This is a genomic window from Pseudomonas algeriensis (genome assembly GCF_048847255.1).
In the GTDB taxonomy this organism is placed as follows: domain Bacteria; phylum Pseudomonadota; class Gammaproteobacteria; order Pseudomonadales; family Pseudomonadaceae; genus Aquipseudomonas.
The window spans coordinates 56623-104773 of sequence record NZ_JBKKRK010000019.1 but is presented as its reverse complement, the minus strand read 5'-3'; the positions used below and the strand labels follow the sequence as shown (position 1 = coordinate 104773).

At 61.6% G+C, this 48151-nt stretch carries 34 protein-coding genes (1 of these 34 cut by a window edge); 18 read left to right on the top strand and 16 right to left on the bottom strand.

Going from position 1 to position 48151, the window contains the following annotated elements:
- Nucleotides 1–121: 121 nt before the first annotated feature.
- The 3 genes from ACLK1G_RS22585 to ACLK1G_RS22575 form a co-directional block, all read right to left on the bottom strand.
- A complete protein-coding gene (locus tag ACLK1G_RS22585; protein ID WP_420767425.1) occupies nucleotides 122–1486 on the bottom strand; it encodes an HlyD family type I secretion periplasmic adaptor subunit in 1365 nt (454 codons plus the stop codon).
- A 193-nt stretch (nucleotides 1487–1679) separates the two neighbouring features.
- Nucleotides 1680–3839 carry a type I secretion system permease/ATPase gene (locus ACLK1G_RS22580; RefSeq protein ID WP_420767424.1) on the bottom strand — a complete coding sequence of 720 codons (2160 nt, stop codon included), beginning with the start codon at nucleotides 3837–3839 and terminating at the stop codon, nucleotides 1680–1682.
- Nucleotides 3840–3858: 19 nt separating this feature from the next.
- On the bottom strand, nucleotides 3859–5217 hold the full coding sequence (locus ACLK1G_RS22575) for a TolC family outer membrane protein (protein WP_420767423.1): 1359 nt from the start codon (nucleotides 5215–5217) through the stop codon (nucleotides 3859–3861).
- A 449-nt stretch (nucleotides 5218–5666) separates the two neighbouring features.
- Here ACLK1G_RS22575 and ACLK1G_RS22570 point away from each other — a divergent pair, with 449 nt between their 5' ends.
- On the top strand, nucleotides 5667–12032 hold the full coding sequence (locus ACLK1G_RS22570; RefSeq protein WP_420767422.1) for a retention module-containing protein: 6366 nt from the start codon (nucleotides 5667–5669) through the stop codon (nucleotides 12030–12032).
- A 105-nt stretch (nucleotides 12033–12137) separates the two neighbouring features.
- On the opposite strand, the gene ACLK1G_RS22565 is transcribed toward ACLK1G_RS22570, so the two are convergent.
- The 4 genes from ACLK1G_RS22565 to ACLK1G_RS22550 form a co-directional block, all read right to left on the bottom strand.
- Nucleotides 12138–14183, bottom strand: a complete 2046-nt coding sequence (locus ACLK1G_RS22565) for an immunoglobulin-like domain-containing protein (RefSeq protein ID WP_420767421.1) — start codon at nucleotides 14181–14183, stop codon at nucleotides 12138–12140.
- Between the two features lie 267 nt (nucleotides 14184–14450).
- A complete protein-coding gene (locus tag ACLK1G_RS22560) occupies nucleotides 14451–14891 on the bottom strand; it encodes a hypothetical protein (RefSeq protein WP_420767420.1) in 441 nt (146 codons plus the stop codon).
- A 156-nt stretch (nucleotides 14892–15047) separates the two neighbouring features.
- A complete protein-coding gene (locus ACLK1G_RS22555; RefSeq protein WP_420767419.1) occupies nucleotides 15048–15443 on the bottom strand; it encodes a YbaN family protein in 396 nt (131 codons plus the stop codon).
- A gap of 8 nt (nucleotides 15444–15451) precedes the next feature.
- On the bottom strand, nucleotides 15452–16039 hold the full coding sequence (locus ACLK1G_RS22550) for a UPF0149 family protein (protein ID WP_420767418.1): 588 nt from the start codon (nucleotides 16037–16039) through the stop codon (nucleotides 15452–15454).
- Nucleotides 16040–16366: 327 nt separating this feature from the next.
- Between ACLK1G_RS22550 and recQ the strand changes: the two genes are divergently transcribed.
- The 3 genes from recQ (at nucleotide 16367) to ACLK1G_RS22535 (ending at nucleotide 21130) form a co-directional block, all read left to right on the top strand.
- Nucleotides 16367–18493: a DNA helicase RecQ gene (gene recQ / locus ACLK1G_RS22545; RefSeq protein WP_420767417.1), complete on the top strand. Its 2127-nt coding sequence runs from the start codon at nucleotides 16367–16369 to the stop codon at nucleotides 18491–18493.
- A gap of 117 nt (nucleotides 18494–18610) precedes the next feature.
- Nucleotides 18611–19045 (top strand): MarR family transcriptional regulator, encoded by a 435-nt coding sequence (locus ACLK1G_RS22540; RefSeq protein ID WP_003199001.1) that lies wholly within the window; start codon nucleotides 18611–18613, stop codon nucleotides 19043–19045.
- Between the two features lie 111 nt (nucleotides 19046–19156).
- Nucleotides 19157–21130, top strand: coding sequence for a FimV/HubP family polar landmark protein (locus ACLK1G_RS22535; RefSeq protein ID WP_420767416.1), 1974 nt, complete (start codon nucleotides 19157–19159; stop codon nucleotides 21128–21130).
- 136 nt (nucleotides 21131–21266) lie between these two features.
- On the opposite strand, the gene ACLK1G_RS22530 is transcribed toward ACLK1G_RS22535, so the two are convergent.
- Nucleotides 21267–23468 (bottom strand): patatin-like phospholipase family protein, encoded by a 2202-nt coding sequence (locus tag ACLK1G_RS22530; RefSeq protein WP_420767415.1) that lies wholly within the window; start codon nucleotides 23466–23468, stop codon nucleotides 21267–21269.
- 68 nt (nucleotides 23469–23536) lie between these two features.
- Here ACLK1G_RS22530 and ACLK1G_RS22525 point away from each other — a divergent pair, with 68 nt between their 5' ends.
- On the top strand, nucleotides 23537–23824 hold the full coding sequence (locus ACLK1G_RS22525; RefSeq protein ID WP_420767414.1) for an Rdx family protein: 288 nt from the start codon (nucleotides 23537–23539) through the stop codon (nucleotides 23822–23824).
- A gap of 6 nt (nucleotides 23825–23830) precedes the next feature.
- Here the strand turns inward: ACLK1G_RS22525 and ACLK1G_RS22520 are convergent, their stop codons facing one another.
- Both ACLK1G_RS22520 and ACLK1G_RS22515 read right to left on the bottom strand, forming a co-directional pair.
- Nucleotides 23831–24721 (bottom strand): DMT family transporter, encoded by an 891-nt coding sequence (locus tag ACLK1G_RS22520; protein WP_420767413.1) that lies wholly within the window; start codon nucleotides 24719–24721, stop codon nucleotides 23831–23833.
- Nucleotides 24722–24813: 92 nt separating this feature from the next.
- Nucleotides 24814–25563: a helix-turn-helix transcriptional regulator gene (locus ACLK1G_RS22515; protein ID WP_420767412.1), complete on the bottom strand. Its 750-nt coding sequence runs from the start codon at nucleotides 25561–25563 to the stop codon at nucleotides 24814–24816.
- Nucleotides 25564–25699: 136 nt separating this feature from the next.
- On the opposite strand from ACLK1G_RS22515, the gene ACLK1G_RS22510 reads away from it, so the two are divergent.
- Nucleotides 25700–26518 (top strand): UDP-2,3-diacylglucosamine diphosphatase, encoded by an 819-nt coding sequence (locus ACLK1G_RS22510; RefSeq protein WP_420767411.1) that lies wholly within the window; start codon nucleotides 25700–25702, stop codon nucleotides 26516–26518.
- 54 nt (nucleotides 26519–26572) lie between these two features.
- Here ACLK1G_RS22510 and ACLK1G_RS22505 read toward each other — a convergent pair whose 3' ends face one another.
- Together ACLK1G_RS22505 and ACLK1G_RS22500 are read right to left on the bottom strand one after the other, a co-directional pair.
- Entirely contained in the window at nucleotides 26573–27157 is a 585-nt protein-coding gene (locus tag ACLK1G_RS22505; RefSeq protein ID WP_420767410.1) for an HD domain-containing protein, read from the bottom strand.
- Nucleotides 27158–27168: 11 nt separating this feature from the next.
- A complete protein-coding gene (locus ACLK1G_RS22500; protein WP_420767409.1) occupies nucleotides 27169–27480 on the bottom strand; it encodes an Mpo1-like protein in 312 nt (103 codons plus the stop codon).
- A gap of 199 nt (nucleotides 27481–27679) precedes the next feature.
- On the opposite strand from ACLK1G_RS22500, the gene ACLK1G_RS22495 reads away from it, so the two are divergent.
- Complete coding sequence (locus tag ACLK1G_RS22495; RefSeq protein ID WP_420767408.1) at nucleotides 27680–28735, top strand: AraC family transcriptional regulator; 1056 nt, start codon at nucleotides 27680–27682, stop codon at nucleotides 28733–28735.
- On the opposite strand, the gene ACLK1G_RS22490 is transcribed toward ACLK1G_RS22495, so the two are convergent.
- Complete coding sequence (locus tag ACLK1G_RS22490) at nucleotides 28692–30146, bottom strand: TrkH family potassium uptake protein (protein WP_420767407.1); 1455 nt, start codon at nucleotides 30144–30146, stop codon at nucleotides 28692–28694. The genes ACLK1G_RS22495 and ACLK1G_RS22490 overlap by 44 nt on opposite strands.
- 154 nt (nucleotides 30147–30300) lie before the next feature.
- Here ACLK1G_RS22490 and ACLK1G_RS22485 point away from each other — a divergent pair, with 154 nt between their 5' ends.
- Nucleotides 30301–30864 carry an NAD(P)H nitroreductase gene (locus ACLK1G_RS22485; RefSeq protein ID WP_420767406.1) on the top strand — a complete coding sequence of 188 codons (564 nt, stop codon included), beginning with the start codon at nucleotides 30301–30303 and terminating at the stop codon, nucleotides 30862–30864.
- A 197-nt stretch (nucleotides 30865–31061) separates the two neighbouring features.
- On the opposite strand, the gene ACLK1G_RS22480 is transcribed toward ACLK1G_RS22485, so the two are convergent.
- The 3 genes from ACLK1G_RS22480 to phhA form a co-directional block, all read right to left on the bottom strand.
- Nucleotides 31062–32255, bottom strand: a complete 1194-nt coding sequence (locus tag ACLK1G_RS22480; protein WP_420767405.1) for an amino acid aminotransferase — start codon at nucleotides 32253–32255, stop codon at nucleotides 31062–31064.
- Nucleotides 32255–32611 (bottom strand): 4a-hydroxytetrahydrobiopterin dehydratase, encoded by a 357-nt coding sequence (locus tag ACLK1G_RS22475; protein WP_420767404.1) that lies wholly within the window; start codon nucleotides 32609–32611, stop codon nucleotides 32255–32257. Before ACLK1G_RS22475 ends, ACLK1G_RS22480 begins: the two co-directional genes overlap by 1 nt.
- 99 nt (nucleotides 32612–32710) lie before the next feature.
- Complete coding sequence (gene phhA / locus ACLK1G_RS22470) at nucleotides 32711–33496, bottom strand: phenylalanine 4-monooxygenase (protein WP_186704640.1); 786 nt, start codon at nucleotides 33494–33496, stop codon at nucleotides 32711–32713.
- Nucleotides 33497–33882: 386 nt separating this feature from the next.
- Here phhA and ACLK1G_RS22465 point away from each other — a divergent pair, with 386 nt between their 5' ends.
- The 10 genes from ACLK1G_RS22465 to rfbF all read left to right on the top strand — a co-directional run.
- Nucleotides 33883–35445: a sigma-54-dependent transcriptional regulator gene (locus ACLK1G_RS22465; protein ID WP_420767403.1), complete on the top strand. Its 1563-nt coding sequence runs from the start codon at nucleotides 33883–33885 to the stop codon at nucleotides 35443–35445.
- A gap of 336 nt (nucleotides 35446–35781) precedes the next feature.
- Complete coding sequence (locus tag ACLK1G_RS22460) at nucleotides 35782–36519, top strand: flagellar basal body rod protein FlgF (RefSeq protein WP_003199043.1); 738 nt, start codon at nucleotides 35782–35784, stop codon at nucleotides 36517–36519.
- 49 nt (nucleotides 36520–36568) lie between these two features.
- Nucleotides 36569–37354, top strand: coding sequence for a flagellar basal-body rod protein FlgG (gene flgG, locus ACLK1G_RS22455; protein ID WP_186610404.1), 786 nt, complete (start codon nucleotides 36569–36571; stop codon nucleotides 37352–37354).
- Nucleotides 37355–37426: 72 nt separating this feature from the next.
- Complete coding sequence (gene flgH / locus ACLK1G_RS22450) at nucleotides 37427–38122, top strand: flagellar basal body L-ring protein FlgH (protein WP_420767402.1); 696 nt, start codon at nucleotides 37427–37429, stop codon at nucleotides 38120–38122.
- Between the two features lie 45 nt (nucleotides 38123–38167).
- Nucleotides 38168–39238 (top strand): flagellar basal body P-ring protein FlgI, encoded by a 1071-nt coding sequence (locus ACLK1G_RS22445; protein ID WP_170847652.1) that lies wholly within the window; start codon nucleotides 38168–38170, stop codon nucleotides 39236–39238.
- 14 nt (nucleotides 39239–39252) lie between these two features.
- The gene (flgJ, locus tag ACLK1G_RS22440; protein ID WP_420767430.1) at nucleotides 39253–40551 is read left to right on the top strand and encodes a flagellar assembly peptidoglycan hydrolase FlgJ; all 1299 of its coding nucleotides are present in this window, start codon (nucleotides 39253–39255) and stop codon (nucleotides 40549–40551) included.
- 10 nt (nucleotides 40552–40561) lie between these two features.
- Nucleotides 40562–42628, top strand: coding sequence for a flagellar hook-associated protein FlgK (gene flgK / locus ACLK1G_RS22435; RefSeq protein WP_420767401.1), 2067 nt, complete (start codon nucleotides 40562–40564; stop codon nucleotides 42626–42628).
- A gap of 13 nt (nucleotides 42629–42641) precedes the next feature.
- Entirely contained in the window at nucleotides 42642–44207 is a 1566-nt protein-coding gene (locus tag ACLK1G_RS22430) for a flagellar hook-associated protein 3 (protein ID WP_420767400.1), read from the top strand.
- 94 nt (nucleotides 44208–44301) lie between these two features.
- Entirely contained in the window at nucleotides 44302–47871 is a 3570-nt protein-coding gene (locus tag ACLK1G_RS22425; protein WP_420767399.1) for a glycosyltransferase, read from the top strand.
- A 265-nt stretch (nucleotides 47872–48136) separates the two neighbouring features.
- Nucleotides 48137–48151: the start of a glucose-1-phosphate cytidylyltransferase gene (gene rfbF, locus ACLK1G_RS22420; protein ID WP_420767398.1), read on the top strand. 759 nt of this gene lie beyond the right edge of the window; only the first 15 of its 774 coding nucleotides appear in the window; the start codon lies at nucleotides 48137–48139; the stop codon falls past the right edge of the window.

The following is a 48151-nucleotide window of genomic DNA, read 5'->3' as shown; positions in this document are numbered from 1 at the left end:
CAAGCTCGCTCCCACAGTTGATCTCCAGTGCACTCAAGGTTAGTGGTCAGCACAAATCCAATGTGGGAGCGAGCTTGCTCGCGATGGTGATAGCCCAGACACCGAAGATCCCAGCCAAAGCCTACCGCTCGCGCATCGCCTCGGTCCGCGCCTTCAACACCGGCTTGAGCAGGTAGTCCAACACACTTTTCTCCCCGGTAATGATGTCCACCGTCGCCACCATTCCCGGAATGATCAGCAACGGTTTCGCGTCCCCACCCAAGTGGTTCTTATCGGTGCGCACCTGGATCAAATAGAAACTGTTGCCCTTGTCGTCGGTGATGGTGTCGGCGCCGATCAGCTCGAGCTTGGCGCTCAGCCCACCATAGATCGTGTAGTCGTAGGCGCTGAACTTGACCATGGCTTTCTGGCCTGGGTGCAGGAAGGCGACGTCCTGTGGGCGGACCTTGGCTTCGATCAGCAGGTTGTCTTCCAAGGGCACGACTTCGATCATGTCGCTGCCCGGCTGGACCACGCCGCCGATGGTGTTGACCTTCATTTGCTTGATTACCCCATGCACCGGCGAGACTACGGTGGTGCGGGTCACGCGGTCATCGATGGCGATGCTGGAGGCGGTGATTTTCGACAGTTCCGTGCGTTTCTCGTTGAGCTCCTTGGCCGCGTCGGAGCGGAAGGTCTGTTCCGATTCGTCGATCTTGCTCTTGATCTCATTGATGGCCGACTCGGCCCGAGGGATCGCCAGGGTGGTCGCGTTGAGCGAGCCGCGGATTTCCACCGCGCTGCGCTTGAGCCGCAGAATCTCCACCGGCGACACCGCCCCGGTACGCACCAGCGGCGCCGACATGTTCATCTCTTCCTGCAGCAACGCCAGTGCCGAGCTGAATTGGCCTTGCTTGGAGCGAAACTCCGCCAGTTCCTGGGTTTTCTGCCGCAATTGTTCGGTCAAGGTCCGTTGCTCGCTGGCCAGGCGACGCTGGCGCTGCTCATGGAGCGCACGCTCGTCCTCGGCCACTTGTGGCGCCTTGCCGGTCACTTCGCTGGATAACTGCAATGGCCGTCCTTCGGCCTCCGCCGACAAGCGTTCGACCTGGGCCATCAACGCATAACGGTCGGCCTCGCTCTCGCCCTTGTTCGACAGGAAGCGCGTGTCATCCAGGCGCAGCAAGGTGTCGCCCTTGTTCACCATCTGGCCTTCGCGCACGAAAATCTCGGTGACGATGCCGCCCTCCAGGTTCTGGATTACCTGGATCTTGCTCGATGGAATCGCTTTGCCTTCGCCGGTGGTGACTTCCTCCAGGACCGCCAGTTTCGCCCAGACCAGCCCGGTGACAATCAGCCCGGCCGCCAGCCAGACAGTGACCCGCGAGCGACGGGGCGAGTCCTGCAGCGTGGCGCCGGCGGTTTCCGGCATGAACTCGCTTTCAGCACTTTTGCTGAAGCTGCCGAAGTAGCTTCGGGCGGCTGAATCGGATGTTTGAGCAGACATGGGCGGTACCCGTTGGCTATATGAGATTTACTGAGTGCTGCTTTTGTGGCGAGGGGATTTATCCCCGCTGGGCTGCGAAGCAGCCCTAAACCCTGACACCTCGGTGTACCAGACAGATTGAGTTGACTGTCTTGGGGCCGCTTCGCGGCCCAGCGGGGATAAATCCCCTCGCCACAAAGGTATTTGTTGGCAGCTAAACCGCAGCAGAGCCCACCCGTCCCTTGCGCAGCGCATCGATCACCGCGTCCTTCGGTCCGTCCGCCACGATCCGCCCGTTATCCAGCACCACCAACCGGTCAACCAGGCTCAACATCGAGGTACGGTGGGTGACCAGCAGCACGGTCTTGCCTTGCACATGGGTATGAAGCTTCTGGCGCAGAGTGTCTTCGCTGCTGTTGTCCATGGCGCTGGTGGGTTCGTCCAGCAGCAGGATCGGCGGGTCGAGCAACAAGGCCCGGGCCAGTAGCACGGCCTGGCGTTGGCCGCCGGACAGCAGTTGCCCGCGTTCGCCCACCGGGCGGTCGAAGCCTTGGGGATGTTGACGGGCCAATTCGGTAACGCCGGTCAGTTCCGCCACTTCCAGCATGCGCCCGTCGCTGATGTAGCGCGCGCCGAGGGTGAGGTTGTCCCGCAGGCTGCCGGCCAGCAGCGGCAAGTCATGGGCGACATAGCCGATCTGCTGACGCAAGTCGGCAACGTCCAGTTGCCGCAAGTCCAGGCCGTCCAACAGCAACTGGCCTTGCTCCGGCGCATAAAACCCCATCACCAGCCGCGCCAGGGTGCTTTTGCCCGAGCCGCTGCGGCCGATGATCCCGACCCGTTCGCCGGGCTTGAGGCTGAAGCTGACATCGGCCAGCGCCGGAGCGTCCTGGCCGTTGTAATGGAAGGTGATGCCGCTGACGTCCAGGGCACCTTGCAATTGGGTTCGGTCCAGCGGGCGCTGCTTGGCGTCGCGCTCCTGGGGCAAGGCCATCAGGGCATCGGTGCTGCGCATGGTGAGCTGCGCTTGCTGGTAGCGGGTGATCAACCCGGCGATCTGCCCGAGCGGGGCCAGCACGCGGCTGCCGAGCATGTAAGTCGCCACCAGTGCGCCGACGCTGAGGTTGCCGGCGATGATGCTGTAGACCCCGGCGACGATGGTCGCCATGCCCGCCAGTTGTTGCAGGAACAACGTGCCGTTGGTCGCCAGGGCCGAAAGATTGCGCGCATGGCTGTCGAGGCGGGTGAGGGCGCCGTGGGTGCTTTCCCACTGATGCTGGCGTTCGCTTTCGGCGCTGCAGGCCTTGAGGGTTTCCAGGCCGCCGAGGGTTTCGATCAGCAGGGCTTGGCGCTGGGCGCCCAGGGCCAGGCTTTTTTGCACGGTGTCGCGCAGGCGCGCCTGGATGATCATCGCGAATACCACGGTGATGGGAAACGCCACCACCGGAATCACCACCAGCCAACCGCCCAGCAGCCCAATCACCACCAGCATCAGCAGGGCGAAGGGTAGGTCGATCAGGCTGGTAAGGGTCACGGCGGTAAGAAACTCCCGCAGCCCTTGGAAGTCATGGATGCTTTGGGCGAATCCGCCGATGGTCACCGGCTTGGCTTTCATGGCCATGCCGGTGATGCGCTCGAACAGGGTGGCGGAAAGAATCACGTCGGTTTTCTTGCCGGCGGTGTCCAGCAGATGAGCACGCACCACCCGCAACACGAGCTCGAAACCGGTGCCGATCAACAGCCCGACGGCCAGCACCCACAACGTGGAGGTGGCTTGGTTCGGCACCACGCGGTCGTAGGTCTGCATGACGAACAGCGGCACCATCAAGCCCAGCAGATTGATCAGGAAACTGGCCAGGATTGCGTCGCTGTACAGCCAGCGGGACAGTTTCAAGGTGTCGCGAAACCACGCTTCGACCCGTGGCACCAGGGGCGCGCGCAGGTCTTCAAGCTCATGGCGCGGCCGGGCGAAGAGCGCCTGGCCGCTGTAATCGGTGGTCAGTTCCTCGCGGCTGACCCATTGTTCACCGCCATCGGCCTCGCTGGGCAGGATCAGCGCGCGACCGTCCTCGCCCCAGCGCCGCAATATCGCGCAGCGGCCCCCGGCGAGGATCAGCATCACTGGCAAATTCAGCGCCGATATATCCCCCAGCTCGCGGCGCAACAGCCGCGCCTGCAAACTGGCCCGGGCCGCTGCGCGAGGCAGCAGGTCCAGGCTCAGACGTTGGTGCGCCATAGGAAGCCCGGCGCTGAGGCTGGCGCGGCTGACGGTCGCGCCATGGAGTTTGCAGAGGATCAACAAGCCGTCCAGCAAGGGATCATCGAAGTTCAAGCGCGGGTCGGTGCCGGGAATTGCCGGTTCCATGCGGGTCATGCTGATCACTCCCACTGGATTACTTCAGTTCCGGCAGCCGTGCCTGGTTCTTGACTTCGGTCTGCGCGACCGCATCGGCCGGCAGCACGATCCGTTGTTTCTGCAGCAGCAGGCCCATGTTCGCCAACACCCGGTACATCGAATACTCCTCGGTGTAGCGCACCTCGGTGTAACGGCGGTTGGCGTTATACAGCTCGTTTTCACTGTCGAGCAGGTCAAGCAGTGTGCGTTGGCCGAGGCCGAACTGATCTTGATAAGCCGCGCGCACACGAGAAGTGGTGTCGGCGTATTCCCGGGCGGTCGGGGTCTGTTTGCGGGCGTTGAGCATTGCGTTCCAGGCCAGGCGGGTGTCTTCGTTGAGCTGGCGCAGTGCGTTGTTGCGGATGTCCATCGCCTGGTTGATCTGGTGGGCGTTGGACGCCAGCCGCGCCTTGTCGCTGCCGCCGCGGAACAGGTTGTAGTTCATCACCACGCCCAGCCGCCAGTTGTTGTCGTGGCCTTCCTCGCCACCCAGGTTGTTGTTGGCGCCCACGGCAGCTTCGGCGTCGAAGCGCGGATAAAACGGTGATTTCGCCACCTCGTATTGGCTTTCGGCGGACTGGATGTCGGCCTGGGCCGATTTCAGGTACGGGTTGTTATCCACCATGCTTTGCTGGGCTTCGCGCAGGTCCACGGGGATCTCGCCTTTGGTGGACGGTGGGGTTTCCAGCTCATCGGGCATGCGTCCGACCACGCTGTAGAAATTTGCTTCCGCGTCCGCCAGGTCGACCTGGGCGGTGTCGTAGTTGTTTTCCGCCAGGGCCCGACGTGCATTGGACTGATCGGAGTCGGCGGTACTGCCCACGCCGCGCTCGGTGCGCAGGCCGATCTGGTCATTGACGCGCAGGTGCGCTTGCAGGTTGTTCTTGGCCAAGGTCACCAGTTCGCGACGCTTGAGCACTTCCAGGTAGACCTCGATGGTCCGCAGCGCCAGATCCTGCGCGGTGCCCTGGGCGTAATAGGCCCGGGAATTGACCACGCCCTGGGTACGTTCCACTTCATTGGCGGTATTAAAACCGTCGAAGATCATCTGCCGCAGGCGCAGCTCCGACTGGGTGTAGGTCAGGATGTTGGTGTGATGGTTGCCCAGTGCCCGGGTATTGGTGTTGTCGCTGTAGCCACGGCCATAACCGGCGTTCAAATCCACCGACGGAAAGAAGCCTCCTCTGGCGACCTTCACGTCCTCGTTGGCCGACAGACGGCTGTCTACCCGTTGCGCCAGTTCCGGGTGAGTCGCGATGGTGCTCTGGATCGCCTCGGTCAGGGACATCGCCTGAACCTGAGAGGAGCAGGCCATGGCCAGTAGAACCGCGCTGCAGAGGGGGGTAAGAACGCGCATGGGGTGCTTCTCCTGAGGTCTGTTGTACTTCGTTGTCGCCAGAATATTGACGTTTAAAAGATCAAAACCGTTTCAACCTTGTAACAACACAGCTAAGAACATCCTAGGAAAAACCTAAGAAGAATTTCTCATAAGAGTTATTCCAAAAAAAACTTATGAGCTTGGAAAAATCCAGCACATTGTTCAAAGCGAAAGCCTCGCCGAATAAGGGTTGCGTCGGTTTGTAGGCGTCAATAAAAAGTTCCACATAATTTTTGAAACGATGTGAAGAGGTGCTGAAGGGTTCAAAAGTGAGACAGTTTTGAGTGACGTTTTTTTGTCGTTATGGCAATTTGACTGTCCCTCGTACGGTCTCGAAAGCTGGCAGATTTTCCAAATTCTGGCGGCTACCCAGCACCGATCTTCACCCAGACAGGTGCCGACTGTGGTTGGCAGCGGAGGGAATGCACATGGCAGCGCTCATCGGTACCGTCAGCAAGGTGGTAGGGCAGGTTTTCGCACAGGACGTCGGCGGGCTGCGGCGTCCTCTGGTCGAAGGTGACCGGCTGTATGCCGGCGAGCACCTGGTCACCGGGGCCGAAGGCGCTGTCGCGGTGCAGTTGCAGAACGGCCATGAGCTGACCCTGGGTCGCGGCAGCGACTTGACCTTGACCCCACAATTGCTCGCCGATCAGCAGGCGCCGCGGGTGGACACGCCGCAAACGCCGACGCCCAGCGAGGCCCAACTGACCGATGTGCAGAAGCTGCAGCAAGCCATCGCGGCCGGCGCCGACCCGACCCAGACTGGCGAGGCCACGGCCGCCGGGGCCGAGGGCGGCAACCCCGGCGCAGTGGGCGGCGGGCACAGTTTTGTGTTGCTGGAAGAAGTCGGTGGGCAGGTCGATCCCCTGATCGGCTTCCCCACCGCAGGCTTCAATGGCATACCCGAATTTCCGCTGCTGGAGGTGGCGGCTGACCCGGATGGCGACGGCGCAGCCGTTGCGCCGGTCATTCCTGAAACCCCAGACAACCCCGTCACCGTCGACGGCCTGACCGTGGACGGTGGCGAACTGACCGCCAACGAGGCCAACCTCGCCGACGGCACCGCCAGTAATGCTGGTGCATTGGTGCAAAACGGCACCTTTACCATCTCGGCTCCCGACGGCCTGAGCAGCTTGAGCATCGGCGGCATCAGCGTCATCACCGGCGGCGTGCCCGCAGGTTTCCCGCAGTCCATCACTTCGGCCCTGGGCAACACGCTGACGATTACCGGATACGACCCCGCCACTGGCGTCGTCACCTACAGCTACACCTTGACCGACAACGAGGCGCATCCGGCGGGCGGTGGTGCCAACACCATCAGCGAGCAATTCCCGGTGGTGGCAATCGACACCGACGGTGATATCGCGAACGGGAGCCTGGACGTCAACATCACCGACGACGTGCCCCAGGCGATCGACGACAGCCACGCCAGTACCGCGTCGGAAACCCTCGTGAGCCTGACCGGCAACGTTTTGCCCAACGATCACCAGGGTGCGGACCGCATTCCCACCGGCCCTGACAGCGGGCCGATCATTGGCGGCACATTTACCGGCACCTACGGTACTTTGGTTCTCAATCCCAATGGCACCTACACCTACACGCTGAACACCAGCGATCCGCAGTTTGTCGCCTTACACGGTGGCGGCAGCGGCACGGAAACCTTCACCTACACCCTGACCGACGCCGATGGCGACACCAGCACCGCGAACCTGGTGCTGCAAGTCCACAACAACGACGACCCGGTGATCATCACCGGCCTGGATACCGATGGCGGCGAGCTCACGGTCCAGGAAAACAACCTCGACGACGGCAGCAGCCCGGACACGTCGGCGCTGACGCAAAACGGCACCTTCACCGTGACCGCGCTGGACGGCGTGCAGAGCCTGAGCGTTGGCGGCATCACCGTGGTCAGCGGTGGCGTGGCCGCCGGATTTCCACAATCGGTCACCACGGCGCTGGGCAATACCCTGACCGTGACCGGCTTCAACGCCGCCACGGGCGTGGTCAGCTATAGCTACACCTTGCTCGACAACGAAGCCCATCCCAACGCCAGCGGCGCCAACAGCCTGGGCGAGCAATTTACCGTGGTGGTCACGGACGATAACGGCACCACGGCCACCGGCAACCTGGACGTGAATATCGTCGATGACGTGCCCAACGCCGTGGACGACAGCAACACCGGCACCGCGTCGGAAAGCAACCTGACCCTCACCGGCAGCGTGCTGCCCAACGACACCCAAGGCGCCGATCAGGTGGCGTCCGATCCGATCACGCCCGGAACGTTCACCGGCACCTATGGCACCCTCGTCCTGAACGCCGATGGGTCCTACACCTACACGCTCAATGCGTCCGATACCGATTTCAAAGGCCTGAATGGTGGCGGCAGCGGCACGGAAACCTTCACCTACACCCTGACCGACGCCGATGGCGACACCAGCACCGCGAACCTGGTGCTGCAAGTCCACAACAACGACGACCCGGTGATCATCGACGGCCTGGACACCGATGGCGGCGAGCTCACGGTCCAGGAAAACAACCTCGACGACGGCAGCAGCCCGGACACGTCGGCGCTGACGCAAAACGGCACCTTCACCGTGACCGCGCTGGACGGCGTGCAGAGCCTGAGCGTTGGCGGCATCACCGTGGTCAGCGGTGGCGTGGCCGCCGGATTTCCACAATCGATCACCACGGCGCTGGGCAATACCCTGACCGTGACCGGCTTCAACGCCGCCACGGGCGTGGTCAGCTACAGCTACACCTTGCTCGACAACGAAGCCCATCCCAACGCCAGCGGCGCCAACAGCCTTGGCGAGCAATTTACCGTGGTGGTCACGGACGATAACGGCACCACGGCCACCGGCAACCTGGACGTGAACATTGTCGATGACTTGCCTACCGCTCATGCCGACTCCGCCTCGGTGGATGAGGGCGGGACGGTCAGCGGCAACGTTCTAAACAACGATGAGGGCGGTGCCGATGGGCCTGCGGCAAGCGGCGCGGTGATCGGCGTTCGCGCTGGCAGCGATACCTCGACCTCGGCCGTCGGCGGCCTCAATACCCAGATCAACGGCAGCTATGGTTACCTGACCCTGGACGCCAATGGCAACGCTGTGTACCACAGCAATCCGAATGCCGTCAGCGCACCGGGTGCCACCGACGTGTTCACCTACACCGTGCGCGACGCCGACGGTGACGAAAGCACCACCACCATCACCATCGACGTGCATAACAGCTGCCTCGTCGCCGCACCGGATGATGAAGTCAGCGTGCGGGAAAGTGCGCTCGACCTGAACCAGGACGGCCAGGACCTGGCCCCCGGCACCGTCACCGGTAGCCTGCCGAACGCCACCAGCGAAACCGCCAGCGGCAGCCTGCTGGACTCGGTGACCGGTGCCGCTGGCGCCGTCACGTTCGCCCTGGTCGGCAATGCCACCGGCGCCCACGGTCAACTGTTGCTCAACCCGGACGGTTCCTATACCTACACCCTGACGTCGCCCGCCACGACAACGCCCGCCGCCAACGATGGCCCGAATGAACTGAGTGAAAGCTTTACCTATCAGGCCACGGATTCACTCGGCAACACCGTCACCAGCACCATCGTCATCAATATTGTCGACGATGTGCCCAAGGCGCATTGCGATACCGCCGCGGTGGTGGAGGGCGGGACGGTCAGCGGCAACGTTTTGCACAACGACGTGCTTGGTGCCGACGGTGGCACGGTGGTTGGCGTGCGCGCTGGCAACGACACCTCAAGCCCCGCCAACGGCGGCCTCAATACGCAGATCAATGGCGCTTATGGCTACCTGACGCTGGATGCCAACGGCAATGCGGTCTATCACAGCAATCCGGACTCCGTCGGCGCGCCAGGTGCAACTGATGTGTTCACCTACACCGTGCGCGACGGTGACGGCGATGAAAGCACCACAACCATCACCATCGATGTGCACAACAGTTGCCTGGTTGCCGAGACCGACCATGACATCACCGTCTACGAAAAGGCCCTGGACCTGAAACAGGACGGCCAGGACCTGGCGCCCGGCACCACGACCGGCAGCGAGCCAGGCTCCACCAGCGAAACCGCGACTGGCTCCCTGGTAGGCTCGGTCACTGGCGCAACCGGAGCCGTCACGTTCGCCCTGGTGGGTGATGCCAACGGCGCCCACGGCCAATTGTCGCTCAACCCCAATGGTTCCTACACCTATACGCTGACGTCTGCGGCGGCAACGTCGCCCAATGCCAACAATGGCCCGAACGTATTGACCGAGAACTTCACCTATCAGGCTACTGACGCCCTGGGCAACAGCACCACCGGCAACCTGGTGGTCAGCATCGTCGATGACGTACCCAAGGCTGTCGCGTCCGAGCGTTCGGTCACGGCGACCGAGATCGACTCGAACCTGCTGATCGTGCTCGACGTCTCCGGCAGCATGAAAGATGCCTCCGGTGTCCCGGGGCTTTCGCGAATGGACCTGGCCAAGCAGGCGGTCAGCGCCTTGCTCGACAAATACGACGACATGGGCGACGTGAAAGTCCAACTGGTGACCTTCAGCGGCAGCGCCACCGACCAGAGTGCCGTCTGGGTGGACGTTGCAACGGCCAAGACGCTGATCGCCGCGCTGAAAGCGCACGGTGACACCAATTACGACGCGGCGGTGGCCACGGCCCAGACTGCGTTCGCAACCTCCGGCAAACTGGTTGGCGCACAAAACGTTGGCTACTTCTTTTCAGACGGCAAGCCGACCTTGGGCGAAATCGGCTCGGCGGACGAGGTCGCGTGGAAAGCCTTTCTCGATGCCAATGGCATCAAGAACTACGCCATCGGACTGGGCAGCGGCGCGAGAAACATCAATCTCGATCCGCTGGCCCACGACGGCAGCACCCACACCGACACAAACGCGGTCGTGGTCACCGACCTGAACCAGCTCAACTCGGTGCTTTCCGGTACCGTGCAGGGCGTGCCGGTCACCGGCAGCCTGCTCGGGGAGGGTGGTTCGTTCGGCGCCGACGGCGGATTTGTCAAAAGCCTCCTGGTGGACGGCACGACCTACAGCTACAACCCGGACGCCAACGGTGGCCAGGGAGCACTGACTGCCAGCGGTGGCACCAATCATGGGGTCTTCAATACGGCGACCAACACGGTCAGCATCGCCACCGGCCACGACGGCACTCTGGTGGTGAACCTCGACACCGGGGCGTTCAGCTACACCTCCCAGACCACCACCGGTACGTTGATCACCGAAAACATCGGCTACACCCTCAGTGATAACGATGGCGACCTGGCCAGCTCCAACCTGGTCATCAAGGTCCAACCCAACAGCCCGCCGGTGGCGATCGACGACAACGTCATAACCAACGTGCTGTCGGGCAATATCGTAGTCCCCGGTGAGCTGTTGCTGGGCAACGACAGCGACGCCAATGGCGACCCGCTTACCGCGTCGCCGACCAGTTTCAACACAGGCTGGGTTGCCAAGGGCGCGGACTTCACCGGCAGCACCGGCACCGCAAGCTTCGCCGGCAACAACGTCCAGTCGATCAACCTGAACCGCAGCGCCTTCGTCGCCAATGCCGCGAGCATGACAGCGGTGCTGGTGGTCAGTGGCGCGCTGGGGGCGGTGTCGAACAGCAACGCCAACGATGAAGACCGGCTCAACATCAGCCTGAAGCAGGGCGAAACCCTCAAACTGGATCACAACCTGGCCGCGGGCCGCATCGCCATGGAGTACTCCTTGAATGGCGGGCCCTTCATCGCGATCGGCGACGGTGCCTCGTTCACGGCGGCGGTGACTGGCAATTACCAGATCCATGTGACCAACATTCCCAATCCTGGCAATGGCAACGGCAATGGCTCGGAAAACTACCAACTGACCCTGACGGTCAACTACGCGGGCGCTCAAAACAGCACGCCGGATTTCCATGGCACCTACACCGCCAGCGACAACCACGGTGGCAGCGATAGCGCCGGGGTAGGCATCAGCTATCAAGCCGGTCACACCCTGACGGGGACGGCGGGCGACGACGTGCTGCTGGCCGGCAATGGCGACAACGTGCTGAACGCCGGCGGTGGCGATGATGTTCTCAGCGCGGGCACCGGCAATAACGCCATGCACGGTGGGGCAGGGGATGATGTGCTCTACAGCGGCGTCGGCAACGACCTGCTCGACGGCGGCACCGGCAACGATACCGCCAGCTATGCCCATGCCACGGCAGGCGTCACCGTGAACCTCGGCCTGCTGGCCGCGCAAAACACCCTCGGGACCGACACCCTGGCCGGCATCGAAAACCTCGTTGGTTCGAATTTCAACGACACCCTCACGGGTGACGGCTCGGGCAATCGCATCGATGGCGGCCTTGGCCATGACGTGCTCAACGGCGGGGGCGGCGACGACATTTTGATTGGCGGCCTGGGCAATAACATCCTCAGCGGCGGCAGCGGCGCGGACACCTTCCAATGGCAGGCTGGCAACAGCGGCCACGACGTCATCACCGACTTCATCCCGGGCCTGGACAAACTCGACCTGTCCCAACTGCTACTGGGCGAAAACGGCAGCGCGGCGTCCCTGGACGACTACCTGCACTTCACCGTCACCGGAACCGGCGCATCGGTCGTGACCAGCATCGACGTCAGCAGCACCGCGGGCGCCACGCCGAACCAGACCATCGACCTGGCCGGGATCGATCTTGCCAGCCATTACGGGGTGACGCCGGGATCGGGTGGAATGATTGGCGGGGCTGATACGGCGACGATCATCAACGGAATGCTCAATGATCATTCGTTGAAGGTGGACACGGTTTGAGCTGAAACGAAGTGGGCAGCACCCGGCGAAGTGCCGGGTGCTGCCTGGCGCTTTGGACTCAAGCATGACGAACCCTGTCAGGCCTCGTTCAGCGTTTCCTGCCGGTCAAGCGTCCACCACGCTGTCTTGGAGGATGACCTGGTACCGATACGTCCCCGACGCATCGAGCCAGGTGGCGAGAATGGCGTTGGGATTAGAGGCTACGGTCAGGGTGTCGTCTTCCGGAGCGGGATCCCCGCCAAATACGGTTTCGGCATCCGTCTGTTGCAGGATTACTTTCCATTGATAGACCGAACCCTCGCGCCAGGTCACGAGTGTGGCGGTAGCCCCCTCGACCTGGTGATGTTCATCAGGAATAGGGATCTGAGAATCGCCTTGATCGTCGCCGATGGCGCCGGGCTGACGCACTTGCAACGTTGCCTCATCGACCAACTGGCCGATGCCGTCGAAGACTTGGCCGGAGGTCGCCAACTGCCGGGCCAGTGTCTTGCTGTTCGGCAGGGCTTCTTTGTTCAGCCAGGTCAGCGCGATGTATTGATAAGCGCCAACGGTTCGAGAACTGGCCGTCGATATGATGTAGCCGACGCCTCGATAGAGTGGGAGCTGGTTAGTCGTGTCCCAGGTACCGTACCAAGTTAATCGATAGTAACGATCTGGCCCGGCGACGGCACCGTAATAAACCGCGGAACGCCAATCAGCGGGGAACACATAACGGGCGTCGAGGGCTGTGAACTGAGTGCCCGGCGAAGGGGCTATCGCCCCGGAAACACTTCGCCGCCACCTTTCTGCGTTATCACCGCTAATACGGTGCGTGGAAAAAACCCACACCCAAGCCTGGTTGACGGTCACGGTGTAGGCAAGGCTGGCTCCGGTGCTGTCGGTGACGCGGATATCGGTGGTCCCTGCGCGTGCGATAAAGACTCGGCCATCAGCGGCGTTCACCGAAGCGACACTGGGATTGCTGGAGGTGTAGCTGTACGGAGGACTCCCATTGGAGGCTTGCCGCTGCACGTCCGAGAAATCCGGCCTGAACGGATGCGCTTCGGATGCGGTGGTCACGTGCACCGGTTGGGTGAATCTTACCGGGCTGGTATCGATCGTCAGGGCCACAGCCACCGTAAGGTGGCGTACATTCGAGTACACATTTGTGGGGTGGTAAAGGGATTTGGCATAAAGACGACGTCTTCCTGCGGGGACGGTGATGGCCAAGGTCCAAAGGCCGGTTGCTGCATCTGCGGTTGCAGTCCCCTTGGAAACGGCGCTGGACCCACTACCGTCGTATACCTCGATTTGCTTTCCTTTGCTTGCCTGCCCCGAGAGCGTCAAGGCGGTGCTGGTGGTGCTGCCTTCGTCGGGAATGTCCTGGCCGGCGGGGTCTTTTACGCTGTCGAGGGTAGGGGTGATCAACGCAACTTCAAGATGAATATCCAGGCGCCTGGTCTTCGACTCGTTGGCATTGCCCAATTGGTCGGTGACGGTGAATCGCAGCGGCGTGGCGGGGTTGTCCCCCGCCTGCCTGAACGTGTCGGTGAACAACGTATGCGCAACCGGCTGGGGAACATCCGCCACGTCGAATGGGACGGTCACGTTGCCCACAAAAAAATCGATATGGTCGTAGTTTCGGCGGTTGGTATAAGTGAATCCGAACTCCACCCCTTGCTCCGCCTTATCGAAGCTGACGCCGTCGCTAATAACGTCAAGTGGAATGACTAGATCCGCGCTGAGTGATGGGTCACCCGGCGATTGCAGGTGATAGAGAACGTTCAGCGGTCGAGAGAGCTCTTCGTTGTTCCCAACGCGGGTGACTTTATAGTGCAGTTTGTTCACCCCTTCATTCAATCTCCCAGGAGTGACATGCAATGGGATGCGTTCTTGCTCCTGCCCTGGCAGAACGGTATGGCCATCAACGGGGGTCGGCCCGTCATTGACGTATAAATCGACTCGATCAAACGCGGCCATTGTCCAGGAACGACCGATGAGTTCGGCCCATGGGTCAACCACGCATAGCAGTCCGTCGGACGATGAGTCGTAAAGCTTCTTGGGCACTCCGCCATCTGCGATGCCTGTCGGTTTCACCGGACTTATCCAGCCCGGAATGACCACAGGATATAGTTCAAACAGCTGGTTTAAGGCAGGGGATTGTATATCCATGGCGATTTTTCCCAAGAGCAGAACGGGCGAATGCCCATTGACGTATGGGCTATCAAACTCCCAGCCGACAGCGCTGGCTACTGTCAGAGTCGACAGGTATGGGCAGGTTTTGGATGAGCGGTAGGGAGCTGGGAGGGGTGACGTTTTTCGCAGGCTTGGTGGGCGAAGTTTGAAGCTGGACACGGTTTAAGCTGAGCCGAATAGACAACACCCGGCGAAGTGCCGGGTGTTGTCTATTCAGCTACGGGAGGGCTCTGCTGGAACGGGTCATGCTATGAGTTCACGCACCAACAAGTTGAGCTCCGATGAGTATTCATATTCCCGCGTGCCGGCGCGCCACAGGGTATAGCTCACCCTGACACGTCGGCCCATGTTCGGCATGACAAATTCTGTCCCCACCGCGAACCGCACCGGACGGCCTTCGAAGACGTCGGAGACGGTCAATTTGCCGCTGGTACACCCCAACGAATCTTCCCCAAGCCAATAGCACCTAAGAATGTCGTTGCGGGCCATTTGCGGATATTCGATCAGCACGTGAACAACTTCGAACTCTTTGCCAGGATCGAACACATCCGGCGGGGAGGCCTCTTCCAACCTGGGGCAGGGCAACGTGGCACGCACGGTAGGGGGCAGCCGTTTGGCTGCATGGCGGGCGCGAGGCGATACTTGATTGGCGTAGGAACCGAGTGGGAAGGAAATGTCGGGCATGACCACGCTCCTTGGGGCGACGCTATGGTTGAAGCATGACGAAATGATGACATTGAGCCTCGACCGTGGCGCGCTGGCTACTGTCAAGGTTGACAGGTCGGCAGCGATTCGCGACGAAAGGTGCAGAACCTTTGCGACGCTACGCGACCTTCTGCATCAGGGCCGGCGCAGCGTTTTTTGCCGGAGTATGTAAACCGTCACCAGCACCGCGCTGGTCAGCATGAAGACCCGCGCCCACGGCAATGGCACCAGGTAGCACGAGAGCAGGATGCTTACCCACATCAAGCCGATGGCGTAGATCTTGCCCTTGAGCGGGATGCCGTTGCCGCTGAGGTAGTCGCCGATCCACGGGCCGAGGCGGGGATGTTCCACCAGCCATTGGTAGAAGCGCGGCGAACTGCGAGCGAAACAGGCAGCGGCCAGGAGGAGGAAGGGGGTGGTGGGGAGAACGGGAATGAAGATGCCGATGACCCCCAGCACCACGCTCAGCCAGCCGACGGCCAGCAGAGCGTAACGCAGGATCAGCGGGCGCTTGCCGATAGGGGCGCGCACCCGGTGACTCAGTGGTGGCGAGGCTTGAGAATCGCCGGCTTCTCGTCCGGTGCGTTGCACAGCAGGTACAGGGCCGTCAGCGCTTCCGGGATCTGCACGATCATGTCGTCCATCAGGTTCGCGTCCTTGGCAATGTCTTCGAACTCCGGTTGCTCGTCGAACAGGCCGGAACCGACCATGATCGGCAGCAGCATTTCGCTGACTTCTTCCTCGGCGGTTTCGAACCAGGCGGCTTCGCGCAGGAACACGCCTTCCATGAAACCGATGCACCAGCCGCGCAGTTCCGAATCGTCCGGGTCGTCGCCCAGGTCCAGCTCGCACGGCAACTCGAATTCCTCATCGGAAGCCAGTTGACGCGCGATGTGGGCCTTGAGGCCCACCAGCGTGGCTTCGATTTCAGCGCGCTGGGCTTCGTCGGCGTAGTGCGGTTCTTCGGCGAACAGGGCGTCGATCCACTCACGATCGGGCACCGATTCCGCGCAGATCGACAGGGCAGTCAGATAGCCATGAGCGGCCACGTAATCCAGCGCCTCTTCGTGCAGCTCATCGGCGTCGAGGAAGACTTGCAGGCGGGTCAGTTGCTCAGCGAAGGACATTACGGGCTACCTTGGGGAATAAACAATGCGGGAATTCTAGGCCTTCTTGAGCGCTCAGGCCAGCCGCGTGGTGGATTTGCCTCTTCGTTGGCCGGGCATGACTCAATGTCAGGGCGATCTGTGGCAGGTTTGGGCCTTGTCCAACATTCGCCGCTAGCGCCTCTTGTCAGCAACCCCCTTCGCAACGAAGCCCTCGGGTATACTGCCGCGTTTTGTGATGCCCTGCGGCGTCCCGCCGGTTCGAAACGCCCACTTACGATTTGTCGGTGCAGTCTTTTGGATTCTGAACCAGCCTTGCAGGGATGTTTTGGTGATTTTGGAGTTTCTATGCTCGAACAGGCTCAACGCGTTCTCAAGGACATCTTCGGCTACGACAGTTTCCGTGGCCGCCAGGGTGCCATTATTGAGCGCGTGGCCAGCGGTGGCGATGCCCTGGTGCTCATGCCCACCGGCGGTGGCAAGTCCTTGTGTTTCCAGGTGCCCGCGCTGCTGCGCAATGGTCTGGCGGTGGTGGTTTCGCCGCTGATCGCTTTGATGGATGACCAGGTCGCCACGCTTGAAGAGCTGGGTGTCGCCGCCGCATCGCTCAATTCCACCTTGAGCGCCGAGCAGCAGCGGGACCTGGCGGCGCGCATCAAGCGTGGCGAGGTGAAAATGCTGTACCTGGCGCCGGAACGCCTCGTGCAGCCGCGCATGCTGGCTTTTCTACAGGGCTTGGAAATAGCCCTGTTCGCCATCGACGAAGCCCACTGCGTGTCCCAATGGGGTCATGATTTCCGTCGCGAATACCTGCAGTTGGGGCAACTGGCGGAGCTGTTTCCCGATGTACCGCGGATCGCGCTGACGGCCACCGCCGACAAGCGTACCCGTGAAGAAATCATTGAGCGGCTGCATCTGCAAGACGCCGAGCGATTCCTCTCCAGTTTCGACCGCCCGAATATTTTCTATCGCATCGTGCCCAAGGAGCAGCCGCGCAAGCAGTTGCTGGCGTTCCTCGCGGAGCGGCGCAGCGACGCGGGCATTGTCTATTGCCTGTCGCGCAAGAAAGTCGAGGAGGTGGCGGCGTTCCTCAGCGAACAAGGTTTCCCGGCATTGCCCTATCATGCGGGGCTACCCAATGACTTGCGGGCCTATCACCAGAAGCGCTTTCTCAACGAAGAAGGCTTGATCATGGTCGCCACCGTGGCGTTCGGCATGGGCATCGACAAGCCCAACGTGCGTTTCGTCGCTCATCTTGACTTGCCCAAGTCCCTCGAGGCCTATTACCAGGAAACCGGGCGTGCCGGTCGTGACGGTTTGCCGGCGGATGCCTGGATGGCCTACGGCCTGCAAGACGTGGTGATGCTCAAGCAGATGCTGCAGAACTCGGAGGGCGATGAACGTCACAAGCGGTTGGAGCAGCACAAGCTCGACGCGATGCTTTCACTGTGCGAAGAAACCCGCTGCCGACGCCAGACCCTGCTCGCCTATTTCGACGAAGAAATGCCCCAGCCTTGCGGGCACTGCGACAACTGCGTCGATGGAGTGGAGACCTGGGACGCCACCGAGCCTGCCCGCCAGGCACTCTCGACGATCTATCGCACGGGCCAGCGTTATGGCGTGGGGCATCTGGTCGATGTGCTGCTGGGCAAGGACAACGAGAAGGTCCGTGGCTTCGGTCATCAGCACTTGTCAGTGTTTGGCGTGGGCAAGGCCCGCAGCGAAAGCGAATGGCGGTCATTGTTCCGGCAACTGGTGGCCCGCGGGCTGGTGGACATCGACCTGGAAGGCTACGGCGGCTTACGCCTGAGCGCGAGTTGCCGCCCCTTGCTCAAGGGTGAGGTCACCCTGGAGCTGCGCCGCGACCTCAAGCCCGCGACAGCGGTCAAGAGCAGCAAAAGCCAGGCCAGCCAACTGGTGCGCGGCGAAGAGCGCGATCAGTGGGAAGCCTTGCGCACCCTGCGTCGCAAGCTGGCCGAGGAACACGGTGTACCGCCGTATGTCATCTTTCCCGATTCCACTTTGCTGGAAATGCTCCGCAGCCAACCGACTTCCCTGGCGGAAATGGCCCGGGTCAGTGGTGTCGGCGCGCGCAAGCTGGAGCGTTATGGCGAGGCCTTCCTCCAGGTGTTGGGCGGCGAAGCCGAGACACCGCCAGCGGTGGCCGATGTACGCCACGAACTCATCACCTTGGCTCGAGCCGGCATGACCCCGCTGCAGATTGCCGGACAGTTGCAATGCTCGGAAAAGAACGTCTACACGATGCTGGCCGAGGCCATTGGCGAACAACAGCTGTCCCTGGAGCAGGCGCTGGATCTGCCTGAAGAATTGATGGGCGAGGTTCAGGATGCGTTCCTCGATGGGGAGGGCGAGTTGCCTCCCGTATCGGAAGTTGCCGCATTGTTTGTAGGACGTGTCCCAGAAGGAGTTTTGTATTGCGTCAGGGCTGCATTGCAATCGGAATTTGAAGTCTGATCAGCCAGTTACATTCCTTTAACGATTCACTACAGTGCGAGCCTTGCCTGAACCTCAAGCTCATGCTTAGCTGACTAATAATTAGTTTTTCTCTATTTCAGATTTGATGAGTTTTTTATGCCTTTGACCGATCAACACCGTTTTGGCATGCAGTTGGCGCAAATGTCCCGAGGCTGGCGCGCCGAACTGGATCGTCGTCTCGCCGGGCTGGGCCTGTCCCAGGCGCGCTGGCTGGTGCTGCTGCACCTGGCCCGTTTCGAACAGGCGCCGACCCAACGCGAGTTGGCCCAGAGCGTCGCCGTTGAAGGCCCGACCCTGGCCCGCTTGCTCGATAGCCTGGAAACCCAGGGGCTGGTGCAACGCCAAGCCGTGGCCGAAGACCGTCGGGCCAAGAAAATCGTGCTGTGCGCCCCGGCGTTACCGCTGATCGAACAAATCGAAACCATTGCCACGCAGTTGCGCCGGGAGTTGTTCGAGGGCGTCGATGAAGCGGACATGCGGGTTTGCATGCGGGTTCACGGCACGATCCTGGCCAACCTTGAAAAATCCTGAGGCATATCCCTGGCATCCGACTTTTGAGATTCGACGGTTAGCGAACTATAACCAGTACTAAGCGATCGTATTGGAAGCGTTTCGCATAGGTCGTTGATCAAAGGGATACCCATGCTTGAAAGTTTGCAGTCCACGTTGCGCAGTTGGATCAACGTGTCGGTCGTCGTGGGTGTCCTGGGATTTCCAGCCCTGGCGTCGGCGCTGGGGCTGGGTGAGATCACGCTCCATTCCGCTCTGAACCAGCCGTTGCGCGCCGATATCGCCTTGGTTGACGCGGCGGGCCTCAGCGAGGGCGACCTGTCCGCCAGCCTGGCGGGGGCGGAGGATTTCAGTCGTGCGGGCGTGGAGCGGGTATTCTTCCTCAATAATTTGCGCTTTACCCCCGTGCTGCGTGGCGGGCGCAGTTTCATTCGGGTGACGTCCAGCAAACCGGTGGAGGAGCCGTTTCTCAACTTTCTGGTGCAGCTCAATCAGCCCAACGGGCGTTTGTTGCGCGAATACACCGTGTTGATCGATCCACCGGGCGCGCCCGGCATAGCTCCGTCTGTTGATGAGCCTTCCGCCCCGGCCGAAACAAAGGCAGCCATCAAGCCGCCTCCGGCCACACAGGGCAAACGCTACACCGTGGTGCAGGGCGACAACCCTTGGATCATCGCCAAGCGCCTGCACGATGCGGGCAGCAATGCATCGGTCAATGAACTGATGCAGGGGATTCAGGTCTTGAACCCCGGCAGCGAGCGACTTTCCATCGGCCAACGCTTGTTGCTTCCCGATTCGGCCATCCTGCCTGCTCCAGCCCAAAGTCCTGTCAGCCCGGCTCCCGCCGCGCCCGACAATAATGCCGAGCAATTGGCAGCCAGTGTGCTGCAAGGCCAGCAGCAACAGCAGACCATCGAACAACTGCAAGCCAGGATCCAGGCTCAGGACCAGGAAATCGCCGCTCAACGCCAGCAGATCAGCGATCTCCAGGCGCAACTGACCCAGGCATCGTCACCTGAGATCACCTCGGAACTTGCTCCGGAACCTGCCGAATCAACCGAACCCGCCGAAGCCTTGCCGATGGACGAGACAGCACCAGCGACGCAAACCGAAGGCGTCGACTGGTTGTGGGTAGGGGGATTGGTGGGGCTGGTTGGGTTGCTTGCGCTTTTGCTGTTCCTTCGTCACCGTCAACAACAGGAAGTGACGAGGCCTGTGCCATTGGCCGAGCGTCCGGACCTGGCCCTGGATGACGACACCGAAACCTATGCCGAGAGTGCCGACAAAGAGCATCCCGAGGTCGCCTCGTCGTTCAACAATGGCGATGCGCCTTTGGGAGACGTGCTCGAGGGCGTTGGGATCTACCTGACGTATGGCCGTTTCACTGAAGCCGCGGGGCTGCTGCGCGCGGCACTGCTGGCCGAGCCGGACCGTACCGACCTGGGCCTCAAGTTGCTGGATGTATTGGGCAAGCAGGGCGATGTGATCGGCTTCCAGGCCCAGGAGAGCCATTTATCGGCCCAGGGCGTCGATCGCCAGGCACTGGAAGACGTCCGCAGGCGTTACCCCAGGGTCACCCTCGTTAATGCTGCGACGCAAACGCCGACAGAACCCCAGGCACCAGTGCCCGCGCCGAAACCTGTGGCCGCGCCCAGCGATGAGTTCGAGTTGAACCTGGATGGACTTTCCCTGGAGAACAGCTGGGACCTGGCCGATGACCAACGGGCATCCCCAGAGCCCCCAAAACCGCCGGCCGCTGCCGCCGATACGCTGACCCTATCGGGCTTCGATGAGACGGACCTGCAATGGGGCGCGCCGTTGGAAACGGAGTCGTTGGACGATGATTTCCTCGATGGGTTTGCCGATGAGGAGCAAGCGCTGGAGTTGGAGCCAGCGCCCGTTGAACCCGAATTCGAATCCCTCTCCCTCGAACCTGTCTCCTTCGAACCGCACACATCGGAGCACTCGGAGAAACTCGAAGAAGCCCAGAATTGCATCGACGAGGGCGATCTGAAGAGCGCCATCACGTTGCTGGAAGAGCTGCTGCAAGAGGGCGATGAACCGCTCAGGGAAACCGCCCGGGTTTTGCTCGCCGGGATTCGCTGAGGCGATTGCAAGGCCGACGGGAATCCTGTGTGGGGGCGAGCCTGCTCGGGATGACAGTTGTGTATTCACAACCAGTGCTAGCCGGTCTACCGCATTCGGGAGCAGGCTCGCTCCCACTAGGTAGGGGCTGTGTTCTTTAGAACGTCTGCCCCAGGTTCAAATACACCGCCTGCTCATCGTCGTCATTTACGCCATAGCTGAAGTTCAAGGGGCCCAGCGGCGTGTCGAAACCCAGGAAAATACTGGCGGCGTTGATGTAGCCACTGTCGAACTCGTTGTCGTTGTTCCAGGCCCGACCACGCTCCAGCGAGCCGCCGATATACAGCGGGAAATCCAACGGCAGGTAGGCCCGAGGCGTGAGCCTGCGGTAATACACGGCGCGCATCAGGCTCATGTTCTGGCCGGATATCCCGTCCTCGCGAAAGCCTGATAATTGCCGAGCGCCGCCGAGGACAAAACTGGAGGTCACTACTTCGGCGGTATCGAGGGTGCGGCCGTAGCGACCACCCAGGATGAACGTGTCCGGGCCGCTGCTCAGGGCCTTGTCCAGTTTGAATTCCCATTGGCGGTAGCGCTGGTCCGAACCCAGGCCCGGTTCGTACTGACGCCAGGACAAACCGATGTCTTCGCCTTCGTGGGGGAAGTACACGTTGTCCAGGGAGTCGAAGGAGTACTTGAGTTCGTAGAATCCCTCATTGAAATTTTCGCTGGGCTGGTCGTGGTCGCCGATGCGCACGTCGGCCTTGCCCCAGGCCTGGCCGACACCGAAGCGGATCTCCCCGCTGTTGCCGATCTGGCGACCCAGGTTCAGACCAAAGCCATAGCGCTCGACCCTGTACTGGGCCACCGGATCGTTGTCGAGGATCGAATCGACGTTGCGCGATTCGAACCGTCCATAGGGCGCGACGAAGTAGCGCGAGCCGACATCCAGCGGTTGGTAGAACTCGCTGTACAGCTCCTGTTTGTCGCCGATCTGCGCCCGGGTCAGCCATTCCGCACCCAGTCGATTGATGCCGTTGACCCGATAGCTGGCGCCAAGGTTGAAGGCGCTGTCGCCGCGCATGTCGTCCGACAGGCTCAGGCCCACGCGCAGGTAATCGGTGCCGGTGCGTCTGCCCCGGGCATTGATCACCAGCGTGTTGTCCGCGCCCTTGTGTACGACGCGGTATTGCACCTGCTCGAAATAATCCAGGCCGTACAGCGTGCCCATGTCGGTTTGCAGGCGCCCCAGGTCCAGCGGCTCGCCGATCTTCTGGCGAATGTAATAGCGGATCACGTCGTCACCGACTTTCGAATCGTTTTCCACCCGGATCGCGGTGATGACCGGGGTGCGCTCGCTCGGGGTGCGCGCCGCCAGCAGTTCGGCGTCGGCCGGCTCGGCGGGACGCAAGTGCGCCAGGCGCGTTTGGAGTATCCGTGTGGCGCGGTAACCGGCATCGACTATTTCCTGCGCTCGTCCGAAGTCGGTGGAACCGAAGCTTGCCAGGGCTGGTTGGATCAACACGTCATCTTTCCCCAACGTGGCCAATTGCTCTTCGGAGTTGCGCCGGGTCATCAGCGTCGTTGACTGATTCAACACGTCCACCACCGTGACCAGTTGCTTGCGGGTGCGCAGTGGGGTGCCGATATCAACGACGATGGCCACGTCCACCCCCATTTCCCGAGCCACATCCAAAGGGATGTTGTCGGTCATGCCACCGTCCACCAGAAGGCGGCCGTCCAGCTCCACCGGCGCAAACACGGCCGGAATCGACATGCTGGCGCGGATGACCTTGGGCAGGTGGCCCTTGCGAAACACGACTTTTTCACCGGTGGCGATGTCGGTCGCCACGGCGCGGAAGGGGATCGGCAGTTTGTCGAAGTCCCGGGTATCACTGGCGTGGGCCAGGAGGCTTTCGAGCAGCAGGGCCAGGTTCTGTCCCTGGATCACTCCCAGCGGCAGGCCGAGGCTGCCGTCGTCGCGAAAGCTCAGTTTCTGCTTGACCAGGAAATCCCGGTCATCCTGCTTGCGCCTGAAGGGTACGTCCTTGCGCGGCGGGGCATCGGACAGGGCTTGTTGCCAATCAATGCCCAGGGCGAGTTTTTCCAGCTCGTCGATCTTGTAGCCCGAGGCATAGAGGCCGCCGATCACCGCGCCCATGCTGGTGCCGGCGATGGCGTCGATCTTGATGCCTTGTTCCTCCAGGGCCTTGAGCACGCCGATGTGGGCCAGGCCACGGGCCGCGCCGCCGGACAGTACCAGGCCGATCTTCGGGCGCGATGTTTCGACGGCGGGCTCGTTGGCCTGGCCGAGCAGGGGCAATAGCAAAAGTAGCAGGCAAGGCAGCAGGCGGCGCATCGTCAATTCCGGGTAGGCAATCAGAGGCGAGTAGTATAACGACGCCTTTGCAACCAGGAGTTGATCCCATGACCGCGCAGAAACCGGAAATCGTCATCACTTATTGCACACAGTGCCAATGGCTGCTGCGTGCCGCCTGGTTGGCCCAGGAACTGCTAAGCACGTTCGGCGACGACCTCGGCAAGGTGTCCCTGGTACCAGGCACCGGTGGGGTTTTCCACATTGGCTGCGATGGTACCCAGATCTGGGAGCGCAAGGCGGATGGAGGTTTTCCCGAGGCCAAGGTGCTCAAGCAGCGGGTCCGCGACCAGATCGACCCGGAGCGCGACCTGGGGCACAACGACAGAATCCAGTGACCGGGCTCAGTGAGACGGGGCCTGGGCGCCGGCGCTGGATTTCTTTGTGCCGTCCAGCTGGCTCGACACCACGATCGCAACGATGATCAGCGCGCCACCGAGCAACATGCGCAGGGTCGGGTCTTCGTCGAACAGCAGCCAGGCGATGGTGATGCCGTAGACCGGCTCCATGGCGAACACCACCGCGGCGGTGCGGGCCTTGATCACCGCGAGGCTGGCGACGAACAGGCTATGGGCCAGGCCGGTGCAGAACACCCCGAGCAGGCCGATCCACAACCAGTCGAGCGGACGAACGTCGGCCAATTGCGGCGCGGCCATTGGCAACAGGCAGAGTCCGACCACGACGTTCTGGCACAGCGCGGCCTGCACCGGGGGCACGTGTCCGGAACCGGCGCGATTGGTCAGTGATAACAACGAGAACAACAGCCCCGAGGCCACCGCCCAGAGCAGCCCGGTGGTAGCGCCGCTCGCCAGGTCGAAGGTTGGCGTGACCAACACCAGGCCGACGCTCACCAGCACCACCAAGAGGATTTCGTTGGCGCGGATGCGCTCGCGGAAAATCAGCCCTTCAAGCAGCACCGTAAAGGCCGGAAAACTGGCGAATCCCAGGGTGGCGATCGCAACGCCGGCGACTTTCACCGAAATGAAAAAACTCACCCAGTGCCCGGTGAGCAACAGCCCGCCAAGCAGCAACCTGCGCAGGTCCCGGCCCCGCAGCTTTTCCCAGCGGGTAGGGCTGGCGAACCGGGCAAACGCCGCCAGCGCCAGCACGGCGAACACCGCGCGACCAAACACGATGACGGCCGGCGAGGCTGCGGCGAGCTTACCGAACACGCCGGTGAGGCCGAACATGAGTGCGCCGATGTGCAGGGCGCCGAGGGCGGTACGGGGTGTCATTGCAATCCTTGTTCAACGGTGGGACGTTCGGCTATTAAGCCCGCTGCCAAGCGCCTTCGTCTGTCGCGATCCTAGCGATTTTTAGCGCGAGACTAGCGCGGTTGCCGGAGCTTGCCCGGCGGGACGCCGAATTCGCGCTGCACGGCTGCGGCAAAAGCGCTTTGCGAGCTGTAGCCAACGCGATGGGCGATCTCGCCGATCGCCAACTGCGAGTCACGCAGCAGCTCAAGCGCCTTGTGCAAGCGGCGGCTGCGGATGTATTCCATCGGTGTCTGGCCGCATTCGGCGACGAAACGGGCATGCAGGCGAGCACTGGAAAGCCCTGCGACTTGCGCCAGGTCCGCTACCTGTAGCGGATAAGCGGCATATTGGTCGATGTGAGCGTTGAGCGCCGCGTAGGGCAGGCGCCGGCCACCGGTGGTTTCCAAACGCCCGCCGTTGAGGCTGGCCAGCAACAGTACCGCGCCTTGCTGTGCAATCACCGGGTCGTCCACCGGGCTGCCCGCCAACCAACTGACCAGTTGGCTTTGCCCCGCATCCAGGGGCAGGCGGGTGTTGTTGTCGAGTAATCGGCGGCTGGCATCGGCATGGTCGCCCAGGCATTGCCCGATCCATTCATCATCCGGCACGTCCAGTACCAGGCAACGGCTGCCCCGTGGGCTGCCGCACGCATGATGAGCACCGGCCGGTACCACCACGAAACTCTGCTGCACCACCTGGCTGCCACGCCCTTCGACTTCGAAGTCCAGCGCGCCAGACAACCCGAACACCAGTTGCGCGTGGTCGTGGCTGTGGACAATCAGATCGTGGCTGTAGTGGCGTAGCGTGAGGATCGGTCTCATCGCAGTCTCCCTTGTCAGGCGGCCAGTCTACACCGAGGGCGCGGCGCCCCGCGCTGTCATGTAATCGACTTATTGCTGTCACGGAGCATTAACCGCTCGGGTGCACTGTGGTGAAAACGATCAGAGGGTTGCCCCCATGACCAGCGCCGAGCTCGCCAGGCCCAGCCGCAAGCAACGTGTACGCACCCTTTGGATTTCCGATGTGCACCTGGGCACTCGGGATTGCCAGGCCGAACACCTGTCGCACTTCCTCAAGGGCTACCACGCCGACAAGGTCTATCTGGTGGGCGATATCATCGACGGCTGGAAACTGCGCAGCGGCATGTATTGGCCCCAGGCCCATACCAATGTCATTCGCCGCCTGCTGACCATGAGCAAGCGCGGCACCGAGGTGATCTATGTCACCGGCAACCATGACGAATTCCTGCGGCGTTATTCGAAGCTGATACTGGGCAATATCCAGTTGGTGGACGAAGCGGTGCACGTCACCGCCGACGGCCGGCACCTGCTGGTGATCCATGGCGATCAGTTCGATGTCATCACCCGTTACCACCGTTGGTTGGCGTTCCTTGGGGATTGGGCCTACGAATTCACCCTGACGCTGAACCGTTGGCTCAACCATTGGCGGGCCCGTTACGGCTACGGCTATTGGTCGCTGTCGGCGTACCTCAAGCACAAGGTCAAGACCGCCGTCAGTTTTATCAGCGATTTCGAAGAAGCCATCGCCCATGAATGCGTGAAGCGTGAGTTGCACGGGGTGGTCTGCGGGCACATCCACCATGCCGAGATTCGCAAGGTGGGCGAGGTGGAATACCTTAACTGCGGCGACTGGGTCGAATCCTGCACGGCGCTGATCGAACATTGGGATGGGACGATCGAGCTGTATCGGTTGGCGGACGCCCAGGCGCGGGAGGCGCTGCTCAAGGCTGAATTGAAAGTGGCTGAGCCTGCCTAGAGCGCCGGCCTGTCTATCCACCCATTTAGAACCCGTGGCTGCGTCTGCAAGAATTCAGGGCTGTTCGGCCATCGCCGCCTTGTAGATGGATTGCTTCGGCGCGGCGAACACCCTTTCCAGCATCGGCTCGAAGAAGCTCAACGGCAGCGTGTCGTATTCGGGATCGAACGCCGCGGCGTCGTATTTCGCACAGAAGTCGATGGTCGCCTGGTACTGAGGATGTTCGCAGAATTGCTCGCGCAAATGCCGGTCCATGCCCAAGTGATGGAAAAAGTAGTAGCCCTGGAAAATACCGTGTTTTTCCACCATCCACAGGTTTTCGGCGCTGACGAACGGCTTGAGGATCGCCGCGGCGATGTCCGGGTGATTGTAGGTGCCCAACGTATCGCCGATGTCATGAAGCAGGGCGCAGACCACGTACTCCTCGTCCCGCCCGTCGCGGTAGGCGCGCGTGGCGGTTTGCAGGGAATGGGTCATGCGATCCACCGGGAACCCGCCAAAATCGCCGTCGAGCAATTTCAAATGAGCGAGAACCCGACCCGGCAGCTGCCGCGCATAGGCGCTGAAGTCGGCCGCGATGATCGCCCAGTCTTCCTGGGTCCCGTCCTGCATGTGGGTGAAGCGTGCGTGAGAATTCATTGACAGCCCTCCTAGAACGCGACTTTGCCCAGCAGCATGTCGCGGTACATGACAAAGTCACCGAGCAGGCTGTAAAGGGGATGTTGGAAAGTGGCAGGACGGTTTTTCTCGAAGAAAAAATGCCCGACCCAGGCGAAACCGTAGCCCGCCACCGGCAGGGCGACCCACAGCCACCAGGCACCGACCACCAGCGCCGTGGCGAAAACCAGCAGGACCAGGGAGGTACCGATGAAGTGCAAGCGTCGGCAGGTGCTGTTGCGGTGTTCGCTGAGGTAGTACGGATAAAACTCGGCGAAGGTGTTGAATCGTTTAGTGTTTTCCAAGACTGCGGGCTCTTTGGTTATTGTTCTGGCGACCGGTGTTTCATGGCTCATGACCAAGTCTAGAGCGGCCGTTCGCAACGGCCAGTGACAATCAGCGCCACTCTAGTGTCCTGTCTTACAAATACTGTTCGTATGACAGGACACTGATATCCTCCGCAAATCCAGCCGTACCCTGCGGCTCGTCATGCAAGTAAACGTCATGAGCGAACGAACCACTTCTTCAAGCTGGGCGATGGGGATTGTCAAGGCGTTGGAAATGGACGGCCTGGACTGTCGGGCGCTGTTCAAGCAACTGGGGCTGGATTTCGAGGCGCTGGACGATCCGGATGCGCGCTTTCCCCAGGATTCGATGACACGGCTCTGGCAGCTTGCGGTGGAGCAGTCGGGCAATGCGGCCATCGGCTTGAACATGGGCAAGGTGGTGCGCCCGGCATCGTTCCATGTGGTCGGTTACGCGTTGATGTCCAGTCGGACGCTGGCCGAAGGGTTCCGCCGGTTGGTGCGTTATCAACGAATCATTGCCGAAAGCGCCGACTTGAGCTTCCGCCATTTGGATGAAGGGTATGGGCTGATCCTGACGGTGCACGGCGACCACCTCCCGCCCACCCGGCAAAGTGCCGAAGCGTCCCTGGCTTGCGCGCTGGCCTTGTGCAGTTGGCTGACCGGGCGCACTTTGCATCCGGTGAAAGTGCTGTTCCAAGGCAACGAACCCGTTGACGTTGCACCTTATCGACAGGCCTTCGGCGCGCCGCTGGTTTTCGACGCACCCTACGATGCGCTGATTTTCCAGCAGGACGACATGGAAACACCACTGCCCACGGCCAACGAGGCCATGGCGCTGTTGCACGACCGGTTCGCGGGGGAATACCTGGCGCGGTTTTCAGGCAGCCGCGTGACTCACCAGGCGCGGCAAGTGCTGTGCCGGTTGCTGCCCCAGGGCGAGCCCAAGCGTGACGTGGTGGCGCAGACGCTGCACTTGTCCCAGCGCACCTTGCAGCGGCGCTTGCAGGAAGAGGGCACCAGTTTCCAGAGTTTGCTGGACGACACCCGACGCGAACTGGCCGAGCAATACCTGGCGCAACCCAGCATGACCTTGCTGGAAGTCGCCTACTTGCTTGGGTTTGCCGATCCGAGCAATTTTTTCCGGGCCTTCCGCCGTTGGTTCGGTACCACGCCCGGCGACTATCGGGCGCGGGGCGTGGCCAAGCCGGTCAGTGACGCCAGAACGCAGGAATACACAGCACGAACACCGTGATGATCTCCAGCCGGCCCAGCAACATGCCGCCTGAGAGGATCCACTTGGCCGCGTCCGGCAGCGGCGCGAAGTTGCCGGCCGGGCCGATTGTCTCGCCGAGCCCAGGGCCGACGCCGGACACGGTACTGGCCGCGCCGGTCAACGCTGTCATCCATTCCACGCCCAACAGCGACAACAGCAGCGCGATCACGCAGATGGTGATGGCGAAGAAGAACGAGAAGGTCAGGATCGAGCGCACGATTTCTTCATCGAGGCGATGGCCGTTGTATTTCTGCTTGATCACCGCACGCGGGTGGATCAGTTGGTTAAGGTTGGCCCGAAGCAGGATGTAGGCGACCTGGAAGCGGAAAATCTTGATTCCGCCGGCGGTCGAGCCCGAGCAGCCGCCGACGAAACCCAGGTAGAAGAACAGCATCAGTGAGAAATTGCCCCAGAGGCTGTAGTCGCCCAGGGCGAAACCGGTGGTGGTGACGATGGACGTCACGTTCAGCGCCACATGCCGCAGCGCGTCGAGCCAATGCAGGTCGGTGGTCGCCCAATACCAGGTGCCAAGCACCAGCCAGGTGACCAGCAGCACGCCGATAAGCCCCTGGACTTGCTGGTCCTTGATCAGCGCCCGGCGATTGCCCCGCAGCGTCGAGACATACAAGGCGAACGGCAGGCTGCCGAGGATCATGATCACAATAGTGACCCAATGCACCGCTGGCTGGGTCCATTTGGCCAGGGACAGGTCCGAGGTGGAAAAACCACCGGTGGAAATCGCCGACATCGAATGGTTGATCGCATCGAACAGGCTCATCCCGGCCCACCAGAGCGCCAGCGTGCCGAGAACCGTAATGCCCACATAGGACGCCACGATCAGCCGCGCCACCATGTGCGAGCGGGGCATGACCTTTTCCGAGCGGTCGGACGACTCGGTCTGGAACAGCCGCATGCCGCCGATGCGCAACAGCGGCAGGATCGCCACGGCCATGCCGATAAAGCCGATGCCGCCAAGCCAGTGCAACAGCGATCGCCACATCAGGATTCCGGGCGACATCGTGTCCAGGCCGCTCAACACCGTCGCGCCGGTGGCGGTAATGCCTGACATGCTTTCGAAGAACGAATCGGTGTAGCTGATGTGCTGGGTCAACAGGAAGGGGAGCGCGGCAAACACACACACCACCAGCCAACTGCTGACGGTCAAAAGGTACATGTCCCGGGGCCGAAGATGGACGTGCTCGGGGCGTCCGGGAAGAATCAGTGCCAGACCGGCGACAAAAGTAATCATGCTTGACCAGAGGAACGATGGCAGGTCGCCGGTGCGCTCGTAGACCAGCAACGTGGCCATCGGCACGACCATGAAGATCGCCAGGGTGATCAGGAAGATGCCGATGATGAAACCAATGATCCGCAGGGTCGGCAACGCCATGAAGTCCGCTCGGTCTGAAAGAGGAAAGGGCGCCATTCTACCTGCGACAAGCGGCGTGTAAACCGGCGTCCGGCGTTGCCTGTCTCTGAATTCGGGCTAACGGATTGACGGAACAGCCACTAGAATAGCCGAACATTTTTCCAGGAGGTCGCCGATGCAGGCTTTAGATGCTTTGCTCAACCGTGTTTCCGTGCCACGCCTGGTTGACCCGGCGCCCACGCCGCAACAGCGCGAAGTCATGTTCGCGGCCGCGATGCGCGCGCCCGACCATGGCCAGTTGCGCCCGTGGCGGTTCCTGACGGTGGAGGGGCAGGCACGCCATCGCATGGGCGAGCTGTTGGCCGAAGCAGCGCGCTTCAATGATCCGCTGGTGCCCGAAGCCGTCGTGGAGAAAGCCCTCAACGGCCCGCTACGGGCGCCGCTGGTGGTGGTAGTGATTGCGCGGTTGCAAGACCATTTCAAGATTCCAAAGCCTGAACAATTGCTGGCGGCAGGCTGCGCGGCACACGGCATTCTGCTGGCCGCTTATGCACAAGGGATAGGCGGCGTGTGGCGTACGGGTGAGCTGGCTTACTCGCCGCATGTGGCCCGGGGCCTGGGGCTTGAAGACGGCGAGGAGGTGATTGGTTTCCTTTACCTTGGCACGCCGCAGAAAGAGGCGCGCACGGCACCACAGGAAGATATCGGGCGGTTTGTCCGGGCCTGGACGGGGGGATAACTTCTCAAGGGCGGCGGATAACCTGAGGCGGCTTTGATCCACTGTGGCGAGGGAGCTTGCTCCCGCTGGGGCGGCGAAGCCGCCCGGATGGAACGACGCTATGTCCCAGGTACACCGCGCCAGGCCTGTACACGATTGCTGCGCAGCCGAGCGGGAGCAAGCTCCCGCGCCACAAGATCAGCAGCCGACGGTGGCCATTATTTGCAAACATCCGCAATCGCCACCGCCAGGGCATCCAGGCGCGTCGCATCGATGCCGGCCACGTTGGCCCGGCCGGTGCCGACCATGTAGACGCTATGGCGCTCGCGCAGGTGCTTGACCTGTTCCGGCGTCAGGCCGGTGTAGGAAAACATCCCGCGCTGCACCCCCATATGGGCAAAGCGCTCACGCAAGCCGTGGGGTTCGAGTGCTTCCAGCAGACCGCCGCGCAGTTGAGCGATGCGCAGGCGCATGGCTTCCACTTCGTCGGCCCACAGGCCCCTGAGTTCCGGATTGCCGAGGATCGTCGCCACCACCGCCGCGCCATGATCCGGCGGCGTCGACCAAAGGTTGCGGGCGATGTTGGCCAGTTGGCTGCGAATGTCCGTCAATTTTTCCCCATCGCGAGCACAGACAATCAGCGCACCGGTGCGGTCGCGGTAAAGGCCAAAATTCTTCGAGCATGAACTGGTGACCAGCACCTCGGGCAACGCTTCGGCAAACAACCGCACGGCCCAGGCGTCCTGCTCCAGCCCGTCGCCGAAGCCCTGGTAAGCGAAATCGATCAACGGCAGCAGGCCACGGCTGCGCACCACTTCCAACACCTGGCGCCATTGCTCGTGAGACAGGTCGAAGCCGGTCGGGTTGTGGCAGCACGCGTGCAGCAAGACCACATCGCCTTTTGGCACCTGGCCCAGGTTGGCGAGCATTGCCTCGAAATCCAGGCGGTTGTCGGCGCCCACGTAGGGGTAATGACTGGCCTTGACGCCCGCGGCGGCGAAGATGGTTTCGTGGATCGGCCAGGTCGGGTTGCTCAACCAGACACCACGGCCCGGCAGGCACTGGGCGATGAAGTCGGCGCTCAAGCGCAGGGCGCCGGTGCCGCCTGGGGTCTGGGTGGCACCGGCGCGTTTGCCGGCGATCAACGGTGAATCGGCGCCCAGCACCAGCGCATTCATCAATTGGCCGAACGCGGCGTCGCCATGACCGCCGATGTAAGTCTTGGTGGACTGGCGATCCACCAGCCACTGCTCGGCCTGTTTCACTGACTGAAGAATCGGCGTCAGACCCTGGGCGTCCTTGTAGACACCAACGCCCAGGTCGAACTTGCCAGGGTTGCTGTCCGCCCCGTAGGCCTCCATCAGGCCCAGGATCGGGTCGCCGGGCACGCGGCCGATGGCATCGAAATGCATTACTTGCGGCCCTCGGCGGTCTTGGCAACTTCATCGGTGCGGGCGGCCATGATGAAGTCGTTGCGGTGCAGGCCCTTGATCGAATGGCTCCACCAGGTGACGGTGACTTTGCCCCATTCGGTGAGCAGGCCCGGGTGATGACCTTCGGCCTCGGAGATCTCGCCGACGGCGTTGGTGAACGCTAGGGCGTGCTTGAAATTCTTGAACAGGAAGACCTTTTCCAGCTGCATCACGCCGTCGCGCACTTCGATGTTCCAGTCGGGGATCTGCTTGATCAGTACTGGAAGTTCTTCGTCGCTGACCTGTGGGGCATCGGCGCGGCAGGCTTCGCAATGGGCTTGGTTCAAAGTGGTCATGGTGGGTTCCCGGATCGGATATTTGGAAAACGTCGATGCAGCCACGCTAAAGCAAAGTCGCGAGGCGCAACAGACTCAATTGGAATCAAAACCAGCGGTTCACGCGGCTTTCGGTGGAAATTTCGGTGCGTGCAGGCCCAGTTCCCGCCCGCGCTTGACCATGCCCATGATGTCCTCGTGGGCCAGGTCGAACAGGCGCTTGAGCTCGGGCAGCACGAAATACACTGGCTGCAGGATGTCGATGCGATAAGGCGTACGCATGGCTTCCAGCGGGTCGAAGGCTTGATGCTCCGGCTCGTCTGACAGGCAGTACACGGTTTCCTTGGGCGACGAGAGAATGCCGCCGCCGTAGATGCGCCGGCCTTGCGGCGTCTGCACCAGGCCGAATTCGATGGTCATCCAATACAGACGCGCCAGGTAGACGCGTTCTTCCTTGGAGGCCTGTAGGCCGAGTTTGCCGTAGGTGTGGGTAAATTCAGCAAACCAGGGATTGGTCAGCAGAGGGCAGTGACCAAAGATCTCGTGGAAAATGTCCGGCTCTTGCAAGTAGTCCAGTTCTTCACGGGTACGAATAAAGGTTGCCACCGGAAACTGCTTGCTGGCGAGCAACTCGAAGAAGGTCTGGAAAGGGATTAGCGCGGGCACCCGGGCGACCTGCCAGCCCGTGGTCTCGCCCAGCACTTTGTTGACTTCGTCCAGCTGCGGGATGCGGTCATGGGGCAACCCCAGCTTGTCGATACCGTCCAGATACTCCTGGCACGCACGGCCTTCGATGACTTTCAGCTGGCGGGTGATCAGCGTGTTCCACACTGCGTGTTCTTCAGCGGTGTAGTGGATAAAACCTTGCGCATCGGGCTCGCGGGCCACGTATTGCGTCTGCTTCATGCTGCTCTCCTGCTGATATCCCTCAAGGGGAAGATTTGTTTGTTGTTATCTCCAGCGATGCATAAGGGATAACCCAAACCAGGGGCAGGCGCAGCAGGGCTAGCTGGCCGAACAACGACCAGTCATGCACAAAATGTAAAGTTTCCGTTACGTATTCTGGCGAGTCTCGGTGTTGCAGGTGTTTTCGGCTGGGAAAGGTCCTTAAACTGTCACATAATCTTGACGGCTATTTGCGCCGCAGCGCAGAAAACCGTGGCGAGGGAGCTTGCTCCCGCTGGGCTGCGCAGCAGCCCCAAAAAAACAGGGCCGCTTCGCGCCCCAGCGGGAGCAAGCTCCCTCGCCACAATGAATCAAACAAACCTTAAGTGAACAGCATCGGGCCTCTCATGCGTATCAAAGTCCATTGCCAGAACCGCATCGGCATCCTGCGGGACATTCTCAATCTGCTGGTGGAATACGGCATCAACGTCGCCCGGGGCGAGGTCGGTGGCGAGCATGGCAATGCGATCTACCTGCACTGCCCGAACCTGATCAACATCCAGTTCCAGGCGTTGCGTCCGAAGTTCGAAGGCATCGCCGGGGTGTTCGGCGTCAAGCGCGTAGGGCTGATGCCGAGCGAGCGTCGGCACATGGAGCTCAATGCCTTGCTTGGCGCCTTGGAGTTTCCGGTGTTGTCCATCGACATGGGCGGCTCCATCGTCGCGGCCAACCGGGCGGCGGCGCAGTTGCTCGGGGTGCGGGTCGACGAGGTGCCGGGGATTCCCTTGTCCCGCTACGCCGAGGACTTCGACCTGCCGGAACTGGTGCGCGCCAACCAATCTCGGATCAATGGCCTGCGGGTCAAGGTCAAGGGCGATGTGTTCCTGGCGGACATCGCGCCGCTGCAATCGGAGCACGACGACAGCGAGGCGATGGCCGGCGCGGTGCTGACCTTGCACCGCGCCGACCGGGTGGGCGAGCGCATCTATAACGTGCGCAAGCAGGAACTGCGCGGCTTCGACAGTATTTTCCAGAGTTCGAAGGTAATGGCGGCGGTGGTCCGCGAGGCCCGGCGCATGGCGCCGCTGGACGCGCCGCTATTGATAGAAGGCGAAACCGGAACCGGCAAGGAATTGCTGGCCCGTGCCTGTCACCTGGCAAGCCCACGGGGGCAATCGCCGTTGATGGCGCTCAACTGCGCCGGATTACCGGAGTCCATGGCCGAGACTGAACTGTTCGGCTACGGGCCCGGCGCCTTCGAAGGGGCGCGGGCCGAAGGCAAGCTCGGGCTGCTGGAGCTGACGGCGGGCGGTACGCTGTTTCTCGACGGTGTCGGAGAAATGAGTCCGCGCTTGCAAGTGAAATTGCTGCGTTTCCTACAGGACGGTTGCTTCCGCCGCGTAGGCAGTGACGAAGAGGTCTACCTGGATGTCAGGGTGATCTGCGCGACCCAGGTCGATTTGTCCGAACTCTGTGCCCGGGGAGAATTCCGTCAAGATTTGTACCATCGCCTGAATGTGCTTTCTCTGCACATCCCGCCGCTGCGCGAATGCCTCGACGGGCTGGCCCCGCTGGTCGAGCATTTCCTCGACCAGGCCAGTCGCCAGATTGGCTGCCCACTGCCAAGACTGGCCCCAGCGGCGATGGACCGGCTCAGTCACTACCACTGGCCAGGCAATGTCCGGCAACTGGAAAACGTGCTGTTCCAGGCCGTTTCCCTATGCGACGGCGGGAAGGTCAAGGCCGAACACATTCGCCTGCCGGACTACGGCGTGCGCCAACCCCTCGGTGACTTTTCCCTCGACGGAGGGCTGGACGAGATCGTCGGCCGTTTCGAGAAGGCCGTGCTCGAGCGCCTGTATTCCGAACACCCGAGCAGCCGGCAACTGGGCAAGCGGCTGGGGGTTTCCCATACGACGATTGCTAATAAGTTGCGTGAGTATGAGGTGGGCAAAGAACCCGGCGTGTGATGATAGACGCTTCGTGGCGAGGGAGCTGCTCCCGCTCGGTTGCGTAGCAATCGCCAAAAGTGTGGAGCCGCTACGCCCGAGGCGTCGGACCGGCCCAGCGGGAGCAAGCTCCCGCGCCACGGGGCGGCTATTTGATCAGGTTAGGCGGACACTTGCCGTAAGCGGCACGACACCGCCGGTTTTTCGTCTTCGATACGTTTCCATAATCCCTTTCAATTCCGCCAAGTCCTTTATTTACCGGCCCCACCAGCGTCAGAAATAAGTTGGTCTGCAATTTGCTTAAGGCTGTGCAACACAGCAGTGGGCGGCAAACGTCCGGCATGCAGAGGAACGACAGTGGACAAGTACCTTTATGTGGCAATGACCGGCGCCAGCCAGAACGCACTGGCGCAACGGGCCCATGCCAACAACCTGGCGAACATCTCCACCAATGGTTTTCAGAAAGACCTGGAGCAGGCACGTTCGATGCCGGTGTTCGGCGACAGCTTTCCGGCGCGGGCGTTTGCCATGTCCGAACGGCCTGCCACTGACTTTACCCCGGGAGCGCTGGTTGAAACCGGTCGCGACCTGGACGTGGCGGTCAGCGGACCGGGCTGGATGGCCGTGCAGAATCCCGACGGCGGTGAAAGCTACGTGCGTACCGGCAGCCTCAACGTTGACGCCCTGGGTGTGCTGCGGGCCGGCAACGGCATGCCGGTAATGGGCAATGGCGGTCCGATCGCCGTGCCACCGGAGCAGAAAATCGAAATTGGCCAGGACGGCACCATCAGCATTCGCGCCATGGGCGAAGGCCCGCGGGTGATGGCTGAGGTGGACCGAATCAAACTGGTCAACCCTGACCTCAAGAACATGACCAAGGGCCTCGACGGCTCGATCCGTACCAAGGACGGCCAGCCCGCGCCCATCGATGCCAACGTACAACTGGTGTCGGGCTTCCAGGAAGCGAGCAACGTCAATGCGGTGGATGAAATGACTTCGGTGCTGGCCCTGGCCAAGCAGTTCGAGCTTCACGTCAAGATGATGAACACCGCCAAAGAAGGCGATGAGGCCATGGCTCGGGTCTTGCAGATCTAATCACTAATTACAGCGCTGCGCCGAAAAACAGGCGTGAGAGGAGAATCGAATGCTTCCGGCTCTTTGGGTTGCCAAAACAGGTCTGTCCGCCCAGGACACAAACCTGTCCACCATTTCCAACAACCTGGCGAACGTCTCGACCACGGGTTTCAAACGTGATCGCGCCGAGTTCCAGGACCTGCTCTACCAGGTAAAACGCCAGCCAGGCGCCCAGTCGACCCAGGACAGCGAATTGCCGTCGGGCCTGCAAGTGGGTACCGGCGTGCGCATCGTCGGCACCCAGAAAAACTTCAACGCCGGCAGCCTGCAGACCACCGAACAGCCGCTGGACATGGCCATCGACGGGCGCGGTTTCTTCCAGATCCTGCAGCCGGACGGCACCACGTCCTACACTCGTGACGGTACCTTCCACCTCGATTCCAATGGCCAGATCGTCAACGCCAGTGGTTTCGCCCTGGAACCGGCCATCATCATCCCGAACGATGCCCAGACCTTCACCGTGGGCCGCGACGGCACCGTGTCCATCACCGTGGCGGGCAACCCGGCCTCCCAGGTGATCGGCAACCTGCAGACCGCCGACTTCATCAACCCGGCCGGCCTGCAAGCGGTGGGTAACAACCTGTTCATGGAAACCGCTGCCAGCGGCGCGCCACAAGTCGGCACGCCTGGCCTGAACGGCTTCGGCACCACGCTGCAGAACACCCTGGAAACGTCGAACGTGAGCACCGTTGAGGAGATGGTCAATATGATCACCACCCAGCGCGCCTACGAGATGAACTCCAAAGTGATCTCCACCGCCGACCAGATGCTCTCGTTCGTCACGCAGAACCTGTAATCGCGTCGCAACATTCGTCATCACGTAGACAGGGCGGCTCCAGGGTCGCCTGCAACACCAAGAGGTAGGGTCATGAATCGCTTCGTATCTGTTCTGGCATTGAGTGGGATCACCGCATTGGCGGGCTGTGTCGCGCCAACGCCAAGGCCCAATGACCCGTACTACGCTCCGGTGTTGCCGCGCACACCGTTGCCGGCGGCGGCCAATAACGGTTCGATCTACCAGGCCGGTTTCGAGCAGAACCTGTACAGCGATCGCAAGGCTTTCCGGGTCGGTGACATCATCACCATCACCCTGAACGAGCGGACCCAGGCCAGCAAGAACGCCAACTCGCAGATCGACAAGACCAGCGAGACCAGCGTCGGCCTGACATCGCTGTTCGGCTCGGGCCTGACCACCAACAATCCGATCGGCAGCAACGATCTCAGCCTCAACGCCGGCTATGGCGCCGACCGTGCCACCAAGGGCGACAGCAAGTCGGGACAAAGCAACAGCCTGACCGGTTCGATCACCGTGACGGTGGCCGACGTCCTGCCCAACGGCATCATCGTCGTACGGGGTGAAAAGTGGCTGACGCTCAACACCGGTGACGAACTGGTACGCATCGCCGGCATGGTTCGGGCCGATGACATCGCCACCGATAACACCGTTTCGTCCACTCGCGTGGCCGATGCGCGCATCACCTATTCGGGCACTGGTGCCTTTGCCGATGCGAGTCAGCCAGGTTGGTTCGACCGCTTCTTCCTCAGCCCGAAGTTCCCTTTCTAGGTGATCAAGTTGAATCTTAAACAGCTGTTGATCGGTGCCCTGGTGATGTCGGCAGCCTTCAGCGCTCAAGCCGAGCGCCTGAAGGACATCGCCAGTATTTCCGGCGTGCGTTCCAACCAGTTGATCGGCTACGGCCTGGTCGTTGGCCTCAATGGCACCGGTGACCAGACCACACAGACACCGTTCACCCTGCAGACCTTCAACAACATGCTGTCGCAGTTCGGCATCAAGGTGCCGGCGGGCTCCGGCAACGTGCAGTTGAAAAACGTTGCGGCGGTGTCGGTCAGTGCCGATCTGCCGGCCTTCGCCAAGCCCGGCCAGCAGGTGGACATCACCGTTTCGTCCATCGGTAACTCCAAGAGCTTGCGCGGCGGCACCTTGTTGCTGACCCCGCTCAAGGGTATCGACGGCAACGTCTACGCCATCGCCCAGGGCAACCTGGTGGTGGGCGGTTTCGATGCCGAAGGGCGCGACGGTTCGAAGATCACCGTCAACGTTCCGTCGGCCGGGCGCATCCCTGGCGGCGCGTCGGTAGAACGTGCGGTGCCGAGCGGTTTCAACCAGGGCAACAGCCTGACGCTGAACCTCAATCGTTCCGACTTCACCACGGCCAAGCGCATCGTCGACAAGATCAATGACATGCTCGGCCCAGGCGTGGCCCAGGCCATCGACGGCGGCTCGATCCGCGTCACCGCGCCACTGGATCCGAGCCAGCGGGTCGACTACCTGTCGATCCTGGAAAACCTCGAAGTCGACCCGGGCCAGGCGGTGGCGAAAGTCATCATCAACTCGCGCACCGGCACCATCGTGATTGGCCAGAACGTCAAGGTTTCGCCAGCCGCCGTGACCCACGGCAGCCTGACCGTGACCATCACCGAAGACCCGATCGTCAGCCAGCCGGGCCCATTGTCCAACGGCCAGACCGCCGTGGTCCCGCGTTCGCGGGTCAATGCCGAGCAGGAAGCCAAGCCGATGTTCAAGTTCGGCCCGGGCACGACCCTGGATGAAATCGTCCGGGCGGTGAACCAGGTCGGCGCGGCACCGGGCGACCTGATGGCGATTCTCGAAGCCTTGAAGCAGGCCGGCGCGTTGCAAGCCGACCTGATCGTGATTTAAGGAAAGCGGTCATGGTGGATATGCGCAAAGGCGCCTTGATCAGTGGGGATTCAGCGTCCTATTCGGACCTCAATCGCCTCAATCAGCTCAAGGTCGGCGACAAGAACAGCGAAGGCAACCTGCGCAAAGTGGCTCAGGAGTTCGAGTCGCTGTTCCTCGGCGAAATGCTCAAGTCCATGCGTTCGGCCACCGAGGCCCTGGGCAAGGACAATCCGATGAACACGCCGGAAGCCAAGCAATACCAGGAAATGTACGATCAGCAGTTGGCCGTTTCCATGTCCCGCGAGGGCGGCGGTATCGGCCTGGCTGACGTGCTGCTGCGCCAGATGTCGAAGAACAAACCGCTGGCCTCGGGCGAGGCGGCCACCTTATCGGCCGCCAAGCAGCAAGAGGCGCTGGACAAGGCCAAGGCGCCAGTACCCACGCCTGTGGCGGCCGGAACGCTGCCCGACGGGCCGTTGTCGCGCAGCAACGGCCAGCGCCCACTCTGGGCGTCGCGGGCCGTGAGCGCGCCGCAAGGTGCCGAGGGCATTCACCGTAACGACATGGAATTGATCAACCAGCGCCGCCTGGCCCTGCCACCGAAACTCGCCGACCGCTTGCTCGCGGGGTTGGTGCCTTCGGCATCGGTCAAGCCTGAAGCGATGGCGCAGAACGTCTTGCCTGATCGCGCCATTGCCGCCGTCAAGCCGGCTTCCGGTGAGCTGGCCAACGGTGACTGGCTGGCCGCGCTCAAGGCTGCCGAGCCCAAAGGCGACATGCAAGTCTATGGCCGCGCCGTGGCCCAGCCACCGTTGGCGCCGGCGCGCAAGGCCTTCCGCGATGCCGATGAATTCGTCAACGCCATGCTGCCAATGGCCAAGGAAGCAGCGGACCGTATCGGCGTCGACCCTCGTTACCTGGTGGCCCAGGCTGCTCTCGAAACCGGTTGGGGCAAATCGGTGATGCGCCAGCCCGATGGCAGCAGCAGCCACAACCTGTTCGGCATCAAGGCCAGCGCGAACTGGAAGGGCGATTCGGCGCGGGCGATCACCAGCGAATTCCGCAATGGCGAGATGGTCAAGGAGACGGCCGAGTTCCGTTCCTACGCCTCGTACCGTGACAGTTTCCATGACCTGGTCAATCTGCTGCAAAGCAACAGTCGCTATCAAGCTGTGCTGAAGTCGGCCGATAACCCGGAACAGTTTGTACGCGAGTTGCAGAAGGCCGGTTACGCCACCGACCCGAACTACGCCAGCAAGATTTCGAACATAGCCCGGCAGATGACGAGTTACCAAAACTACGCTTCGGCTGGTGCCACCACGACTTTATAAGGTCTGAACCATGAGTTTGCTCAATATCGGGATGTCGGGTCTGTCCGCAAGCCAGACCGCACTGGTGACCACGGGTAACAACATCGCCAACGTCGATACCGCAGGGTATTCGCGTCAGCAGACCGTGCAGACCACCAAGGCGTCGAACCAGTACGGCAACGTGTTCATCGGCTCCGGCACGACCCTGGCGGACGTACGCCGGGTCTACAACTCCTATCTTGAAGCGCAACTGAAGACCACCACCTCGCTCAACAGCGATGCGGCGGCCTACCAGGGGCAGATCACACCGCTTGATTCCCTGCTGTCGGACAGCGGCACTGGCCTCAACGGCGCGCTGACCAAGTTCTTCGCCTCGGTGCAGAACGTCAACGCCAAGCCGGGCGACGACGCCTCTCGCCAGTTGCTGCTCAGCGATGCACAGGCCTTGAGCAACCGTTTCAATTCGGTAGCCAGCCAGTTGACGGCGCAGAGCGAGAACATCAACGGCAACCTGTCGAACATGGTCGAGCAGATCAACAGCCTGGCCACCACCGTCGCCCAGTTGAACAAGAAAATCGCCGAAGTCTCCAACGCCGGCGGCGCGCCGAACGACCTGCTCGATGCCCGCAGCGAGACCATTCGCCAGCTGTCCACCTTCACCGGCACTCAGGTCGTGGAGAACGGCAGCAGCCTGGACATCTACCTGGGATCCGGCCAGCCACTGGTCATGGGCAATATCACCAATAAACTGGAAGCGGTGCCGGACAAGAACGACCCCGGTCGCATTGGCATCCAGCTCAACAGCGGCTCCAGCGTCATGGACATCACCCAGGTGATGACCGGCGGTGAAATCGGTGGCCTGATGCGCTACCGCAGCACCGTCCTCGACCCGGCCATGAACGAGCTGGGCCGTGTGGCCCTGGTCGTCGCCGACCAGATGAACAGCATCCAGGCCTCGGGTATCGACAAGAACGGCGCATTCGGTTCCAACCTGTTCAGCAGCATCAACAGTGCGGCCCAGATGAGCCAGCGCAGCGTTGCCTCGCTGGGCAACAGCGCCGGGTCCGGCAACTTCAACGTGTCGATCGAAGACACGGGCAAGCTGACCACCAACGACTACAAGATCACCTTCACCAGCGCCACCGACTACACCGTCCAGCGTCTGCCCGATAACACGCCGATGGGTGCGTTCAACACCGCGACCACGCCGGCGCCGGTGGTCGATGGTTTCTCGCTGACCTTCGCCAACGGCACCGCGGCCGTCGGTGACTCGTTCAAGATCACCCCGACCCGCAACGCCGCGGGCAGCATCAAGACCGAGATGACCGACTCCAAGCGGCTGGCGATTGCCGCGCCGCTGGGCGCCGCCATCACGCCGGGCGGCAGCGGCACGCTGACCATTCCGGCCAGCGGCCAGCCGACCATGACCACCAAGCTGGACATCTACGACGAAGCCACTACCAGCATCATCCAGAACGGCATCAAGAATTCGATGCCGGTCAAAGTGGTGTTCGGGGCGACGTCGGCCGGTGGCACCAGCCAGGCTTATCAGTTGCTCGATGCCAAGGGCGGCGTGATCAGCAGTGGCACCATCAAACCCGGTCAGAGCAACACCCTGAGCCTGAGCGTTCCGCTCAAGGACGCAACCGGCGCCCCGATCATGGATTCGTCCGTACCGCCGGTGCAGCGTACCGTCACGTTCGATATGTCCATCGCCGGCGCGCCTTCCGACGGTGCCGGCATCGATATAAGCCTCAGTCAGCCTGGTAGCCTTGATAACCGTAACGGTACCGTGCTCGCTGGCTTGCAGACCGCCAAAACCGTGGATACCGGTTCGGCCAGCAAGGGCATTTCCTTGAACGATGCCTACGGCAAACTGGTGGAAGGCGTCGGTGCCAAGGCCGCCCAAGGCAAGCTGGACAGCGCCGCCACCGGCGCGATCCTGGACAACGCCAAGAATGCCCGCGACTCGCTGTCGGGCGTCGACCTGGATGAAGAGACCGGCAATCTGGTCAAGTTCCAGCAGTACTACACCGCGTCTTCGCAGATCATCAAGGCTGCGCAGGAAATCTTCAGCACATTGATCAACAGTCTTTAAGGAGCCGTAGCCCATGCGCATTTCTACTTCTCAGTTTTACGAAAGCACGGCTGCGAACTACCAGAAGAACTTCGCCAACGTGGTCAAGACCAGCGAAGAGGCCAGCAGCCTGGTGCGCGTGAACACCGCCGCCGATGATCCGGTGGGCGCTTCGCGTCTGCTGCAATTGGGTACGCAGGCTTCGATGCTGGCCCAGTACGAAACCAACGCCAACACCATCAAGGCCACCCTGGGTACCACCGAAGCGGTGATGACCAGCATCGGCAACGTGCTGCAGCGCGCCAAGGAACTGGCTGTCGGTGCCGGTAACGCCGGTTACACCGACGCTGACCGTCAGGCCAACGCTTCGGAGCTGGCGCAGATCGAAGAACAGTTGCTGAGCCTGATGAACAGCAAGGACGAAAACGGAAAGTACATCTTCTCCGGTTCCAAGGGTGACACCGTCCCGTTCACCCGCAACACCGATGGTAGCTACAGCTACAACGGCGACCAGGTGACGCTCGACCTGCCGGTCGGTGACACCATGTCGATGGCCACCAACAGCACCGGCTGGGAGGTGTTCCAGCAAGCCGTCAACACCAGCCGCAGCCAGGTCACTCGGACCGCGCCGCCGGTGGATGACGGGCGCGTGGTCTTGTCCGACGGCCAGGTTTCCTCCAGCGTTAGCTATAACAGCAAGTTCCGCAGCGGCGAGCCGTACACCGTGGAGTTCACCAGCGGCACGCAACTGAGAATCACCGACTCGCTCGGCAATGACGTGACCGCCGAAGCGAGCCAGGGCGGCGCGTTCGACCCTAACAGCAAGAGCGGGCAGGCGGTCCAGTTCCGTGGTGTGGAGCTGACCCTGAACATCAATCTGCAAACGGGCGATGTCCCTGGCACGGTGTTGCCAGGCCATACCTTCACCCTGGCTGCCAAGCCGGACACGTTTGTTCCGATGCGCAGTCCTGGCAACCCGACCGCGGTGCAAGTCACCGGCAGCGAAATCACCGATCCGGTGGCCTACCACGCTAGTTTCCCTACGGGGGCGGCCGTGTTGAAGTTCACCAGCGCCACCGATTTCGACCTTTACGCAGCGCCGCTGACCGCTAACAGCCAACCCGTGTCCAGCGGCACCCTGGCCGGTAACGTAGCCACCGCTTCGGGCGTGAGCTTCACCCTGGACGGCACGCCAGCCGCAGACGATCAGTTCAGCATCGCGGTCAACACCCACGAAACCCAGAACATCCTGGACACCGTGAATCAGCTGAAAACCGCGTTGAACACACCGACCAACAACGATCCGATAGCGTTGCAGAAACTGCAGGCTTCGCTCGCGTCCGGCATCGGCAATCTGGCAAGCGGCACCGATCAATTGTCCAGTGCCCTGAGTTCCGTGGGTGGTCGTGGTGCCGCTCTGGACAACCAGAGCGACACCAACCAGAGCTTGATGCTGGCCAATAAACAGACCCAATCGTCGATCCGTGACTCCGATTCGGCCGAGGTATTAACCCGCCTGACATTGCAACAGACCATGCTGCAAGCCTCGCAACTGGCGTTCAGCAAGATCGCCCAGTTGGGTCTGTTCAACAAGATCTGAGCCGGTATCGACCGAGCCGCCAACCGTCTTTTTTTAAGCGGTTCCGGGGCTCCGGCCTGAAAAGGCCGGGGCCCGCCGCTCGAGAGTTTAAACCGTGAAGTCACTTCCCCTCGTCAGCATCGTCATCCCCGCATACAACCCTCGGTTCTTTGACCAGGCACTGCTCAGTGCGTTGGCCCAGACCTACGAAAACGTTGAAATCATCGTTTGCGACGATTCGCCTGACGATGAGATTCGCAACATAGTCGCGTCATTCAAACAGCCGACCCATCCGGTCCGCTATCTGAAAAATCCTCAACGGCTAGGACTGCCGGGCAATCTGTTGCGTTGTGTCGATGAGGCGCAGGGCGAGTTCATCAAGGTGTTGTGCGATGACGATCGTCTATTTGCACCGAGCATTGCGATGCAGGCCCGGGCGTTGATGGATCATGCTGACGTGAGCGTGGTGTTCGCGCTGCGGCTGTTGTGCGACGCAGGCAACTTCATCTTGCCGCCCCGGGTGGATAACTGCCGCTTCTCGCCTAATGACGCCTTGCTCAAAGGCGACGACATGCTGGCAATTTTCGAGAGCACGCCAACCAACTTCATCGGCAATTTCAGTTCCACCCTGATGCGCCGGGCCGATGTGCTGGAATTGCTGCCCGCGCTGATTCAGGACGGTGCCGGTTTTGTTGCGGTGCTCGATTTTGCTTTGTTTGTCTGCCTGATGCGACGCGGCAATCTGATTGCCTTGAATACCGTGTTGAGTATCGAGCGCCTCTACCCGGAGCGTTTGAGCAAGACCCCGGAAATGCTCAAGGCAGCAAAGACAGAGTGGGAATGGCTGGCGCAGATGCTTGTCGCGCGCAGCGGTGAAGCGGCGCCGGCTTCTGGTTGGGTGCGCTGCATTGATCTGGACAAGATCACCGGTGAACCTCACGCCTGGCAGGAGCTCTGCGTAACCCGCGTATTGGGCAACCGCAATACCGTCGTGAATGGTCGAGTCGGGGCGCAAAGCGATAGTTATGCCGACTTCTATCGGGAATGGCTGGCCGTCCGCCGGTTCAGTGAGGTAGAACGACGCGTCATGCCCGCGCGCATCGATAGTTGGCCGTTTCGGCCGAACATTGTGCCTTTGGTCATCGACGCGCTCGGCGATGCGGAGTCGCTTGAGGCGACGCTACGCAGCATCAAGGGCCAGCTGTATTCAGCCCAGGCCGTAGTGGTGCTTTCCGATGCTCCTTGCGAAGCGGATGAACGGGTTCTGCAATTGCCGTATCAGGCGGATTGGCCGAGTCAGTTCAATGCCATCGTTCCACAGTTGGAAGGCGCCCATTGGTTCTACGTGCTGCGCGCGGGCGACGTGCTGCGCGATTCAGCGTTGTTGATCCTGGCCGAGCGCGTTGCCGGGAGGCCGGGCATCCTTTGCGTCTACAGCGATGAAGGCGCTTTGGTGGACGGCGAGTCCTTCGAGCCAGTGTTCAAGCCGGATTTCAACCTGGACCTGATGCGCGCCTATCCCTATGTCGGTCGGACCTTGGCTTTCGAGCGTGAACGATTCATGGCCCTCGGTGGTTTTGAACCGGATCACGGTGAACTGGCGCCCCACGATCTGCTCTGGCGCCTGGTGGAAGAGGCTGGCCCTCAGACCATCGAACACATCGCGGAAATCCAGGTTGAGTCGGTCCTGAGCTTCGCCCAATGGTTGTCGCTGCCCGAGGTGATCGAGGGCAACGCCCGGTTGGTTGGCGCGCATCTGGAGCGTATCGGCATCGATCATGAGATTTCCCCGGACACCTTGCCGTTGATCAACCGCATCAGCTACCGACACGGCGAGCGCCCGCTGGTATCGATCATCATGCGTACCGGTGACTCGCTCGCCGCCTTGCAGCGTTGCGCCGAGAGCCTGATCGAACGTACGGCCTACACCCATTATGAAATTCTGATTGTTGACAGCGGCGTCCGGGACCCGGCCATGCTCGACTGGCTGGAGAACATGTCGCAGTTGGGTGCGAGCATGTTGCGCGTATTGCGATACGCCGGTGATGACAGCGATGCAGCAGTGCGCAATTTTGCTGCAGGTCAGGCCCGGGGCGACTATTTGCTGTTGCTCAGTCCGCAAACGGTCATTTGTGAAAATGACTGGTTGGACGAGATGGTCAATCATGCCCAGCGTCCTGAGGTAGCGGTGGTCGGTGCGAGAATACTCAGTCCTCAAGGCACGGTTGTCGGCGGCGGGCAAGTTCTTGGGTTGGCTGGGCCGGTGGGCACGCCGTTCTACGGTGAATCCGCGGCTTCGCGCGGCTACATGCAGCGTTTGCACACGACGCAGAACTGGAGTTCGGTAAGCAGCGATTGCTTGATGGTGCGCAAGCAGGTATTCGATGAGCTCGGCTGCCTGGATGCGTCCTTAACCTTCGGCCTCAGCGATGTCGATCTGTGCCTGCGCGCAGGAAAAATTGGCTACCTGGTTGTCTGGACGCCCTACGCCACGGTCATGAAAGTCGACCTGCCGTCGACCGCTGTCCAGCCTGAAGAAACCACGTTGGTGGAGCGCGAGCGCGAAATCTTCTATCGCAAATGGCTGCCGCAGATCGCCCAGGATCCAGGCTACAACCCTGCGCTGAGCCTCGGGGCGTCCAGCTTCAGCCTGGAACCTTCGCTGCGCAACAATTGGAACCCGTTCTGCCGCCGCGCCCTGCCATTGATACTTGGCTTGCCGGTCAACGCCACCGCGGTTGGGCATTATCGCGTCACGGCCCCGTTGGCCGAATTGGAGGCCGCCGGGCGGGTAATCGCTCGGGTCGCCTACGAGTCGCCTCCTACCGTTGAGATTGAGCGCCTGTCGCCGGATACGATCGTATTGCAGGGGCGCTACAGCGAAGGGGCCGCCGGCGATATTCTCAGAATGAAAAAATACTCCGGTGCCTTGCGGATTTTCGAACTCGACGATTACGTCATCCAGGCACCCAAGAAAAACACGCATGCGCGCAACAAGCCGGCCAATATCGAACAGATGCTGCGCGAAGGAATCGGGCTGTGTGATCGTGTGGTGGTGACGACACCTTCGCTCGCTGATGCCTTGTCCAGCATGCACAATGAAATTCGTATCGTGCCTAACATGTTGCCACCTGAGCCGTGGGCGAAGCTGACCAGCCGGCGCGGCACGTCCTCCAAGCCTCGGGTGGGTTGGGGGGGAGGAACCAGCCACAGCGGTGATCTGGAAATCATTGCGGACGTGGTTCGCGAGTTGGCAAACGAAGTGGAATGGGTGTTCTTCGGTATGTGCCCGGATGCACTGCGTCCGTATATTCATGAGTTCCACAGCTCGGTCGGCTTGAACACCTACCCATTCAAGCTGGCCAGCCTGAATCTCGACTTGGCGCTGGCTCCCCTGGAGTTCCACATTTTCAACGACTGCAAGAGCAACCTGCGCTTGCTGGAATACGGTGCCTGTGGCTACCCGGTCATCTGCACCGACACCAAGGCCTACGACGGTTTTCTGCCCTGCACCAAAGTGCGCAGCAACAGCACCGAGGAGTGGGTTGAAGCGATCCGCATGCACCTGGCCGATCCGGACGCGAGTTACCGCATGGGTGACGAACTGCGCGAAGCGGTGCTGCGGGACTACATGCTCAGCGGCAAGAACCTGCAGCATTGGTTGTGGGGGTGGTTGCCGGATTGAACGTTGCCCTGTGCAGCGTTGACACTCGTGGAGAGGGAGCTGGCTCCCTCGCCATAAAGGCCGCATACGCTCGTCTTTTCGCCTTCCTTCCCCTGAAACCGCCCCAACAGAGCTGGCGCGTTTCCTGCAAGCCCCCCTCATATCGCCATAAAACGAGCGCTCGCGGCCTTTCGCAGCGCCCAAATCGGCATTGAAGGTGTAATCCCCGCGTCCGCAAAGCGAAACAACGCTTGGTCGAGCCCGGTGATGAACAAGAGGGGAGACGATGAAGGCAGTTATC

Bases quoted from the DNA above. Each gene is read 5' to 3' on its own strand.
- ACLK1G_RS22585 (WP_420767425.1), bottom strand. From the start codon at position 1,486: ATGTCTGCTCAAACATCCGATTCAGCCGCCCGAAGCTACTTCGGCAGC.
- ACLK1G_RS22580 (WP_420767424.1), bottom strand. From the start codon at position 3,839: ATGACCCGCATGGAACCGGCAATTCCCGGCACCGACCCGCGCTTGAAC.
- ACLK1G_RS22575 (WP_420767423.1), bottom strand. From the start codon at position 5,217: ATGCGCGTTCTTACCCCCCTCTGCAGCGCGGTTCTACTGGCCATGGCC.
- ACLK1G_RS22570 (WP_420767422.1), top strand. From the start codon at position 5,667: ATGGCAGCGCTCATCGGTACCGTCAGCAAGGTGGTAGGGCAGGTTTTC.
- ACLK1G_RS22565 (WP_420767421.1), bottom strand. From the start codon at position 14,183: ATGGATATACAATCCCCTGCCTTAAACCAGCTGTTTGAACTATATCCT.
- ACLK1G_RS22560 (WP_420767420.1), bottom strand. From the start codon at position 14,891: ATGCCCGACATTTCCTTCCCACTCGGTTCCTACGCCAATCAAGTATCG.
- ACLK1G_RS22550 (WP_420767418.1), bottom strand. From the start codon at position 16,039: ATGTCCTTCGCTGAGCAACTGACCCGCCTGCAAGTCTTCCTCGACGCC.
- recQ (WP_420767417.1), top strand. From the start codon at position 16,367: ATGCTCGAACAGGCTCAACGCGTTCTCAAGGACATCTTCGGCTACGAC.
- ACLK1G_RS22540 (WP_003199001.1), top strand. From the start codon at position 18,611: ATGCCTTTGACCGATCAACACCGTTTTGGCATGCAGTTGGCGCAAATG.
- ACLK1G_RS22535 (WP_420767416.1), top strand. From the start codon at position 19,157: ATGCTTGAAAGTTTGCAGTCCACGTTGCGCAGTTGGATCAACGTGTCG.
- ACLK1G_RS22530 (WP_420767415.1), bottom strand. From the start codon at position 23,468: ATGCGCCGCCTGCTGCCTTGCCTGCTACTTTTGCTATTGCCCCTGCTC.
- ACLK1G_RS22525 (WP_420767414.1), top strand. From the start codon at position 23,537: ATGACCGCGCAGAAACCGGAAATCGTCATCACTTATTGCACACAGTGC.
- ACLK1G_RS22520 (WP_420767413.1), bottom strand. From the start codon at position 24,721: ATGACACCCCGTACCGCCCTCGGCGCCCTGCACATCGGCGCACTCATG.
- ACLK1G_RS22515 (WP_420767412.1), bottom strand. From the start codon at position 25,563: ATGAGACCGATCCTCACGCTACGCCACTACAGCCACGATCTGATTGTC.
- ACLK1G_RS22510 (WP_420767411.1), top strand. From the start codon at position 25,700: ATGACCAGCGCCGAGCTCGCCAGGCCCAGCCGCAAGCAACGTGTACGC.
- ACLK1G_RS22505 (WP_420767410.1), bottom strand. From the start codon at position 27,157: ATGAATTCTCACGCACGCTTCACCCACATGCAGGACGGGACCCAGGAA.
- ACLK1G_RS22495 (WP_420767408.1), top strand. From the start codon at position 27,680: ATGAGCGAACGAACCACTTCTTCAAGCTGGGCGATGGGGATTGTCAAG.
- ACLK1G_RS22490 (WP_420767407.1), bottom strand. From the start codon at position 30,146: ATGGCGTTGCCGACCCTGCGGATCATTGGTTTCATCATCGGCATCTTC.
- ACLK1G_RS22485 (WP_420767406.1), top strand. From the start codon at position 30,301: ATGCAGGCTTTAGATGCTTTGCTCAACCGTGTTTCCGTGCCACGCCTG.
- ACLK1G_RS22480 (WP_420767405.1), bottom strand. From the start codon at position 32,255: ATGCATTTCGATGCCATCGGCCGCGTGCCCGGCGACCCGATCCTGGGC.
- ACLK1G_RS22475 (WP_420767404.1), bottom strand. From the start codon at position 32,611: ATGACCACTTTGAACCAAGCCCATTGCGAAGCCTGCCGCGCCGATGCC.
- phhA (WP_186704640.1), bottom strand. From the start codon at position 33,496: ATGAAGCAGACGCAATACGTGGCCCGCGAGCCCGATGCGCAAGGTTTT.
- ACLK1G_RS22465 (WP_420767403.1), top strand. From the start codon at position 33,883: ATGCGTATCAAAGTCCATTGCCAGAACCGCATCGGCATCCTGCGGGAC.
- flgG (WP_186610404.1), top strand. From the start codon at position 36,569: ATGCTTCCGGCTCTTTGGGTTGCCAAAACAGGTCTGTCCGCCCAGGAC.
- flgH (WP_420767402.1), top strand. From the start codon at position 37,427: ATGAATCGCTTCGTATCTGTTCTGGCATTGAGTGGGATCACCGCATTG.
- ACLK1G_RS22445 (WP_170847652.1), top strand. From the start codon at position 38,168: ATGTCGGCAGCCTTCAGCGCTCAAGCCGAGCGCCTGAAGGACATCGCC.
- flgK (WP_420767401.1), top strand. From the start codon at position 40,562: ATGAGTTTGCTCAATATCGGGATGTCGGGTCTGTCCGCAAGCCAGACC.
- ACLK1G_RS22430 (WP_420767400.1), top strand. From the start codon at position 42,642: ATGCGCATTTCTACTTCTCAGTTTTACGAAAGCACGGCTGCGAACTAC.